This is a genomic window from Acinetobacter pittii, from assembly GCF_034064985.1.
GTDB classification, from domain to species: domain Bacteria; phylum Pseudomonadota; class Gammaproteobacteria; order Pseudomonadales; family Moraxellaceae; genus Acinetobacter; species Acinetobacter pittii_H.
The window spans coordinates 1,206,452-1,264,122 of the sequence record NZ_CP139249.1 but is presented as its reverse complement, the minus strand read 5'-3'; the positions used below and the strand labels follow the sequence as shown (position 1 = coordinate 1,264,122).

The 57,671-nt window shown below is 38.4% G+C and carries 57 protein-coding genes (2 of these 57 running past the window's edge); 24 read left to right on the top strand and 33 right to left on the bottom strand.

Annotated features, from left to right (window positions below; translation table 11 throughout):
* A protein-coding gene (locus tag SOI76_RS06085; protein ID WP_032053442.1) for a DUF3336 domain-containing protein crosses the window boundary here: on the bottom strand, positions 1-1,102 show its 5' portion. Its footprint begins 407 nt before the window's first position; 1,102 of the gene's 1,509 nt are visible here — the first part of the coding sequence; it begins with the start codon at positions 1,100-1,102; the stop codon falls past the left edge of the window.
* 178 nt (positions 1,103-1,280) lie between these two features.
* Here SOI76_RS06085 and SOI76_RS06080 point away from each other — a divergent pair, with 178 nt between their 5' ends.
* Both SOI76_RS06080 and SOI76_RS06075 read left to right on the top strand, forming a co-directional pair.
* Positions 1,281-2,162, top strand: a complete 882-nt coding sequence (locus SOI76_RS06080) for an ATP-binding protein (protein ID WP_104078997.1) — start codon at positions 1,281-1,283, stop codon at positions 2,160-2,162.
* 103 nt (positions 2,163-2,265) lie between these two features.
* A complete protein-coding gene (locus SOI76_RS06075) occupies positions 2,266-3,369 on the top strand; it encodes a DUF6670 family protein (RefSeq protein WP_104078998.1) in 1,104 nt (367 codons plus the stop codon).
* A gap of 2 nt (positions 3,370-3,371) precedes the next feature.
* On the opposite strand, the gene tsaD is transcribed toward SOI76_RS06075, so the two are convergent.
* Positions 3,372-4,382: a tRNA (adenosine(37)-N6)-threonylcarbamoyltransferase complex transferase subunit TsaD gene (gene tsaD, locus SOI76_RS06070; RefSeq protein WP_104078999.1), complete on the bottom strand. Its 1,011-nt coding sequence runs from the start codon at positions 4,380-4,382 to the stop codon at positions 3,372-3,374.
* Positions 4,383-4,527: 145 nt separating this feature from the next.
* Here tsaD and rpsU point away from each other — a divergent pair, with 145 nt between their 5' ends.
* On the top strand, positions 4,528-4,743 hold the full coding sequence (rpsU, locus tag SOI76_RS06065; protein ID WP_001136722.1) for a 30S ribosomal protein S21: 216 nt from the start codon (positions 4,528-4,530) through the stop codon (positions 4,741-4,743).
* A gap of 25 nt (positions 4,744-4,768) precedes the next feature.
* A complete protein-coding gene (locus SOI76_RS06060) occupies positions 4,769-5,215 on the top strand; it encodes a GatB/YqeY domain-containing protein (RefSeq protein WP_002115302.1) in 447 nt (148 codons plus the stop codon).
* 90 nt (positions 5,216-5,305) lie between these two features.
* Here the strand turns inward: SOI76_RS06060 and SOI76_RS06055 are convergent, their stop codons facing one another.
* The 12 genes from SOI76_RS06055 to SOI76_RS06000 form a co-directional block, all read right to left on the bottom strand.
* Positions 5,306-6,733, bottom strand: coding sequence for a M48 family metalloprotease (locus tag SOI76_RS06055; RefSeq protein WP_002115291.1), 1,428 nt, complete (start codon positions 6,731-6,733; stop codon positions 5,306-5,308).
* Positions 6,734-6,876: 143 nt separating this feature from the next.
* A complete protein-coding gene (tkrA, locus tag SOI76_RS06050; RefSeq protein ID WP_017398569.1) occupies positions 6,877-7,842 on the bottom strand; it encodes a 2-hydroxyacid dehydrogenase in 966 nt (321 codons plus the stop codon).
* An 11-nt stretch (positions 7,843-7,853) separates the two neighbouring features.
* On the bottom strand, positions 7,854-8,501 hold the full coding sequence (locus tag SOI76_RS06045; RefSeq protein ID WP_104079000.1) for a hypothetical protein: 648 nt from the start codon (positions 8,499-8,501) through the stop codon (positions 7,854-7,856).
* A 100-nt stretch (positions 8,502-8,601) separates the two neighbouring features.
* Positions 8,602-10,491, bottom strand: coding sequence for a M48 family metalloprotease (locus SOI76_RS06040; RefSeq protein WP_104079001.1), 1,890 nt, complete (start codon positions 10,489-10,491; stop codon positions 8,602-8,604).
* Positions 10,492-10,569: 78 nt separating this feature from the next.
* Positions 10,570-12,111, bottom strand: coding sequence for an amidophosphoribosyltransferase (gene purF / locus SOI76_RS06035; protein ID WP_016145875.1), 1,542 nt, complete (start codon positions 12,109-12,111; stop codon positions 10,570-10,572).
* 25 nt (positions 12,112-12,136) lie between these two features.
* Entirely contained in the window at positions 12,137-12,724 is a 588-nt protein-coding gene (locus SOI76_RS06030; RefSeq protein WP_104079002.1) for a CvpA family protein, read from the bottom strand.
* 6 nt (positions 12,725-12,730) lie between these two features.
* Positions 12,731-13,735 carry a quinone-dependent dihydroorotate dehydrogenase gene (pyrD, locus tag SOI76_RS06025; protein WP_104079003.1) on the bottom strand — a complete coding sequence of 335 codons (1,005 nt, stop codon included), beginning with the start codon at positions 13,733-13,735 and terminating at the stop codon, positions 12,731-12,733.
* An 89-nt stretch (positions 13,736-13,824) separates the two neighbouring features.
* Positions 13,825-14,304, bottom strand: coding sequence for a type II secretion system protein GspM (gspM, locus tag SOI76_RS06020; RefSeq protein WP_104079004.1), 480 nt, complete (start codon positions 14,302-14,304; stop codon positions 13,825-13,827).
* The gene (gspL, locus tag SOI76_RS06015) at positions 14,304-15,443 is read right to left on the bottom strand and encodes a type II secretion system protein GspL (RefSeq protein ID WP_104079005.1); all 1,140 of its coding nucleotides are present in this window, start codon (positions 15,441-15,443) and stop codon (positions 14,304-14,306) included. Before gspL ends, gspM begins: the two co-directional genes overlap by 1 nt.
* Positions 15,444-15,467: 24 nt before the next feature.
* Positions 15,468-15,923, bottom strand: coding sequence for a SixA phosphatase family protein (locus tag SOI76_RS06010; RefSeq protein ID WP_057074449.1), 456 nt, complete (start codon positions 15,921-15,923; stop codon positions 15,468-15,470).
* A gap of 56 nt (positions 15,924-15,979) precedes the next feature.
* On the bottom strand, positions 15,980-17,053 hold the full coding sequence (gene gpsA / locus SOI76_RS06005) for an NAD(P)H-dependent glycerol-3-phosphate dehydrogenase (RefSeq protein ID WP_002115297.1): 1,074 nt from the start codon (positions 17,051-17,053) through the stop codon (positions 15,980-15,982).
* Between the two features lie 34 nt (positions 17,054-17,087).
* On the bottom strand, positions 17,088-17,663 hold the full coding sequence (locus tag SOI76_RS06000) for a nitroreductase (RefSeq protein WP_104079006.1): 576 nt from the start codon (positions 17,661-17,663) through the stop codon (positions 17,088-17,090).
* A gap of 204 nt (positions 17,664-17,867) precedes the next feature.
* Here SOI76_RS06000 and SOI76_RS05995 point away from each other — a divergent pair, with 204 nt between their 5' ends.
* Positions 17,868-18,248, top strand: a complete 381-nt coding sequence (locus tag SOI76_RS05995; RefSeq protein ID WP_005073503.1) for a hypothetical protein — start codon at positions 17,868-17,870, stop codon at positions 18,246-18,248.
* Positions 18,249-18,285: 37 nt separating this feature from the next.
* On the opposite strand, the gene rhlB is transcribed toward SOI76_RS05995, so the two are convergent.
* Entirely contained in the window at positions 18,286-19,437 is a 1,152-nt protein-coding gene (gene rhlB / locus SOI76_RS05990) for an ATP-dependent RNA helicase RhlB (protein WP_032053420.1), read from the bottom strand.
* Between the two features lie 109 nt (positions 19,438-19,546).
* Positions 19,547-19,759 (bottom strand): cold-shock protein, encoded by a 213-nt coding sequence (cspG, locus tag SOI76_RS05985; protein ID WP_000126912.1) that lies wholly within the window; start codon positions 19,757-19,759, stop codon positions 19,547-19,549.
* A 373-nt stretch (positions 19,760-20,132) separates the two neighbouring features.
* Between cspG and SOI76_RS05975 the strand changes: the two genes are divergently transcribed.
* The 5 genes from SOI76_RS05975 (at position 20,133) to thiG (ending at position 22,863) form a co-directional block, all read left to right on the top strand.
* Positions 20,133-20,378 (top strand): sulfurtransferase TusA family protein, encoded by a 246-nt coding sequence (locus SOI76_RS05975; RefSeq protein WP_033847590.1) that lies wholly within the window; start codon positions 20,133-20,135, stop codon positions 20,376-20,378.
* A gap of 133 nt (positions 20,379-20,511) precedes the next feature.
* Entirely contained in the window at positions 20,512-21,378 is an 867-nt protein-coding gene (rpoH, locus tag SOI76_RS05970; protein ID WP_002115267.1) for an RNA polymerase sigma factor RpoH, read from the top strand.
* Between the two features lie 109 nt (positions 21,379-21,487).
* Positions 21,488-21,853, top strand: a complete 366-nt coding sequence (locus SOI76_RS05965; RefSeq protein WP_002115263.1) for a DUF423 domain-containing protein — start codon at positions 21,488-21,490, stop codon at positions 21,851-21,853.
* A 13-nt stretch (positions 21,854-21,866) separates the two neighbouring features.
* A complete protein-coding gene (gene thiS / locus SOI76_RS05960) occupies positions 21,867-22,064 on the top strand; it encodes a sulfur carrier protein ThiS (protein WP_004700562.1) in 198 nt (65 codons plus the stop codon).
* 13 nt (positions 22,065-22,077) lie between these two features.
* Complete coding sequence (gene thiG / locus SOI76_RS05955) at positions 22,078-22,863, top strand: thiazole synthase (RefSeq protein ID WP_104079007.1); 786 nt, start codon at positions 22,078-22,080, stop codon at positions 22,861-22,863.
* Between the two features lie 214 nt (positions 22,864-23,077).
* Here thiG and yaaA read toward each other — a convergent pair whose 3' ends face one another.
* On the bottom strand, positions 23,078-23,857 hold the full coding sequence (gene yaaA, locus SOI76_RS05950; protein ID WP_104079008.1) for a peroxide stress protein YaaA: 780 nt from the start codon (positions 23,855-23,857) through the stop codon (positions 23,078-23,080).
* Between the two features lie 125 nt (positions 23,858-23,982).
* Between yaaA and SOI76_RS05945 the strand changes: the two genes are divergently transcribed.
* Entirely contained in the window at positions 23,983-24,615 is a 633-nt protein-coding gene (locus SOI76_RS05945) for an alpha/beta hydrolase (protein ID WP_005068305.1), read from the top strand.
* 57 nt (positions 24,616-24,672) lie between these two features.
* Here the strand turns inward: SOI76_RS05945 and rtcR are convergent, their stop codons facing one another.
* Entirely contained in the window at positions 24,673-26,274 is a 1,602-nt protein-coding gene (rtcR, locus tag SOI76_RS05940) for an RNA repair transcriptional activator RtcR (protein ID WP_104079009.1), read from the bottom strand.
* A 67-nt stretch (positions 26,275-26,341) separates the two neighbouring features.
* On the opposite strand from rtcR, the gene rnz reads away from it, so the two are divergent.
* The 5 genes from rnz (at position 26,342) to rtcA (ending at position 31,055) form a co-directional block, all read left to right on the top strand.
* Positions 26,342-27,316 carry a ribonuclease Z gene (rnz, locus tag SOI76_RS05935; RefSeq protein ID WP_104079010.1) on the top strand — a complete coding sequence of 325 codons (975 nt, stop codon included), beginning with the start codon at positions 26,342-26,344 and terminating at the stop codon, positions 27,314-27,316.
* 255 nt (positions 27,317-27,571) lie between these two features.
* A complete protein-coding gene (locus tag SOI76_RS05930) occupies positions 27,572-28,840 on the top strand; it encodes an RtcB family protein (RefSeq protein ID WP_104079011.1) in 1,269 nt (422 codons plus the stop codon).
* Positions 28,841-28,844: 4 nt separating this feature from the next.
* Positions 28,845-29,288 carry a hypothetical protein gene (locus tag SOI76_RS05925; protein WP_032053409.1) on the top strand — a complete coding sequence of 148 codons (444 nt, stop codon included), beginning with the start codon at positions 28,845-28,847 and terminating at the stop codon, positions 29,286-29,288.
* A 2-nt stretch (positions 29,289-29,290) separates the two neighbouring features.
* Positions 29,291-29,749, top strand: coding sequence for a DIP1984 family protein (locus tag SOI76_RS05920; RefSeq protein WP_104079012.1), 459 nt, complete (start codon positions 29,291-29,293; stop codon positions 29,747-29,749).
* A gap of 259 nt (positions 29,750-30,008) precedes the next feature.
* Entirely contained in the window at positions 30,009-31,055 is a 1,047-nt protein-coding gene (gene rtcA, locus SOI76_RS05915; RefSeq protein WP_104079013.1) for an RNA 3'-terminal phosphate cyclase, read from the top strand.
* A 34-nt stretch (positions 31,056-31,089) separates the two neighbouring features.
* On the opposite strand, the gene pepD is transcribed toward rtcA, so the two are convergent.
* The 4 genes from pepD to pheA form a co-directional block, all read right to left on the bottom strand.
* Complete coding sequence (gene pepD, locus SOI76_RS05910) at positions 31,090-32,550, bottom strand: aminoacyl-histidine dipeptidase (RefSeq protein WP_104079014.1); 1,461 nt, start codon at positions 32,548-32,550, stop codon at positions 31,090-31,092.
* Between the two features lie 170 nt (positions 32,551-32,720).
* The gene (locus tag SOI76_RS05905; protein WP_104079015.1) at positions 32,721-33,104 is read right to left on the bottom strand and encodes a hypothetical protein; all 384 of its coding nucleotides are present in this window, start codon (positions 33,102-33,104) and stop codon (positions 32,721-32,723) included.
* Between the two features lie 127 nt (positions 33,105-33,231).
* Positions 33,232-35,478 carry a bifunctional prephenate dehydrogenase/3-phosphoshikimate 1-carboxyvinyltransferase gene (gene aroA / locus SOI76_RS05900; RefSeq protein ID WP_205668369.1) on the bottom strand — a complete coding sequence of 749 codons (2,247 nt, stop codon included), beginning with the start codon at positions 35,476-35,478 and terminating at the stop codon, positions 33,232-33,234.
* A 107-nt stretch (positions 35,479-35,585) separates the two neighbouring features.
* Entirely contained in the window at positions 35,586-36,695 is a 1,110-nt protein-coding gene (gene pheA, locus SOI76_RS05895; protein WP_002049199.1) for a prephenate dehydratase, read from the bottom strand.
* Between the two features lie 184 nt (positions 36,696-36,879).
* Between pheA and SOI76_RS05890 the strand changes: the two genes are divergently transcribed.
* The gene (locus tag SOI76_RS05890; RefSeq protein WP_104079017.1) at positions 36,880-37,824 is read left to right on the top strand and encodes an alpha/beta hydrolase; all 945 of its coding nucleotides are present in this window, start codon (positions 36,880-36,882) and stop codon (positions 37,822-37,824) included.
* Positions 37,825-37,865: 41 nt separating this feature from the next.
* Here SOI76_RS05890 and acadL read toward each other — a convergent pair whose 3' ends face one another.
* Together acadL and SOI76_RS05880 are read right to left on the bottom strand one after the other, a co-directional pair.
* Complete coding sequence (gene acadL / locus SOI76_RS05885) at positions 37,866-39,011, bottom strand: acyl-CoA dehydrogenase family protein (RefSeq protein ID WP_005073480.1); 1,146 nt, start codon at positions 39,009-39,011, stop codon at positions 37,866-37,868.
* A gap of 162 nt (positions 39,012-39,173) precedes the next feature.
* Positions 39,174-40,532, bottom strand: coding sequence for a dicarboxylate/amino acid:cation symporter (locus SOI76_RS05880; RefSeq protein WP_002118145.1), 1,359 nt, complete (start codon positions 40,530-40,532; stop codon positions 39,174-39,176).
* A gap of 503 nt (positions 40,533-41,035) precedes the next feature.
* Here SOI76_RS05880 and SOI76_RS05875 point away from each other — a divergent pair.
* Positions 41,036-42,049, top strand: a complete 1,014-nt coding sequence (locus SOI76_RS05875) for a glycosyl transferase family protein (protein ID WP_104079018.1) — start codon at positions 41,036-41,038, stop codon at positions 42,047-42,049.
* 202 nt (positions 42,050-42,251) lie between these two features.
* On the opposite strand, the gene SOI76_RS05870 is transcribed toward SOI76_RS05875, so the two are convergent.
* The gene (locus SOI76_RS05870; protein WP_104079019.1) at positions 42,252-42,524 is read right to left on the bottom strand and encodes a YeaC family protein; all 273 of its coding nucleotides are present in this window, start codon (positions 42,522-42,524) and stop codon (positions 42,252-42,254) included.
* Entirely contained in the window at positions 42,521-43,429 is a 909-nt protein-coding gene (locus SOI76_RS05865) for an NAD(+) kinase (RefSeq protein WP_016145893.1), read from the bottom strand. Before SOI76_RS05865 ends, SOI76_RS05870 begins: the two co-directional genes overlap by 4 nt.
* A gap of 185 nt (positions 43,430-43,614) precedes the next feature.
* Here SOI76_RS05865 and mrcB point away from each other — a divergent pair, with 185 nt between their 5' ends.
* A complete protein-coding gene (gene mrcB, locus SOI76_RS05860) occupies positions 43,615-46,011 on the top strand; it encodes a penicillin-binding protein 1B (protein ID WP_104079020.1) in 2,397 nt (798 codons plus the stop codon).
* 21 nt (positions 46,012-46,032) lie between these two features.
* Complete coding sequence (locus SOI76_RS05855) at positions 46,033-46,581, top strand: tetratricopeptide repeat protein (protein WP_002118198.1); 549 nt, start codon at positions 46,033-46,035, stop codon at positions 46,579-46,581.
* Positions 46,582-46,605: 24 nt separating this feature from the next.
* Here the strand turns inward: SOI76_RS05855 and SOI76_RS05850 are convergent, their stop codons facing one another.
* Positions 46,606-47,502 carry an NUDIX domain-containing protein gene (locus SOI76_RS05850; protein WP_104079021.1) on the bottom strand — a complete coding sequence of 299 codons (897 nt, stop codon included), beginning with the start codon at positions 47,500-47,502 and terminating at the stop codon, positions 46,606-46,608.
* Between the two features lie 136 nt (positions 47,503-47,638).
* On the opposite strand from SOI76_RS05850, the gene hemP reads away from it, so the two are divergent.
* Positions 47,639-47,809 (top strand): hemin uptake protein HemP, encoded by a 171-nt coding sequence (gene hemP / locus SOI76_RS05845; protein WP_002118129.1) that lies wholly within the window; start codon positions 47,639-47,641, stop codon positions 47,807-47,809.
* Positions 47,810-47,881: 72 nt separating this feature from the next.
* Here the strand turns inward: hemP and SOI76_RS05840 are convergent, their stop codons facing one another.
* From SOI76_RS05840 to SOI76_RS05825, 4 genes are all read right to left on the bottom strand, one after another.
* On the bottom strand, positions 47,882-49,222 hold the full coding sequence (locus tag SOI76_RS05840) for a sensor histidine kinase (protein ID WP_104079022.1): 1,341 nt from the start codon (positions 49,220-49,222) through the stop codon (positions 47,882-47,884).
* Positions 49,219-49,881 (bottom strand): response regulator transcription factor, encoded by a 663-nt coding sequence (qseB, locus tag SOI76_RS05835; RefSeq protein WP_002118246.1) that lies wholly within the window; start codon positions 49,879-49,881, stop codon positions 49,219-49,221. The genes SOI76_RS05840 and qseB overlap by 4 nt, the downstream gene beginning before the upstream one ends.
* Positions 49,882-49,987: 106 nt before the next feature.
* Positions 49,988-50,347, bottom strand: coding sequence for a NirD/YgiW/YdeI family stress tolerance protein (locus SOI76_RS05830; RefSeq protein WP_032005309.1), 360 nt, complete (start codon positions 50,345-50,347; stop codon positions 49,988-49,990).
* Positions 50,348-50,427: 80 nt separating this feature from the next.
* Positions 50,428-52,185: a GspE/PulE family protein gene (locus SOI76_RS05825; protein WP_104079023.1), complete on the bottom strand. Its 1,758-nt coding sequence runs from the start codon at positions 52,183-52,185 to the stop codon at positions 50,428-50,430.
* A gap of 255 nt (positions 52,186-52,440) precedes the next feature.
* Here SOI76_RS05825 and SOI76_RS05820 point away from each other — a divergent pair, with 255 nt between their 5' ends.
* Positions 52,441-53,712 carry an MgtC/SapB family protein gene (locus SOI76_RS05820; RefSeq protein ID WP_104079024.1) on the top strand — a complete coding sequence of 424 codons (1,272 nt, stop codon included), beginning with the start codon at positions 52,441-52,443 and terminating at the stop codon, positions 53,710-53,712.
* Positions 53,713-53,720: 8 nt separating this feature from the next.
* Here SOI76_RS05820 and tsaA read toward each other — a convergent pair whose 3' ends face one another.
* Positions 53,721-54,452 carry a tRNA (N6-threonylcarbamoyladenosine(37)-N6)-methyltransferase TrmO gene (tsaA, locus tag SOI76_RS05815; RefSeq protein WP_104079025.1) on the bottom strand — a complete coding sequence of 244 codons (732 nt, stop codon included), beginning with the start codon at positions 54,450-54,452 and terminating at the stop codon, positions 53,721-53,723.
* 101 nt (positions 54,453-54,553) lie between these two features.
* On the opposite strand from tsaA, the gene SOI76_RS05810 reads away from it, so the two are divergent.
* The gene (locus SOI76_RS05810) at positions 54,554-55,333 is read left to right on the top strand and encodes a ferredoxin--NADP reductase (RefSeq protein ID WP_002118187.1); all 780 of its coding nucleotides are present in this window, start codon (positions 54,554-54,556) and stop codon (positions 55,331-55,333) included.
* Positions 55,334-55,388: 55 nt separating this feature from the next.
* On the opposite strand, the gene SOI76_RS05805 is transcribed toward SOI76_RS05810, so the two are convergent.
* Positions 55,389-56,258 carry a PhzF family phenazine biosynthesis protein gene (locus tag SOI76_RS05805; protein ID WP_104079026.1) on the bottom strand — a complete coding sequence of 290 codons (870 nt, stop codon included), beginning with the start codon at positions 56,256-56,258 and terminating at the stop codon, positions 55,389-55,391.
* A 231-nt stretch (positions 56,259-56,489) separates the two neighbouring features.
* On the opposite strand from SOI76_RS05805, the gene yjiR reads away from it, so the two are divergent.
* Positions 56,490-57,671, top strand: partial view of a PLP-dependent aminotransferase family protein gene (yjiR, locus tag SOI76_RS05800; protein WP_104079027.1) — the 5' portion only. It continues 285 nt past the right edge of the window; the window shows 1,182 of its 1,467 coding nt (coding positions 1-1,182); it begins with the start codon at positions 56,490-56,492; its stop codon lies off the right edge, out of view.

The window sequence follows — 57,671 nt, the reverse complement described above, 5'->3', positions numbered from 1 at the left end:
CATTTTGCATAAATGGAACAATATGGGGGTTAACCTGACTCGCAATCGTGTAGTTTAAATTGTAAAGCCGTGCCATTCTTTCTTGAGGGAAATCACTTCTTACACTTCCATCCACCCACTTTGTATTTGCCATATAAGGTGTATGCTCACCATCATAACGTTTACTGGTTAAACGTACCGGTGGGAATAAAATTGGTACAGCACATGAAGCCAATACCGCACTCCATACCAAAACGTTCGGTGTCATAATGGCATTCATAATTCTTGGGTTTTCTGTTGCATCATACGGCGCTACAGCAACATTAATATTCAAACCTGATTTTTTAAAAGCCTCTTCAAACGTAAGATCGCCTAAATTTTCAATAAGGAATTTTTTCAAATAGTGAACATCGGCAATTCCACCATTGCCTTTAATGAGTTCACGGAATTTCCTGAAATGAAAAGCATCACTAAAGAATTGTTCACCATTTAATAGATTTTGAACATCTTCACTGGCAGAGGTTCCCAGCATACCTGTCATAATTGCTCCAGCACTTGAGCCAGAGAGCACTTTTGGCATTAAGTCTTGTTCAATTAAAGCCTTACACACACCTGTATGAAACAGACCTAAAGTCGCCCCACCCGAGAACATAAGTGCGGGCTGTCCGTATGCCTTTTCACAGTTTTCAAAAAACTCTATTTTTTCTTTTCTTTGAAAGGTGATGCATTCACTTGAAGCAATATAAGCCAAGCTTTGGCTTACCTCATCAATATAGTCTTCAATTAACTTTTTTGTTCCCACATGCGTTGCAGCAAAAAGCATGGGGTGACCAATATTTGCAATATCGTAAGTTAAACCTTCTTTGAGTAAATAGATGAGGTCTAGTGTTCGATGTTGCTGACGATATCTTTTGAGTAAGGTATACCGATAAGAAATGAGCTCAGCATCGAAGTAAGGTGAACTATTATCAAATTTCCACTCTTGTACCCCTGTTTCTTCATCTAATTTTAGAGCAAAAGACTTCCATTCTTCATAAGATTCCGCCATGTCTAATTGACGTTGTAATTTTTTGATACGGTAAGCCTGATGTGGATTCATATCACTTCGTAATTTTTCAAACATATTTCGTCCTCATCTTCTCAGATGATTTTACTGAATAGACATGACAACACTATGCTCGGTCTGAACATTTCAATCAATTGCAAAACCGATAAAGTGTATAGGCAATAAGTTTTTTGTCAGCCTGTTAATTTCGGTGTTAGTATCCTAGTAAATTACTGTTTAACATGATTGATAAACCATGGCTACCATTGATTTACCAGAGAATTTAGTTCAAACATTATCACTTGTATTAAATCAGCTACAGCAGGTCTTACCTGAGCCTAGACAAGAAACAGATTTTACTGCACCTGCTTTTAGATGGGAAAATCAGCAACTTAAAGCCATCTACAAACCGAAAAATATTTATCTTGATGACTTAAAAGGCATTGAGCGTCAGAAAGAAAAAATTATTCAAAATACTTTGCAATTTTTAAATGGCCTACCAGCAAATGATGTACTATTAACCGGCTCACGTGGTACAGGAAAATCATCTATTGTTCGTGCTTTATTAACTGAGTATGCCCCTCAAGGATTACGTTTAATTGAAATTGAACGTGATGATTTATCAGACTTACCCAAAATTCAAAAACTCATTCAAAATCGCCCTGAAAAATACATCGTCTATTGTGATGACTTGGCTTTTAACGCAGAAGATGAAAATTACCGTAGTCTAAAAAGTGTATTAGATGGTTCATTACAGTCAGGTTCAAGTAATTTTATTATTTATGCAACCAGTAACCGTCGCCACCTGTTACCAGAATTCATGCACGAAAATACACCTGTAACTAAGGTGGACGTTCCCCAATATACTGAACTACATCCACAAGAAGCGATTGAAGAAAAGATCTCTTTGTCAGATCGGTTTGGTCTATGGCTATCTTTTTATCCAATGGATCAAAACCTATATTTAGAAATCGTTGAGCATTATCTTGATAAAGCAAACATGCCTTTCAATGATGAAGTTCGTGCAGAAAGTCTACGTTGGTGTCAGATGCGGGGCCAGCGCTCTGGTCGAGCTGCTTATCAGTTTTCTAAGCATTGGATTGGTTTAAACGCCTTAAAAGATTTGTCTAACAATTAAATAAAATGTCCCGCAAAGCCTTAGCTTTGGCCTATAAACCGCTTAGCTTTGGCAGTTGTTTTTCATAACCTAAAACAAAGATAGCCCTTCTTTAGGTTTATATATGAAAAAGCAATTGCCAAAAATTTCTACAACAAGTAAAGCGCTTGGTAAAAGTTTATTACTTGCACAAGGCGTTTTAGATCAAGCAAAAAAATATTCAACTCTTCCTTTTACTCAAGCTCATATCATCCGTCCACGAGTTGACGAAAAATATTATAGCTGGACACATTACGGTATTTTTTTCCCGCTTTTACCAGAGCCGCATCGTTACTTAAATATTATGATTTTAATCGGTACACCAGGCGCACTTGCTTTTGACCATGATGACATCATTACTGGTAACCCGAGAAAAACAGCTACATTCTTTTCAAGCACAGCTGCTCTGGAAGAAGTTTTATTGAAGGCCTATGTCATTCCCGAAGATACAAAAATTAATAAAGATGAAACCTTAATAGAACTAGGTCAGGAAATTTCAATTCAAGGAAAATTTCCACACATCCATATTAATGGACATTATGATGGGTTTGATTTCGACTTTGATATCGATATCACTTCACATGTTTCATGGTTTATAAAAACACCAATCTATGATCATTTTAGTTTATTGACAAAGTTTAAAGGTTTTTTAAACTATCAAGCAAAACGCATTGAAACCCAAGGACTTTGTACTTACGAATATGCACGAGCAGTGGGTCCTCACTCCATTACAAATAAACTTATTCCTGATGCATATAAACTGCCACTTGATTTTTTTACTTATCAAATTATCAATTTAAACGAGGCCACTCAACTTCTTCTTACCAAAGCCGATATTGCAGGACAAACAGCTGCATACACCTTGCATATTAGACATCTGGACCAGCCAGCTGAAATTTACACAGATGTAAGCTTTGATATTATTTCGCATCAAGTTGATGACTTCGTTTCACCTACTGGGCAAAAAATGCGACTTCCAAAATATTTTTCTTGGATCGCTCGAAATGATGCAAAGCAAATTATCTTAAATATTCAGGCAGAAATTGACTGCCCATTCCGTTATGGTCATGGGCGAGGTTATGCGAGTAGCTATATATTTACAGGTCATTATTTTGGTAATGAAGTACAAGGCCGTGGTTATATCGAATACATTGATATTGAAAACCAACAGGCCTTTGACGATGAATAATTTTACTCAGGAATAGTAAGTTCAGTCATTGGCCATCTTGGTGTGGTCGTTACCGCTAAACCATCATGCTGACCTGCTTTTAAACGCTGATAACCAGCAAAAGCAATCATTGCCCCATTATCAGTACATAAAGCAGGCTCTGCATAATAAACCTGTGCTTTAATTTTCGCCAAAGAAGTTTCTAATTGCTCGCGTAGTCTTAAATTTGCGCTAACTCCACCTGCAATCACTAAACGTTTAAGTCCAGTTTGCTTTAAAGCTTTTACTGATTTTTTTACCAATGTATCTACAATTGCTTCTTGGAATGAAGCAGCAATGTCAGCGTCACGATTCTCACCATTCAATTTTTTCAATTGAACAGAAACAGCTGTTTTTAAACCACTAAAAGAAAAGTTCAAGCCTTGATGAAGCATAGGTCTTGGAAACTCAAAAGCTAATGGATCACCAGATAATGCAAGTTTTGCGATATTTGGCCCACCTGGATATGGCAAGCTCATCATTTTTGCAACTTTATCAAAGGCTTCCCCAGCTGCATCATCAATAGATTCACCCAAAAGTTCATATTGACCAATACCGTGAGCTGCCATTAATTGTGTATGCCCACCTGAAACCAATAAAGCAACAAATGGAAATTCAGGCGGTTGACTTGAGAGTAAAGGTGCCAACATATGCCCTTCCATATGGTGAACACCTATGGCAGGTTTATTTAAAGAAAAAGCTAAAGTTCTTCCAAATAAAGCCCCAGTCATTAAGGCTCCCATTAACCCAGGACCACGTGTATAAGCAACAGCATCAATCTCTTGTTTTGTTACATCACTTTGCTCAAGCAATTGATTCATTAAAGGAATTAATTTTCGAACATGGTCTCGAGAAGCAAGTTCAGGTACTACTCCACCATATTCGGCATGAAGTTTAATTTGGCTATAAAGAACCTGTCCCCGCAAGCCGAGTTCGCTATCATAAAGTGCCAACCCTGTTTCATCACAAGAAGTTTCCAAGCCTAAAACAATCATCAAAACTGCCTTTTATATGAGTCAAAATATTGCAATCGCTATTATAGACTTGTGATATGAGTTGTAAATGAGTAAAATACTGACCTTCACTTGTGATCCGGCACAATAGTGTGCTTGATCTTATCCATAATCTAGAGGATTTTACATGCCACAAGTTAAGTTGAAAGAAGGCGAACCAGTTGACGTAGCTATCCGTCGTTTCAAACGTTCATGCGAAAAAGCTGGTGTTTTAGCTGACGTTCGTAAACGCGAATTCTACGAGAAACCAACTCAAGAACGTAAGCGCAAAAAAGCTGCAGCAGTTAAACGCTACCAAAAGAAATTGGCTCGCGAATCTGTACGTACTACTCGCCTTTACTAATTAATTTGTGATTGACTGCTGAATTATGACTACTTTAAAAAACCAAATTACTGATGCATTAAAAACTTCTATGCGTGCCAAAGATATGGCAACAGTGACGGTTTTGCGTAGTCTACAAGCGGCAATTAAGCAAATCGAAGTCGATGAGCGCAAAGAGCTTGACGACGCTCAGGTTCTTGCGGTCATTGAAAAGCAAATTAAACAACGTAAAGAATCGATCAAAGCCTTTGAAGGTGCTGGTCGTAATGATTTAGCTAGTAAAGAACAAGCCGAAGCTGAGATTATCTCTCAGTTTCTACCAGAAGCTATGACTGAGGAAGAGCTTGATTCTATCATTGAGCAAACGATTGCTGCTCAAGAAGCAACTAGCATGAAAGATATGGGTAAGGTGATGAATTCTCTACGTCCGATCATAGCCGGGCGTGCCGATCCTGCTCAAGTTTCAGCAAAAATTAAAGCTAAGTTAGCTTAATTCCCCCTTTCTAAATTTTATATTTCTTCCAATCAAGCTTCTTTAGTTTGTATATATTTGCACATCTGCAAATTAAGTAAGATATAACTCTTAAATCTTCATTCTTCGCTCATCTTGCATTTGTTTCAAACGACTGTCTATTCTTGCCGACATTGCTTGATTGTCTTTTGCTAATCGCTGAGCATGCAACATTGATTTAATTGCATTTTCTTCACTACCTGACCAATATTCTGCTTCAGCCCGATAGCGTAGAACATTAACCGCTCTTAAAGGTCCATTCTTATCCAAATTCGCAGCTTGCTGTAAAAATTGCCAACCTTGTATATCTCTTGGATTCTTATTAATAAATCTTTGAACTAAGGTTTGAACTTGCGCAAACTTACCTTGGCGTAGCAGCACCTCAGCCAACTTATAACTAAAAGCTTTATTTTCAGGCATCGTCATCTGCATAGAAGCAATTGTTGTATAAGCTTGATCTAATTTGTTCTGCCCCAAATAAATATCTGTCTGCAATAATGCCACTAGAGGCTTTCCACTAGATTTCGCTTGATCTAAAGTAGACTGGGCTTGAGCATAATCACCTTGTCTTGTGTAAAATGCTGCTAAAGCAATCAGACCAGCAATATTCTTTTGAGAGGCCAAACTTTGTAGTTGGTTTTCAGTTGCCTGATTTGCAACCACCATGGTGTACCATTTTAGAATCTCAAAATCAGCATCATATATACGGTTTTTAACTCTCGGCATCTGGTTTGCACGCAGCCGCGCTTCGCTCATACGTTCAGTCGTCAATGGATGAGTCAACCAGAAATCTGGTAAAAAACTCACTCGACTTGTAGCCCTATGCATTGTTTCAAAGTAATCTGCCATACTTTGTGGATTATAACCCGCCGCATACATATATTGCATGCCGATACGGTCTGCTTCACGCTCTTGGTTTCGACTATATGTTAATTGCTTATCCATGAGTGCAGCTTGGGTCCCAAGCATCACTGCTGCACCCGCATCACCACCACCCTGCGCAGCTATAGCCACTCCCGCTAAAAGCCCGGCTAGACTTAGCAATGTTTGACCTTTAAAGGCTTCTTCAGAGCGGCTAAAATGTCTTTGCGATACATGCGCAATTTCGTGAGCCATAACCCCAGCAATTTCATCAATATTTCGTGCTGAGGCAATCAGCCCTGTATTGAGCGCAAATAAGCCACCCGGAACAGCAAAAGCATTAATTTGTGGGTCTTTAATCACGACTAGACCAATCGGCTGCCCAAGCTGGGTTTCACTTAAAATACTCGAAAATACCTGAAAAAATTGATCTTCTAGCCAGACATCTTGAATAACGGGCATTTGTTTGTGGACTTCACGAAAAACTTTTTCGCCAATAAATTTTTCTTTTTGTTGATCAAGCAAACCAATCCCACTTCCAATATTTGGAATTTCTACCTGATTTGCAGAAGGCTGAGGATCGAAAGGCTGTGCGTACGAAGCATTTGTTATAAAAGCCGTACTTAAAATAATTGGCAAAAATCTCAAAAGTTTTTCTCTAGTAAAATTAAACCATCAAAAAAAGTCTACCGATATAAAACATAAAAAATTATATTCAATCAATAGACTTTTAATATATCACTCGAGATCGCTTAATTTTGCAATGAAGTGTTATTAATCATTTATGCAAAGTTTGGGTTTACCAAATATCTAGGAGTTTTATCCTCTAAAGCTTCAACTAAATTTTTATAAGCAAGATTTGCCATTTTTTTACGGGTCTCGGCAGTAGCCGACCCTACATGAGGCAAAGTAACAACATTTGGCAGTTTAAAAAGCTCTGAATCTTGTAAAGGTTCTTTTTCGTATACATCCAAACCAGCCCCAAAGATTTCACCGCTTTGTAAGGCCTCAATCAAAGCTTGCTCATCAACCACTGAACCACGCGCAATATTAATAAAAATAGCGTGCTTTTGCATAAGCTCAAATTGAGCTTTCCCCATCAAGGCTTTCGATTCATTATTTAAGTCAACTGCGGTTACCACAAAATCAGACTGTTGCAATAACTCATCTAAACCAAGATATTGTGCTTTTAAAGGTTCTGCCAATTCAGGCTTTTCACGGCGATTATGGTAAACAATATTCATGTTAAATCCATAAAAACCACGGCGTGCAATTGCGGCACCAATATTACCAAGCCCAATAATTCCTAGTGTCTTTCCAAAAACATCTAAACCAAACTGCTGAGGCCCAACAGTTCTTTTCCATTCACCTTGTTTAGTCCAATGATCAAGAAAAGGAACTTTTCTAGCAGCGCTAAGTAATAATGTAAAAGCAAGATCAGCCGTTGTTTCAGTTAAAACATGAGGTGTATTTGATAACCAGATTTTTCTTTGGTTTAGATAAGCTACATCATAATTGTCATAGCCAACTGTTACAGATGAAATAATTTTGAGTTTTTGAGCAGGCGCAAGATTACTTTCATTAAGAAGTCGACCAGCACCAATCATCCCATCAGCATCTACAACTTGTTGGCGTATTTGCTCATTAATATCACCCAGTTTTGGATTAAGAACCACAACATGATAATCCTGTTGTAATCGAGACAAAATTTCTTCGTCAATTTGGCTAAAAACTACAACTTTTTTCATGTAAATCCCTACTATTCGTTGTTATCTTGCATCAATTGCCATAATCTTTTTTTAAGGAGAGGTTTCTCCAACATCTCTTTTAAACTTGCTAAGTGAATAATATTGGCATGTTGAATATAAGAACATTCACCCAAACACAAAATTTTCTTATCTGCTGCAACAGCGCCTAAAAATCCTTGAATATATGAACCTGCACCGCGTTGGTCTTGATAGCTAGCCAAAGGGAACGGCCATTTCAATTCAGCATATTGCCCTATTTTTGCTTTTTGAATGTTACTCCAAAGCTGCTTTTCTTCATCAGCTAAATTGGTAACATTTAAAAAAATGACACACTTTTCAAGCGCAAAAGCCTGCAACTCAAATGAAGCAAGCGTAACCACTGGAGCTTGTACTTCAGCACGAGGTGACACAACAGGCGGAACTTCTACTGGAAGTGGTACCGCAATTTCAGGTTCAATTTTTGGAACTTCATTGACTTGTGGTTTTGTCGGCTGCTCAAGAACTGGATTGTTCTTAGAAGGCAATATAATTGGCTCACCTTCTGGAGCAGCTTGATCTCGCCAGAGGCTTTGAGCATTATTTTTTTGGCACACCTGTGTCTTAGGAATCCATACATCAATTCCTAAAGTTGCCAATATATTTCTTTGCTGCCCAATCATCTGTAAATCGATACCTCTACTCTATCTACATTCTAACGGGCTTGAGTTTTTTTTTCAGTGTTTTATTTCATTCAGATGTTTTTATAATCGTATATGTCTTTTAAATAATCATCACACTATTTCTCTTTTGCATTTGATCGACAATTTCTTCTGTCTCAAAGCCAAAACGCCAATAAAGCAATTCAAGCACATCCAGTTCATCTTGCGTAATAATACGGTCGCTCCACAAGCACATTTCCGCAATAGCTAGAATACTTAGACGATCACGTAATAATAAACCAGCAATATCATTTAAAATTTCAGCCAGATCTAATGGCTCATCTGAAATTTCATCATAGATATACATTTCATCTGGGTTAAGTAGTGAACGCAAAATACGCTCACGTACTTCTAATTGATTTGGGCTATTAATTTGCTGAACATGAAGCAAAGCATCAATCAAACGAACAATTTGAGGTTTTACTTCTTCAAATGCAGTGGGCAAATGTAACGGCATCAAATTCAATTCATATTTAACCCGCTCTAGTAAAAGTGCATCTAATAGGCCAATTTCACCATCTTCTTGAATAATAAGTGCCAGTTTTGTCAAAAATTGACGCGCGATACTTGCAGGTATATGACCGATATTTTTACAAGCATCGTGAAATATCTGAATATGAATACGCCCATCTAGATTTAATAGCGCATCTATAATTGCATGACTTACAGGCGCGTCTTTTGGAATGAATTCTCGATATTGGCGAATCATCAAAATAGCGACCATCAGCTCACGTGAACCCGTAGCGGTTTGTAATGCTCTCTGAATTAATTCAGGACGCTTCTTATTTCGACGTACGTCGCTACTCAGAGGTTTAATAGCATCATTTAATGCAAAACTAATCGGTGACAGTCTCAACAAAGGTAGAGGCTGTGGAGATGACCACGGAATATAAATTTCTTTCTCAGATTCTTCCAAGAAATGAAATAAGCTAAACAACGGACGGTTGCGAAGTTTCTTTAAATTTTCTAATTGTAAATCTTGTAGCAAAGTAGGATTTAACTCATAAATACGTTCACGAATACTCGGGTGAATATTCATCCAGCTTTGTGGGCTAAGGGAGTTAGCAAAACACATATGTGCGATTGATTCGGAATAAGCACTATGAATTTGCGAACCAGAATGGTGAACATAAATACGCAACAAGGTTTGGGTATTTGCATTATTTTTTAATAGTCGTACTGTTTTTTGGTCATTACGAAAGGTACGCCCACTCAAAGTCAAATATTTGATAAAACGAGTAATCAGTACACCTAGGCTTCCAGCCAACCAAATGACTCCACCTACCGCAACAAAAACTGTTTCAAATTTATGTTTATAGCCAGGGCTATAGCGCTTAAAACCCTGCTTGGCTAACTTACTGCCCCACTGACTAAAAGTTGTTAAGCCGCTATATAAAATCTTTAATTTAGTATTCTCAACAGCCTCACCCGATAAAATCTGATTAAACTCATGGCCCAATAAACCATATAACTCAAGCTTATCCAGATTCTGTAAAGCACCCCATGTCAGAATAATTACGATATCTTTGGGATGAAAACCTGCCGTAAGTGCATTTACACCAACTTCATCAGGTAAAACATACACGGTTGGTACTTTTAGGGAAAAAGTTTGCGCCAAGTGTTCTGTAATTTTTAATGCCGCGAGTTCTTCGGGAGTACTCTCCTCTTTCACTAAACGACGTGCTTTAAGTTGTTTTGCTAAAGAGTGCCCACCTTTACGCAGAATATAGAGTTCGGTAACTACCGACCAAACCATAATAAAAAGTAATAGTGCAATGAAGTAAGGACTTAAGGTATGCCACCAAATGGGTTGGCTATAATCAAAAAAATGGACGAGTAAACCCAAAATTAAATTTAAAATAAAAATAGTAAGCAGCACAGCAACCAAACACATAGTGATGGACCATGCCATATTTTTATTTTCGATTAGATAGTGGCTTACTTCTTTCAATGTAAATATTCCCAATTACATTGTTAGGTTTCATCATAAAAGAAAAAAGCGGGAAATACCCGCTTTTTTCGGCTAATTCTATTCTTCTTTGATGCCTGTTAAATCTACAGAAGCAGCATCGACATTCACGTCAATATAACCATCTTTTTTCTTTTTCGCAGAGTCATTACGCTTCTGCTCCAAATTATTTAGATAGTTACCATCAATATCACCTGTTACGTAAATTCCATCAAATACTGAGCAATCAAACTCAGTTAAGTCAGGCACTTTGCTGGTACGTACAGCATTTTTCAAGTCTTCCAATTCTTGGAAAACTAAGCGATCAGCACCAATAATTTCTTGGATCTCTTCAACACTGCGTTCTGAAGCAATAAGCTCAGCTTTCGCAGGCATATCAATACCATAAACGTTTGGATACATCACTTTTGGTGCTGCTGAAGCAAAGTATACTTTTTTTGCACCAGAATCACGTGCCATTTGAATAATCTCATTACACGTTGTACCACGCACAATAGAGTCATCAACCAACAGAACGTTTTTCCCTTTAAACTCTAACTCAACAGGGTTTAATTTCTGACGTACAGATTTTTTGCGTTGCTGTTGACCCGGCATAATAAAGGTACGGCCGATATAACGGTTTTTCATAAAACCTTCACGGAACTTCACACCTAGAATATTTGCAAGTTCTAAAGCTGAAGTACGGCTCGTATCTGGAATTGGGATAACCACATCAATATCATGGTCCTCACCCCAATCACGTAAAATTTTATGAGCAAGCTTTTCACCCATTTTTAAACGTGCTTTATAAACCGAAATTCCGTCAATAATGGCATCAGGACGAGCAAAATAAACATATTCAAAAATACATGGGCGATATTTTGGATTAGCCGCACATTGTTTAGAGAATAATTGTCCATTTGCATCAATAAAAATTGCTTCACCCGGTTCAATATCACGCTCAATTTTAAAACCAAGAGCAGTAATAGCAACCGATTCAGAAGCAATGATGTACTCCATCTCACCTTGTTCAGTTACACGTGAACCATAAATAAGTGGACGAATACCGTTTGGATCACGGAAACCTACTAAACCATGACCCGTGATCATCGCCACGACACCATACGCGCCCTGACAACGCTCATGCACACGAGAAACCGTATGAAAAATATCGTCAGCTGTAGGATTTAAAGTACCTTTCTTTTGTAATTCATGTGCGAATACGTTTAAAAGAACTTCTGAGTCAGAATCAGTATTCATATGACGTAAATCTGTTTTAAACAGGTCATCATGAATTTCTTCTGCATTGGTCAAATTACCATTATGTGCAAGTGTAATACCGTAAGGTGAGTTCACATAAAATGGCTGTGCTTCAGCACTGCTCGCAGAACCAGCAGTTGGGTAACGTACATGGCCAATACCATAGTTACCAAGTAATGCTCTCATATGACGGGTATGAAAGACATCACGTACCATACCGTTATCCTTACGCAGGAAAAGACGACCTTCATGGCAGGTTACTATTCCAGCTGCATCTTGCCCACGATGTTGCAACATCGTTAAAGCATCAAACAACATTTGGTTCACTGGCGATTTACCGGCTATACCAACAACTCCACACATAGCAACCTCGCAGACAAGCTAGGAATTAATAAAAAGGATTCTTTGTCGAATGGTCAGATCGGCTTTCTAAATCTTCCGATTTGTCCATTGGTTTTGAAGAAGCGCCTGATGCGCTACCTCCAGATGTTATTTGATGAAATGCCTCACTTGCTGCATCTTTAGACAACTCTGTAGCTAAAGGGGCATATGGCAATAAATACTGTATAAGCTTGGATTGCTTCCAATGTGGTGAACTCTCAACCCAAGGCCCTATACCCTGCATTGTAATCAGCACAACCAACAAACCTTTTAAAGAACCAAAAGCGCCACCTGCTAAACGATTTAATGGCCCCAATTTCAGACTTTTCAAGAGGCCATTTAAAAATGCAGTAATGATCCAAGTTAAAACAATGATCAAAAGTGCTATAAATGCAAAAGCTGCAATTTTTTGAACCACTGGATCATGACTTAAACCTGACATGGACGGCGCAAGAAGGACAGCATATTTTGCACCCATAATTAATGCAATGATCCATCCTACCAAGTTCGCAAAGGCTTTGATAAATCCTTGTCGCAAACCGTTTAGCCCCCCAATGAGCAAAAGTATCAGAATAATGATATCAATTGTGTTCATATTCACTTATGACATAGATGCAACACATTGTTTCACTAAAATAGGACCGGTATAAATCAGCCCACTATAGATCTGTACTAATGTTGCTCCCGCTTGCTGTTTGACTGCTGCTTGTTCACCCGACAAAATTCCACCCACGCCAATTAACGGGATTTGTCCTTTTAATGTTTGGGCAAACAAACGTAAGCATTCTGTACTTTTTTCAAAAACAGGTGCGCCTGATAAACCACCCGACTCATTACCATTAGGAAGATTTTCTACGCCTTCTCTTGATAAAGTCGTATTGGTAACAATTAAACCATCAATTTTAAAATGCAATAATTGTGCTGCAATAAATGCAACATCTTCAGCTGTTAAATCAGGTGCAACTTTTAGAACCAAAGGAACATAGTGATTATTTTGTTCGGCTAGCTCAAGTTGTCTTTCTTTTAAGGTTTGCAATAATTCAGTTAATGCATCTCCACTTTGTAAACTTCTTAAGTTCTTAGTATTTGGAGATGAAATATTAACAGTAATATAAGAAGCGTAGTTATAAACTTTCTCAAGGCAAATTAGGTAATCATCGACAGCCTTTTCTACAGGCGTATCGGCATTCTTACCAATATTAATGCCTAAAATCCCTTTAAATTTTGAAGCTTTGACATTTTCAATCAGCTTATCAACGCCATCATTATTAAACCCCATACGGTTAATAATGGCTTTAGCTTCAGGAATACGGAATAAACGGGGCTGCGGATTACCCGACTGAGGACGCGGCGTAATGGTTCCAATTTCAATAAAACCAAATCCTAGACCTGCCAGTGCATCAATGTGTGCACCATTTTTATCAAGTCCAGCTGCTAAACCTACCGGATTTGGAAATTCAATTCCCATACAAGTCGTTGGTTTCGCTTCTACGCTCTGACGTAGCAGGCCGAACTTATGTGCTTTATCAAGCATAGATAATGTTAATTCATGGGCACGCTCTGGTGCTAAACTAAACAACATCGGGCGAGCAAGTGAATATAACATACCAATCACAATCTACTGATTTTAGGTAGGCATATTATAGGCACAGGGAGCACAAAACACCATGCTTAAGACCAGCATATTTTAATATGTTATTGAACCGTCGCTGTTAATTTAATCTGACCTTCACTTGAAACCATTTCCATTTTTTCAATACTTAAGCCCATTTGCGCCAGTTGGGTTAAAAAGTTCGCTAAAATTGCGTAATTCTGATGAGTAACAATAATTTGTAACTGCTCACCATTTTGTTGAGAAGTAACCGTTAACCCTTGTTGTTGAGCTACACGTTGTATTTTTTCTGCTTGACCCAACTCAAGCTCACTCGCAGGTTTCATCGTGACTGCATTACTTTGCATCCACACCATTAAATCTTTTAAATCATTTAGGCGCTGTTGCTGCTGTTCAGCTAAGGAATGCATTTTCCAAAGTGAAGCTCCAATAATAGCTACTACAACAAAAATTGTAGTAGAGACCACCATAATACGTTCACGGACAGTTAAACGATCTAAATATTGATTGATTTGTTCAATCCACTGATCAAACCGGTTTTGCAATTGAGCTAACATTTTCATTATTGTATTTTCACCACCCCAATTGCCCCACCACCATCGGCTTGAATATTACCTAACTCTGCCTTGAAGCCTTGCTGATTAAGCTGCTGTGTTAAAGCTTGCAAATCATCTCCCGATTTTGCTTTTAAGGCCATGGTTAGTGTAGAAGCATCATAATTTAACTGCTGAGCTAAAATTTGTCTTTGCATTAAAATAGGCCCAACACGGCTCAACAGAGAGAGTGCTTGTGTGTCACCCTGTTTACTCATTCTTAAATGACTTTCAAATTGGCTTTTTATATTTTGTTCATTTACACGACTAGAAGGACCAAACCAATATTTATATTGCTCAATCGTCTGCTCAGCTGTTTGATTGGCTACATTTCTTAATTTTACCCAACGCAACAAATCATAGCTAAACTGAACCACTATAATTGCTAACAGAATAACAGCACATGCTTTCCAGTAACCTGAAACAGTTTGCTCTTGCCCTTTGGCTTTCGGTAAAACATTAAAAGGATGCTGTTTAGGTTTATCTAAACCCTGAAACTGATAAAAAAATTCTGAACGTTGCTCAACACTAGAAGCTGCTTCTAAGCTTTCTAACTGTTCTACCGTTAACCCACTATATTGATAGTTTGTTTCAACTGGTTGGAACTCCAAAAACAATCCTAAATCATCTAGTGAATTACCTACCCACTTACTTTCGCGCGCCAGTAATTTTTGATCAATATTACACAGGATGACTTGTTGTTCTTGTGGTTCCGGCAAAATCAAAAAGTCTGGTAACAAAGCAACCAGCTTGATTGGCAACAAATTCATAGCATGTTGCCATGTTTCCACAGTTGTTTTTGCGACACCCAATATTGTTAATTGATCAGCATGAAAATGATGAACTACTTTCATATGATCAATCGGCAAAGTCACAAACTCTTCAAGCAAATATTTAACACCATCTGCCCCGAGTTGCTTGTAATGAGACTTTGCTATGTGTTGCTGGAATACCTGAGCATGACGACTAGGAAAAAAGACGACAGCCTCTTTTCCTTGATGCAATTGTAGGTCTTGTATTAATTGATCCAGACTTGCAGCCTGCAACCAGTTTTCTCCGTTAGACCAATGCCATATTCCATTGGTTTCAGGCATCCATAAATACAGCATAATGGGCTAAATAACCTTTTTTAATTATATTGTGGGTATAAAACTATTTTTTTGTGTTGATAAACCAGTTGCAATCACAGCCTGATCATAAATTCGAGCTTCAGCCAGTGCAAATGGATTAAAGTTTTCATGAGTCAGCAGTTCGGCAATATGTCCTACCACATTCATATGACACACCACTACAATTGACTCATAAGGAACCTGAGATAACCACTCAATTGCTTCTTTCGCATTATCATCTGGTTTAATTTTATCGCATAACAACACAGGCACATCTTTAAAGTACGCTTGAATATGTGCCAATGTCTCTTGAGCACGCAACAAAGGACTAACTACAAAAATATCAGGCTTAACAATATCTTTTAAAAATGTGGCTGTCTGTTCTGCTTGAGCATGTCCACGAGCAGTAAGAGGGCGTTTAGTGTCGTTACCATTTACAGGTGGAGCGGCTTCCCCATGGCGAACCAATGTCAGTTGCATAAATTTTCCTTGTTAATAATTCTTGCATTATAACCACAATTTATGACATTTCTTCTTCAGACTTCATGATGAGGTAAAACAAATTCTACGTCACTACGATGTCCGTTTTTCATAAGAGATAATGCAATATTTAAAGGAGGCGCCCCTTCAAAAATAACTTCATATAGAGCATTGGTAATAGGCATATAAACATCTAGTTCTTCTGCTTTACCACGCACCTGAACGATTGTATTGATACCTTCTGCTGTCTGACCCAACTCTTTACTGGCTTGATCAAGTGTTTTACCCGAACCTAAAGCATAGCCAATCTGATAATTACGGCTTAAAGGACTATTACAAGTCGCGAATAAATCCCCCACACCTGACAACCCCAAGAATGTAAGTGGATTTGCACCTTGTTTCACTGCAAAACGACTCATCTCGGCCAAAGCACGGGTTAAAATCATACTCTTGGTGTTTTCACCAATTTTGTAAGCTGCGCCAATTCCCATTGCAACCGCATAAATATTTTTAAGCGCACCACCTAATTCCACACCGTGCACATCATCACTACCAAAAACACGGAATAAAGCACTATGCAGAGCATGTTGCACAGCATAACGAACTAATTCCGAATCACTAGCAATAACGGTACCCGACGGCATGCCTGCCATAATTTCTTTTGCAAGGTTTGGACCTGATAGTACACCATAAGGTACTTCTGGTAATTCTTCACGAATAATATCGCTCATGAAGCTGAAAGTTTTAGCTTCAACACCTTTGGTCAAAGACACAACCGCCTGTGCAGTAATATAAGGAGCAATTTGTTTTAAGACATCACGGAATGAGTGACTTGGAATTGCAACTAAAATAATATCTCGGTCACATACAGCTTGCTCAAGATCAGACACAGCGCGTAATGATGACTCTAAAATAAAATCTGGCAAATAACGTTTATTAATGTGTGTTTTATTAATTTCCTCAGCTGTTTCGGCGTCACGAATCCAGATCATGGTATCGCAACCGTTACGTGCAGCTAAATTTGCCATAGCCGTTCCAAAGCTTCCTCCCCCTAGAACGGTAATACGTAAAGCAGTTTTTTTATCAACCGCAACAGGTTCCACCAAATCTGTAAACTTAAATTCAGCCATCTTTTATTATCCTATTTCTTACTTCTACAGACGTTTAAGCCTGCCAAACTTTTACGAACTCTTTACTTTCAATATCTGCACGCGGTGCAATTACTTTAGCTGCTGTGCCGATGTAAATAATACCTGAAATTAAATCACGAGGTTGCAGACCTAAATGCTGTTTTAACCAATTTGATTCGACAACTGCACCACTACGCCACATGGTCGAAAAACCTTGAGCTTGTAGAGATAATAAAAGATTTTGTACTGCGGCACCCGTACTTAAGATTTGTTCGAAATGCGGTACTTTCGGATGATCTTGTAGTTGTGTAAGCGCCAAAATGAGTAATGGTGCGCGAAAAGGATGTTGTTTAACACGTTCGAGTTGAGCGGGATCAGTTTCACCTAAATCTGCTAGAGCCTTTGCTAAAACTTCACCAAAAGCACCACGTTGTTCGCCTGAAACAACCACAAAACGCGTTGGCTTAAGTCTATGATGATCTGGAGCAGTCAAAGCTGCTTGGAAAGCTAACTCTAATTGCTCTGTACTTGGAGCTGGCTCAACTAATTGGCCAATAGACTGACGCTGATGAATATTTTGGTGAATTATTTGTATTGCTGATTCCGTCATTAATATTGATCTAACTCAAAAATTCAAAATAGATTAGCATAATCTACCGTTAATCCACCATTGAATCTAGCTTATAAAATTAGCGAACTCTCACTTTGACATTTTTTAATACAAAACATCAAAACTCATACAACGTCTTCAAAATCAAATAGAAAACTTATGTTCAAATAGCTATGTCTTTTAGCGATTAACTTTAGGTGCATTATGAAAAAAATAATTTTAGCGAGCGCAATGAGCGGTGTTGTTTTATTACTTGGTGCTTGCGCAACTACTCCTAAAAATACTTTAGCAGTTCAAAAAGAAAATAATCAGTTTGAAGTTACAGGTATTGGCAAAACCAACTTAATTGCGAAAAATAATGCAATTACTGCAGCTCAAAAAACTTGCTCAAAAAACACTACACCAGTCGTTGTAGATGAAAAAACAACATATAACGGTGTATTAAAAGATGTTGTAAGTGAAAAAACTGGTCAAATGGTTGAAGCAGCAGCAGGTGTTATTGGTACATTAACTGGTAAAAATGCATCTTTAGCAAAAGATGATGACTACCAAACAACGCTTACTTTCTATTGTAAAATTAATTAATCAAAAAAATCCCAATCAAATGATTGGGATTTTTTTATTAGCAGTAACCATCTAATCTGGTCAGTGGTAATTTTTTACCAATTGCTTTTTCAATTTCGGGTAAATAAAATGCATCATCTTCTGAAAGAAAACTAATACTTACACCTTGTGACCCAGCGCGACCTGTACGACCAATACGGTGTACATAATCATCAGATTGTTCAGGCAATGTAAAGTTGATGACATGCGACACGCCATCCACATGAATACCACGACCAGCAACATCCGTCGCGATCATAATATTATGTTTACCTTGCTTAAATTGCTCTAGCATTTTTAAACGTTTATCTTGAGCAATCTCACCTGAAAGCATACCGACTCTGTATCCATCTTTCTTTAAATGATCATAAAGACGGCGCACCTGATCACGTCGATTAGCAAAAATCATGACTTTATCGATCGGCTCTTCACGCAAGATATCTTGTAATAAACGATATTTATCTTGTTTAGCCACGACATACACACGTTGCTCTACATCGTTATTCGTTTTTTGCTCCGGCTCAATTTCAACAGTGATTGGTTCAAACAACCATTGTCTTGCCAAATTAAGAACATCATAACTAAACGTCGCAGAGAACATCAGTGTTTGACGTTGTTCCTTACGCGGAGAGTAACGGACAATACGTTTTACAGAAGGAATAAAACCCATGTCCAGTAAGCGGTCGGCTTCATCAATCACTAAAAATTCAATTTGATCGAGCCAAACTTCTTTTTGTTCTACAAAATCAATTAGACGCCCAGGTGTAGCGACCATGATATCAACAAAATTAGCATCTAGCTGTTTCTTTTGCTTATCAAAATCTACACCACCTAATAATGTTACAAGGTGCAAATCTGAGAATTTTGTAAGTAGCTTTGCATCACTTTCAATTTGCAATGCCAACTCACGAGTAGGTGCCAAGATTAAAGCACGAGGCTCGCCACGGAAGCGTTGCTCTTGAATCGGATTATTGAGTAAATCATTAATTACACTAATCAGAAAGGCAGCTGTCTTACCTGTTCCCGTTTGTGCTCGCCCAATTGCATCATGCCCGGCTAATGTATATTTTAAAACCTTTTGCTGAATTGGGGTCATTTGAGTAAACCCTAAAGCATCAATCGCCTTTTTAAGTTGCGGATGTAAATTCAAGGTTTCAAAACCAGATGTCATAAATACGCGCTCTAACAAACAATCTCTCGAATGAGAAGATCATTATAAACAAAAACGCCCCAATTCAAAAATTGGAGCGTCCATCATTCATCAAAAAGATGAATTAGTCTTAGTCTAAAGGCTGAACGTTTTCAGCTTGAAAACCTTTTTGACCTTGTACAACGCTAAACTCTACGCGTTGACCATCACGTAGAGAACGGTGACCGTCACCTACGATTGCACGGAAGTGAACGAATACATCGTCGCCGCCGTTACGTTGAATAAAACCAAAGCCTTTAGTGTCATTAAACCACTTTACTACGCCTTGTTCACGAGCTGTCATAAGTCAATCCTCAGATGTTGAAAAAAGGACCTTCCGGTGTTGCAAACAGCAGAGCAAACAAGGTTTTAAAATATTTATAATCTTAAAGCTTGTAATCATTCTGTAAAACTATCAACAATTTCCGGTTACATCCATTTGTTATAGGGTTATTAAATCAATTTGATTGTGTGGTAAATCCTAAAACGGTTCGAGCTTAACACGGGTTTATGACAATTAATAGAATTTTTTTCAAATATTTCCCCTATTTTTAGTTGTTTTTTTAAACAGCTTATTACAATATTTTTTATAGAAATTACCCATATCTTGTTCCATAAAATATGCTGTATTTACTAAAAATTTGTTAGAATAATTTTTTTAGTTGTTTTGATGATGAATGAGCAATACTTCTTCTAATACAGCACCCATTGAAATTAATGCCCTTGGGCAGCCCTGCCCAATGCCATTGTTAATGTTAAAGCGTGAACTTAAAAAAGCATCAGGCAAACAACAATTTTTATTAAAATCGTCAGATCCTCATAGTGAAATTGATGTAACTCGTTACTGTGGTTTACATCATTTTATGTGTCAAACTACACACATATCAGAGAGAGAATTTCACTATTTAATTGAAACTCAATAATTCTTTGCTAAACTAAAAGATTAGAAGTTGCATAAAATTTTACATTTCTCTACCCAATTTTCCTTAATTATGAAGCTGATTCAAATTAAGATGAATTTATTGGTTATCCCATTCGATCCTATAAGGAGAACTCATGAGTGACAGCAGCAATCAATTGATGCCCCTGTCATTGTCTGCGCCCGGTGTAAACCTTGGTGCATATATCAGTACTGTCAATCAGATTCCTATTTTAACGGCCGAGCAAGAAAAAGAACTTGCTGAGCGTTATTATTATGACCAAGATCTTGATGCCGCAAAAATGCTGGTAATGTCGCATTTACGTTTTGTCGTTCATATTGCGCGCAGCTATGCAGGTTATGGCCTACCACAAGGCGACCTTATTCAAGAAGGTAATCTAGGCTTAATGAAAGCCGTGAAACGTTTCGACCCAAATATGGGTGTACGTTTAGTATCTTTTGCCGTCCACTGGATTAAGGCAGAAATTCATGAATACGTTATTCGCAACTGGCGTATTGTCAAAATTGCAACGACAAAAGCTCAGCGTAAATTATTTTTCAATTTACGTAGTCTAAAAAAATCGAGTAAAAAGCTGACGCTCGAAGAAGCTCAATCGATTGCTAATGACTTAAATGTAACCCCAGAGCAAGTACTGGAAATGGAAGGTCGTTTAACTGCCTATGATGCTGCTTTTGAGGCACAAGGTGATGACGATGATGACACCCCTCATACTGCTCCTGCGTTGTATCTTGAAGATAACCGCTACGACCCTGCTCGTTTAGTCGAAAATGAAGACTGGGAAGAGCAAAGTACTTCAGCCTTGCATGATGCAATGGACCAGTTGGATGACCGTTCACGTAATATTTTACAACGCCGCTGGTTAGATGATGACAAATCTACTCTTCATGAGTTAGCGGCTGAATATAATGTTTCTGCAGAGCGTATCCGTCAGCTTGAAAAGAATGCGATGGAAAAGATTAAAACTGCCATGTCAGCAAGCTAAAAAAATGAAAAAATAAAAGGGCGATTCGCCCTTTTGTTTTATCTGGCTATGTTTAGCCAACCCAATCTATGTTAACGTTGCTTTTCATTATTCAGTTGCGTTTTTTGTTATGTGGATTGCCATTTCAGCCCTTAATCTTGCCTTTGCAGTCATGTTGGGTGCTTTTGGAGCACATGGTCTTAAAGCTCACGCGGGTCCTGAGCAACTTGCTTGGTGGCAGACTGCAACCGACTACTTTTTTTATCATGCGCTTGGCCTATTAGCCCTTGGTATTTTAAGTAAGGTTCTTCCTCATTTCCCAATCAAGTTATCTTTCTTGCTTATCCAAATTGGTATTCTATTCTTTTGTGGTTCGCTTTATATCATGGCGCTGGGTTTACCAAGAATATTAGGCGCAATTACTCCAATCGGTGGAGCTTTAATGATTGCGGGATGGCTAGTCTTGGCTTGGAATGCTTTCAAATACGCAAAATAATCGGAATGTGATCATGCAAATTTATTTAAATGGCGAATTAACGGACACGCCTAGCCAAAACCTGTTGCAACTCATTCAGGAGTTGGCACTTGAAGGAAAACGTTTTGCTGTCGAGCACAATCAGCAAATCGTTTCTAAAAGCAAATTAGAGCAAATTACGATTGCTCAACATGACCGTATCGAAATTATTCACGCTGTTGGCGGCGGCTAAGTCGGAGTTATCCATGCAAGACACCCCTCTCATTATTGGTTCACGTTCTTTTCAATCTCGTTTATTGGTCGGAACTGGCAAATATAAAGACTTAAATGAAACGAATTTAGCTATTCAAGCCAGTGGTGCAGAAATCGTAACTGTCGCAATCCGCCGTGTAAATATTGGACAAAATCCAGACCAACCGAATTTACTTTCAGTTATCCCACCAGAGAAATATACAATTTTGCCAAATACCGCAGGTTGTTTTGATGCTGATAGTGCAGTACGTACCTGCATGTTAGCGCGTGAGCTACTTGATGGTCACAATTTAGTAAAGCTTGAAGTTCTAGGTGATGAAAAAACCTTATATCCAAATGTAACCGAGACCTTAAAAGCGGCTCGTACTTTAATTGACGACGGTTTTGAGATTATGGTCTATACCTCTGATGATCCGATCATTGCGCAAGAACTTGAAAGTATGGGCTGTGTTGCGATTATGCCTTTAGGTAGCCTCATTGGTTCAGGTTTAGGTATTTTAAACCCACACACCATTTCAATTATTAAAGAAAATGCGAAAGTTCCAGTTTTAGTTGATGCAGGTGTTGGCACAGCAAGTGATGCTGCTATTGCAATGGAACTCGGTTGTGATGGTGTATTAATGAATACAGCAATTGCAGCTGCGCAAAACCCTATTGTGATGGCTTCTGCGATGAAAAAAGCTGTTGAAGCTGGGCGTGAAGCATTTTTAGCAGGTCGTATGCCACGTAAACGCATGGCAAATGCAAGCTCACCAGAAACTGGTTATTTCTTTAAGTAATCATTAATTTTGTCTAAATTTTAAAGCACGATAACAAAAGCTATCGTGACGAGTGGCATGGATGCCACTGTTGAACAGGGCCACATGGATGTGCCCTCTGTTCAACAAAGGTTTTTGTTACTTTTGACCTTTCAAAAGTAAGGCATAGCCAATAGAGTTTAATAAATTAAACATGAGACCAAAGGCCGCATGGCACATGAAATTATTAATTTAATTAAGCCACTTGCTCATCCCGCTTAAACACCAACTCTTTTGCTGATGAATTCTCAGCATCAAAGTAGTAACCCTCGGTATTAAACGCTTTGATGTCTTCAGCTTTATTTAATTGGTTTTCAATCATAAAACGAGCCATTAAACCGCGTGCTTTTTTCGCATAGAAACTTATGACTTTATATTTGCCATTTTTCTGGTCAAGAAAAACAGGCTTCACAATTTCAGCCTTAATTTTCTTTTCATTGACAGACTTGTAATATTCATCTGAAGCTAGATTTACCAGCAATTCAGATTTAATTGCTGCCAAGTCTTCATTAATTTGGTTAGTGATGATATCACCCCAGAATTCATACAAATTATGACCGCGAGTATTTTTTAATTTAGTACCCATCTCTAAACGATAAGGCATCATTAAATCCAAAGGACGCAATAAACCATATAGACCAGACAGCATACGTAAATGCTGCTGTGCAAAATCAATATCTTTATCTTTTAAATGATAAGCATCTAAACCGGTGTAAACATCCCCTTTAAATGCATAGATTGCTTGGCGAGCATTTGAGAAATTAAATTCGAGATTCCAATCTCTAAATCGATCTGCATTTAGTGTGGCAATTTTTTCACTGACACTCATTAAACTCGCAATTTCCGAAGCAGAAAGTTTGCGACAAACATCAATTAATTGTGCTGAGTTTTCTAACAAGCGAGGCTGAGTAAACTCATCTGTAGGTAACGCTGATTCATAATCTAAAGTTTTTGCAGGAGAAATTAAAGCAAGCATAGACAACCTGAAAAAATTATTCTTAATACCAACTATAACAGTAGATATTTTTTAATGCTAACTCGTGTTTTCAATGACGACTATCGGTAAAATAGCATCACGTATTGTTATTTAGCGGTTCTTATATGTCTGAGCAAACTTTCATCCAGGGTCCAGTAGGTAAAATTGAACTTTTCGTTGACCGCCCTGAAGGTGAAATCAAAGGCTTTGCGGTTGTTTGTCATCCGCACCCATTGCAAGGTGGAACCCCTCAACATAAAGTCCCTGCCCTTTTAACCCAAATCTTTAATGAATATGGTTGTATTGTTTACCGTCCTAGTTTCCGTGGTTTAGGCGGCAGTGAAGGCATTCATGATGAAGGCCATGGTGAAACTGAAGATATCTTAGCTGTAATTGAGCACGTTCGTAAGCTTCATGAAGGCCTACCATTTTATGCAGGCGGTTTTAGCTTTGGCTCACATGTTTTAGCAAAATGCTTTGCACAGCTTGCACCTGAATTACGACCTGTACAGTTAATTTTATGTGGTTTACCAACAGCTACTGTAGTAGGTTTACGTCACTATAAAACTCCTGAAATTCAAGGTGATATTCTACTCATTCATGGTGAGCAAGATGATATTACTTTACTTTCAGATGCAATTGAGTGGGCAAAACCACAGAAGCATCCAATTACGATTTTACCGGGTGCTAACCACTTCTTTACAGGCTATTTAAAGCAGCTTCGCCAAATCATTACACGTTTTATTATCATGAAATAAACGGTAACTTGATGGGCATAACTCGAGAGTATGCCCATCATTTTATAAGCCGTGTCATTATTGAAAATTATTCCAACTTAATCCAAAACGTGCCAAATATTTTTTCACTCGGTCACTATCGTTCGTTGTATTACGCTGTTGACGAGATACTGAAAAGAGTTGTCTTCCCGCCTCTGCCATGGATTTTGAATTTTCGCAGATTTTGAGCACACCTCGTAATTGAATCTGATCAAATTCATCTATTTGTTCTAGCTGCTCAGGACTTAAATAGTTCAACAAAATATCTGTATTTTTATCATTGTAAGATTCATCCTGAATAAGCCAAAGCTGCTTTAGACGTTGAATTTCTTTTTCTACAGCTTCACGGCGAATTAACTCACCTTGCGATAAAGTTGCCAAACGAGTTACGCTCGCTGCTAAATCCCTAAAATTTCCTTGCCATGATGCATCTGCCGATTTAGCAAACTTTAAATATGTTTCTAAAGCATCACGTTGAAAACGTAATTTTCTTTGATGAATTGCAGCAAAACGCTGTAGCTCAAAATCAATATTGGGTGCAATATCTTCTACACGGTCTTTTAAATTGGGTAAAAAGAATGTCCACGTATTCAAACGAGCCCATAGATCTTCACGGAATCGGCCAGCTTGAACTTCATTACGTAAATCGCGGTTAGTACCTGCGATTAGCTGAAAATCGGCCTGAATTTCCTTATCACTTCCAACGGGAAAAAAACTTTTGTCTTCTAGCGCTTTTAGCAGCATAGCTTGTTCATCAAGTCCTAATTCACCAATTTCATCTAAAAACAAAATGCCTTGGTCAGCACTTTTTAATAAACCAGCACGAGAGGCAGCTGCGCCTGTAAATGCACCTTTTATATGACCAAATAAGGTCGACATGGCACTATCACCACGTAAGGTTGCACAGTTAACATCAATAAAACGACCGCTTAATTGAAATTTATCTTTCTTTAACTGAAAAATTTGTTTTGCCAAATGAGACTTACCAACCCCTGTTGCCCCCATAATTAAAATAGGCGCACTAGAGCGAGTTGCAACTAATTCAACTTCCTCAATAAGCTGATTAAACGCTTTATTATGAGTAGAAATATTTGCTTTAAGTTGTTGCCAATTTTGTTTTTGTTCATCATCGAATCGCTGTTTTAAAACATCGTATCGAGACAAATCCAGATCAATAATTCTATATTCACCTTCTGGGGTCTTTGGTTGATTAGGTGAACTTTGAATGAGTTGAGCTGGCAAATAATGTGCATCTACCAATAAATACCAACAAATTTGAGCAACATGCGTTCCTGTCGTGATATGCAGTAAATAGTTATTTTTTTCGACATCAAACGGATAGGTTTTTACAAAGTCATAGAGTGCACCATAAACTTCAGCAAAATCCCAAGGATCTTTAATACTTACCTTATGTCCAGAAACCTCAGTTTGTGGAGAGATTTCTTGAGCATCTGCTGCTATAGATTTAACTAAACTATGATGTTGGCGATCATGTAACAATACCAATTCATCTACAAGCAAATCTTCATGCATTAACAGGCTAAGTGTAGGACGCCAACGCTGCCAGCGATCTGGCCTTCTCCCCTGATCAAGGGTAGAACCGACAAAGCCAATAACAACTGTTTTCTTTGTATCCGCCATAATTTCTATAAAATTTTATAAGTGTCTATAATATACAATACGGATTTGACCAAAAAATTCCAAGAATATGCTTCATTTTACTTTTTTAGGCACATCTTCAGGTGTACCGACCCTGACACGTAATGTTTCAGGATTAGCAGTTCGCAACAGCAAAAATAAGGACTGGATTTTAATTGATGCTGGCGAAGGGACACAGCACCGTATTCAACAAGCTAAACTTTCACTACAAAACCTAGTTGCCATTTGTATTACACATGTTCACGGCGACCATTGTTATGGTCTAGTTGGTTTATTAGCAAGTGCAGGCATGAATGCCCGTAGCAAACCCTTAATCGTGATTGCACCGAAAGAAATTCAGCAATGGTTTGAAATCACTGCCCAACTTACAGATTTACATTTACCCTATTCCCTTCAATTCATTGATGTAAATGAAGCAACGCAGCCACAACAAATCACTGACGAATTCATTGTTCAAGCACATCCACTAAGCCATCGTGTTCCAAGTTTTGCTTTTAGCATTTATATCAAATCGATTCAGAAGAAGTTAGATACCCAAGCTCTAACTCAGCTTGGCGTACCTCAAGGCGATATGTGGGGCCATTTGAAACGAGGCTACAATATTGAATTTGAAGGACAAACATTAAAAGCTCAAGACTTTATCAAAATTCAAAATCAACAAGTTCATGCAATTATAGGTGGTGATAATGACCAACCAGAACTATTAGCTGACGCTTGCAAAGATGCTCAACTCCTTATTCATGAGTCCACATACTTACAAACGGTTTTAGATAAAGTCGGCAAAGGTCCAATGCATAGCTCAGCAAAAATGGTGGCTGAATTTGCAGAAGAGCAATCTTTAAGCAATTTAATTCTAACGCATTTTAGCCCCCGACATCAGGATAAAGCTGGGCAACAAGCTATTACTGAAGAAGTTCGCCAGTTTTATGAAGGTCATTTTTATTTAGCCAATGATTTTGATGAATTTACTTTAAATGAAGTTGGACAGCTTTTAAAAGTCGATAAAAAAGGGAAGGCCCATTAAATACATATATCCAAAAAGATATTTAAATATATTTTTAGATATCTTTTAAATATTAAAATTTCCAACAGAAATTAGTTACGCAGAAATAATAATTATTTTTATATATTATTTTCAATAACTTATATTTTTAATTAAGTATATTTTTAAAAGTTGGCACACTCAGTGCAATAGTACAAAGCACACAACATCATTGGGATTTTGTGAATAACACCTGCCTGCAAACGCTTGGCAGGCAGGCTTTGAAAGGAAAAGAAAATGTCTGTCATTGAAGAAATTAACCAACAAGCTCAGTTTGAACAAAAGCAGCAACAACGTTCTTATGAAATTCTGCAAAATGAAAAAAGTATGCCAGTCAAAATGTGGACTAAAGGCGTGCTTGTTGATGACAACTCAAAACAACAATTATTGCAAACAGCTCAAATGCCTTTTATTTATAAATGGATGGCTGTTATGCCAGATGTACACTTCGGTTTAGGAGCAACTATTGGTAGCGTGATTCCAACTAAAGGGGCAATTATTCCTGCTGCTGTGGGTGTAGATATTGGTTGTGGAATGATGGCAACCCGTACAAGCTTAACTGCTTCAGATTTACCAGATAACTTACATGCTCTACGTACTGAACTTGAACGTTTAATCCCACACGGAATGACTAAACGCGGACGTGATCGTGGGTCATGGGAAACTCCACCAGAAATGGTAGATCAAGCTTGGACCGATCTGGTTGCAGATTTTGAATATATTTGCGCAAAACACCCACGTTTAAAAAACACCAACAACCGCAAACATTTGGGAACTTTAGGTACTGGAAACCACTTTGTCGAAATCTGTTTAGATGAGCATGATCATGTTTGGATTATGTTGCACTCAGGTTCTCGTGGTGTAGGAAATGCTATCGGTAATCATTTTATTGAACTTGCCCGTAAAGACATGCAGAAGCATTTTATTAATTTACCAAATAAAGATTTAGCATACTTAGTCGAGGGAACTGAACATTTTGATGATTACTGGTTTGCGGTAGGCTGGGCTCAACGCTTTGCGATGAAGAACCGAGAAATCATGATGCAATCTGCGATTAAAGCCTTGGCTACGATTGTACCAAAGCCTTTTCAGGCACGTTTGGAAGCGGTGAACTGTCACCATAACTATGTGGAAAAGGAAGAACACTACGGTGAAGAAGTAATGGTCACCCGTAAAGGTGCTGTCCGTGCGCGCTTAGGTGAATATGGAATTATTCCAGGCTCAATGGGTGCGAAGTCCTTTATTGTCCGTGGACTTGGAAATCAGGAATCTTTCTGTTCATGTTCGCATGGTGCAGGTCGTGTTATGAGCCGTACTGAAGCAAAACGACGCTTTACTGTTGAAGATCAAATCGCCCAAACTGAAGGTGTGGAATGCCGTAAAGATGCAGCAGTTATTGATGAAATTCCATCGGCATATAAACCGATTGAAGATGTAATGAAAGCCCAAAGCGATTTGGTTGAAGTGGTTTATACATTAAGACAAGTGGTGTGTGTAAAAGGGTGATCTAATGAACCAAATTGAAACTGGAGTTGTGCAATTTGAATGGGCAATAAAACTCTATTTATATGAAAATGCATTTGTACCAGCTATTACTTTAGCTGGTGCTGCGGAAGGTATTTTTGGTGAAATTAAAAGTGGTTATGTATTTCATCAAGTCAGTAAAAATATTGCTATTAAAAATAATCTACAAGTGAAACAGGTTTCTCAAGAAATTAATAAAGTCAGAAATTGGTTAAAGCATGGGAGTTGCCATCAATCATTTGCTGAGCTAAGTGAGCAAGAACTTAAAGAAGCTGCAATCAGCCGAATCATCATTGCTGCAACAGCTTTAATTCATTTGAAACCTGACTACATGAGTAATTTATTTATTAGTTTTATGCAACATATTCAAACTCATCATTCAGATTTTTTACCTGATGATAATTTTGACTGGAATGAAATAGAGATATAAACATGAAACTCGCAGAAGCACTTTTACTTCGAAGCGATCAACAAAAAAAGCTTGCTTCGTTAAAACAACGAATTAATGCCAATGTATTGGTACAAGAAGGTGATGAACCTAGTGAAGATCCAAATGAGCTCATCAAACAAGTATTCGCTTTAACTCAGGAAAGCAATCAATTGATTTGTCGTATTCACTTGACCAATGCACAAGCAAAACTGGAAGATGGCAAAATATTATTATCACTATTAAGCTTGCGTGATAGTTATGCTGAACAGCATAAGATTTTAATAGATGCGATTGCCAATACACATCGAGAACCTGATCGTTATAGCTCACGTGAAATTAAGTGGAAGAAAGTCATTCCGGTTTCTAGCTTACAAAAGCAGGCGGATGATATCAGTGCAAAACTCCGTGACTTAAACGTTAAAATTCAGGCTGCTAATTGGCAAATTGATCTAATCGATTAAACAATAGATTTTGTGAAATCATTTTCACAATCAAAGTTTGGACATACTGGGCGAGTACAAGATCCTGCGTTACTCCGATCTGAGGGATTGAAAATAATTCAGGCGGCTATGGCAGCATGTGAGTCGTGCATCGATATTCACTTATGAGACTCAGCACTATGCACCTAGTAAACCTTTGTCGAAAACAAAGTCAAACGTTACTTCGCATTACCATGTACTGACAGTATGTTCATTAAATTAGAAAATAAGGAAAACAGAAGTGAATAAAGCTTTGGCAAATATGCCGAAAACCATCCAAATTGATGGTTCACAAGGTGAAGGTGGTGGACAGATTTTAAGAACTGCTCTTGCCCTTTCAATGATTACAGGTCAGGCATTTGAATTAATTAATATACGTGCAGGACGTAAAAAACCAGGATTAATGCGTCAACATTTGGTTTGTGTACAAGCATCTCAACAAATTAGCCAAGCTTATGTAGAGGGTGCTGAATTACATAGCCAACGTTTATATTTCGCACCTCAGCATGTTCAAAGTGGTAAATATCAATTTCAAATCGGTTCAGCGGGTAGTACAACACTGGTTTTACAAACGCTTCTACCTGTTTTGTTATTACAAAATGAAGCTACCGAACTCACTATTTCAGGGGGTACACATAACCCACTTGCACCAACAGCAGATTTTATTGAACACTGCTTTTTACCTGCTCTAACAAAGATTGGAATTAACGTCGATTTTAAATTAAATAAAGCTGGCTTCTTTCCAATTGGTGCGGGTGAAATTCAAGTTACCATTCAGCCATGGCAAGATCGAAACAAGCTAAATTTATTAGATCGTGGTGATTTGCAAGGCAATGAAGCTTTTGCAGCTGTATTAAATCTTTCAGAAGAAGCACAGATAGCACAACGTGAATTAACCACATTAAGTAAAAAACTAAACTTAAGCTCTCAGCAGCAATTTCATTTAAATGGAATTAGCCAAGGCAATACAATGTATGTGAAAGTTACTCATCAATATCACTCTCAACTGTTTACAGCTTTAGGTGAGATGCGCAAAAGTGCAGAGCAAATAGCTGAACATTTAGCAAAAGATGTAAATCTATATTTATCTTCGCAGGCTGTTGTAGATGAGTATTTGGCAGATCAATTGCTTCTACCTTTAGCTTTAGGTCAAGGTGGTGAATTCACCACACAATGTATTAGTGAACACACTCTTACTCAAGCTGCCATGATTGAAAAATTTATTAATTGTGAAATCGAATTTGTCGAGTTAAATCCAAATCATTTTCATGTAAAAGTTAAAGTTTAAGAAGCTCATGACTGAGCTTCTTATTTATAAAGAACTACTCTACAGATGCCAAAGCGGTTACCAGTAGCTTCCAGCATTTCTCTACAGTATCAACTTTAACTCGTTCACCTGGTGCATGTGCACCTTGAATATCAGGCCCAAACGAAACCATCTGTAAATGTGGATAATGTTCAGCAATAATTCCACATTCTAAGCCTGCATGAATTACTTTTAAATTTGGCTCAATATTAAATGCATTTTGATAGGCCTGTTGTAAACACTTTAAAGCCGCCGAATCTGGATTTGGTGTCCAACCCGACACTAACGGCGTAAGTGTAGAGCCGATATTAAATTGGCTAAAATGATTCTGAATTTTTTCGGCAAAATCTTGAGCTTCTTGGTTCACCATTGAACGAACCATTAAGACAGCTTTTCCACCCTCTCGATTTAGTTTTACCACCCCAATATTATTTGAGGTTTCAACTACGTCTGGTAGAACCTGACTCATACTTGCAACGCCATAAGGACTTGTTGCCAAAGCTTGTAACCATTCGTTTTGCTGCTGTTGAACAATCACTTCGGTCACTTCAGCATTATTGGATTGAATACTTAATTGCAAGTTGTCATCAATACCCTGTAATTGGTCTTCCCATATCGTTTGATATTCAGCGAGTAATTTTTCTAATTCAGGCAATTGGTTAAGCGAAATTGCAATAGTCGCTACGGCTTCTCTCGGTAAAGCATTACGGGCCGTACCACCTGTAAACTCGACAAGGTGTCCACCAAGCTTTGTTAAATACTGATTTAAAAAGCGAGCTAAAATAACGTTGGCATTGCCACGTCCTAAATGAATATCTACACCAGAGTGACCACCTTTAAGGCCAGCAACCTGAATATTTACAACCGTTAAATTTTCAGGAATTGGTTTATAAGTAAGTGCTTGTTCGACTTCAACATCAATACTACCGGCACATCCGAGATATAATTCACCCCACTCTTCTGTATCAATATTAAATAGCCATTTTCCTTTTAGTACACCAGCCTGTAAAAGCCGTGCACCACTCATACCTGCCTCTTCATCAACGGTTAAAAGAACTTCAATTGGTCCATGAGCAATATCATTTGAATCTAAAACAGCTAAAGCCAAAGCCACCCCAATGCCATTATCAGCACCTAAAGTAGTGTCTTTGGCAATCAACCAGCCGTCTTCAAGAACTGGGCGGATCGGGTCTTTAAAGAAGTCGTGTACTGTGCCAGTATTGGCTTGAGTGACCATATCTAAATGGCCTTGCAGAATAACGCCAGACATATGTTCTTTACCCACTGTCGCATTCTTACGAATAATTAAATTACCGACTTCATCTACGTATGTTTCTAAATTTCGACTTTCGGCCCAGTTTTGTAAAAACTCACGAAGTTGCTGTTCATGCTTCGATGGGCGAGGAATAGTACAAAGTGTTTGAAAATGCTGCCAAACGACTTGAGGAGATAACGCTGCAATATCAACTTGTGTCATGAAAACTACACTCTAATTATGTAAATATCTTAATAATTTCAATATACACAATGCATTAAAGATAGGTAGGAATTTCGGGAAAGATTTTGTATTTTTATATTTAATTTAAAGAAATTGTACGACTTTTCTAAAAAGCCGTACTTCACAAATAAGTCTTAACAATAATATGTTTAGCTTTTCCACTCAAATGCTGAAAAGCTATGATCGGCTTTCAAGCTATTTTCAACAGCCTGTGCAAGCTGACGAATAATACTTTGTGTTTCGATTTTCTCAAACCAGTCTTGTTCTTCATCAGGATTGGCAGAGATTTCACACATTAAATGCCCATCTTGGTCGGTTTGCTGGCAAGTAATAGACAATGGTAAAAGGTGATTATCAATACTTACTTCCACCTTTTCATGTTCATGCACAATATGCTGTGCATCAAAACCATAATGCCCCAATTGTTTAAACAGTAAAGCCGCTACATATTCTTGAGTGATATGGCATTCATTTGGTGGATGATCAAGCACCCCATGTTGTGGGCAACTGGCAATAAATTGTAATTTTTTCATCCTTTGTCCTAACACTTTTATCATTATCTGCGCTTAGCATAAGCAATAAACAAACAGCAGCCAAGCCTTTAGCCTGCTGCTGCCGTTGCTATTGTGTTAGCAATTATAAAATGTGTTAGGTCAAAAGTTATTGGCTAACTTCGATTGTTAAGCCTGCACGATTCGCCAACTCAGTAAAAGTCGGGAAGCTTGTAGCAACCGTTTCAGTACCATGAATTGTAATCGGACCAGAATTACGCAGACCTGCCATACTAAAACTCATTGCAATACGGTGGTCATGATGTGATTCAATTTCACCACCAGCAAAGATTGGTGACCAATCACCTGACTTACCCTTGCCTTCGATAATGATGCCATCATCAGTTGGCGTACAATCAATACCCATGATTTTTAGGCCGTCAGCCATGACTTGAATGCGATCAGACTCTTTCACACGAAGTTCTGCCGCACCAGTTAATACTGTTTGGCCTTCGGCACAAGCTGCTGCGATAAATAAAGCTGGGAATTCATCAATTGCTAAAGGCACTTGGTCTTCTGGCATGTGAATGCCTTTAAGCGTACGTGAACCTTTAATATGAATATCAGCAATAGGCTCTCCACCGGCAATACGTTCATTTTCAACAGTCAGATCAGCACCCATCTGTTTTAAAATTTCAATTACGCCAGTACGTGTTGGATTAATACCTACAGCTTCCAGAACAACATCGGAACCTTCTGTAATTGCGGCACCCACCATAAAGAAAGCAGCAGATGAAATATCAGAGGGAACCTGAATATCAGTACCAACTAATTTTCCGCCACCAACGAGTGAGATTTTGTTACCTTCGGTTTTAACTTCATAGCCAAATGCACGAAGCATGCGCTCTGTGTGGTCACGAGTTGGTTCTGGCTCAGTGACTGAAGTTTCACCTTCAGCCCATAAACCAGCAAGTAAAATACCAGATTTCACTTGAGCAGATGCCATAGGTAAATCGTATTGAATGCCTTTTAATTGCTGGCTACCCGTAATACTTACAGGTGGTGTACCTTTCTCACCTGTCGTTTGGATTTGCGCACCCATTAAACGCAATGGCTTAGCAATACGCTCCATTGGACGTTTAGAAAGTGATGCATCACCTGTCATCACTGAATCAAATTTTTGTGCTGATAACATGCCTGAAAGCAAACGCATGCTCGTTCCAGAGTTACCCATATACAAGGCACTCGCTGGTGCTTTTAAACCATGCATGCCCACGCCATGAATGGTCACTTCACCATTCTTAGGACCTTCAATGCTTACACCCATATCACGGAAAGCTTGCAAAGTTGCCAAAGCATCTTCACCTTCAAGGAAGCCAGTGACATGAGTCGTGCCTTCGGCAATAGCACCGAACATAATGGAGCGATGTGACACAGATTTGTCACCCGGTACGGTAAATTTACCTTTAAATGCCTTATTTCCCGGTAAGATACTGAATTGCTGTGTCACCTTATTTTTCTCCATTAAAGGTTTTTTGGCTAACATATGATTGAAATGCTGACGTGCTGCCTGAGCATGGCCGAGTAAACCCATTAATGCATGAGAGTCTTCGTTTTCAATCAATTTTCTAAGTACGGTAAGTTGCTTCTCGAAGCCATCTACAGCATTTAATATAGCGGTTTTATTGGCAAAGAAAATGTCATGCCACATTTGAGGATCACTGGCAGCAATACGCGAAAAATCACGGAAACCACCGGCTGCATAGCGAAAAATATCAAGATTATCTTCTCGGTTTGCAAGTTGCTCAACCAAATTAAATGCCATCAAGTGCGGTAAATGACTTGTATGTGCTAAAACTTCATCATGCTTGGCAACATCCATACAAATAACTTCAGCTTTAGCAGCTGACCAAAGTTGAATCAGTTTATCAACAGCCCATTCTGCACTTGTTGGCAACGGCGTTAAAATGACTTTGTGATTTGCAAATAAATCAACTTTACCCGCATGAACGCCCGTATGCTCACTACCAGCAATAGGATGTCCTGGTACAAAACCTGCTGGTAAATCTTCACCAAATACAGCTTTTGCTGCATCGACGACATTACCTTTTGTACTTCCCACATCAGTTACAATCGTGGTTTCTGTCAAATAAGGTTTAATTAGCTCAAGCACTTTTTGTGTCGCACGTACTGGCAAGGCTAAAACAACTAAATCTGCCCCTTTCACAGCCTCTACAGGATCAGAAAATCCTTCTTGTATTAAGCCAAGTGATTTTGCATCTTCTAAAGTTTTTTGTGAGCGTGTAGATGCCACAATAGTTGTCGCCAACTTTTCGGCAACAATAACCCGTGCCAAACTCGACCCGATGAGTCCTAAACCAATAAATGCAACTTTTTTAAATAGGGGTTGTGACATAACTTCAACTTTGCTTTTGCTCAAAGTGATTTAAACCTTTGAGCAATTTGTTTTTAAGCATAATGACATGACCATCTTGATGCATGTCATTATTCCAACATGAGTAATTAGAGAACGGCAGCAGGATAAGAACCTAAAATACGAAGCTCTTTTACCATTGGGCGAATATCATTGATTGCCGCAGCAACATTCTCTTGATCGATATGACCTTCTAAATCGATAAAGAATACATAGGCCCATTTTTCAGGTAATGCTGGACGAGTCTCAATACTCGTTAAGCTAATATTATGTTTTGCAAACGGCGCTAAAATTTCTAATAAAGCACCAGCACGATCATGCGCTGAAATTAATAATGAAGTTTTGTCATTACCACTTTGTGGAATCTTTTCACGGCCAATGACTAAGAAACGAGTGGTATTTTCCGGATTATCTTCAATATTACTATGCAAGATTTCAAGGTTATACATGCCTGCTGCGATATCAGATGCGATCGCTGCTGAATGCCATTCGTTGCGAATACGACGTGCAGCTTCTGCATTTGAGTTTAAAGCAACACGTTCAACACCCGGATAATGCGCGTCTAACCACTGGCGGCATTGAGCCAAAGTTTGTTGGTGTGCATAAATCTGTTTAATACTGTCTTTACGTGTATTTTCAGAGACGAGGAATTGATGATGAATACGTAATTCAACTTCACCAATCACATTTAAATTCGATGTTTTAAAACAATCTAAAGTATGGTTCACAATACCTTCAGATGAGTTTTCAACTGGCACTACGCCGTAATGTGCACTACCTGCTTCTACTTCACGGAACACTTCATCAATTGTTGGTAATGGACGAACAACTGCATCTTTACCAAAGTGTTTAAGTACAGCAGATTGAGTAAAAGTCCCTTCTGGCCCTAGAAATGCAATGCTTTGCGGAGCCTCTAAAGCGAGACAAGCAGACATAATTTCACGGAACAAACGCGCCATGGTTACATCAGACAAAGGACCTTGATTGCGTTCCATAACTTTACGTAAGACTTGTGCTTCACGTTCAGGACGATAAAACAAAGGATTCTCTTCGGAAGCAAATTTAGCTTTTGCAACAGCTTCAGCAAGGCTTGCGCGGCGATTTAATAATTCTTGAATCTGTTGATCTACACTATCAATATCTTCGCGAATTTGTTCCAAACTAAGAGAAGTCGTTTTGTTTTGATCATCGTTGATCATTAGAATGCAGCCTCAGTAAAATCATCTTTTGAACGAGAGTATAACAATAGTCTGCTTTGATTTGTTAGGCAATATAGCTGTAAAAGCTTTTTTCATTAACCTTTTTGCGCACATTTCTTTGATCACTTTATTTGATAATGATTTTCATTTATCATTTGCATAATAAATTTTATTATTCCCCATTATGCATAAATCATTTTTCTTTTTATCTTCAAGTTTTTTATTAAGTACTTTAATAAGCTGTTCTGCCCTCGCCCAAACGCCTATACAAAATCAACCAAAAATCGTTTTTCAAAATAATCAGGCACAATTTCAAATTAAATCTAAACATACAGGCCATGATTATCTTATTCAAATTTATAAACCACCTGTCGCCCCGCCCCAACATGGCTATCCTGTACTTTATATATTAGACGGAAATGCTACGTTTCCGAGTGCTGTTAATATTGCTCAGTCGATTGGCGCTGGTTCTACCAAATTAGGACTAGACCCGCTCATGATTGTAGCGGTTGGTTACCCTCAGCAAAAAACCTTTGATGTACAAAAGCGTGCTTATGATTACACTCCAAAACCTTCTGCCCAATTTCAAGCACAAGGTAAATATAAATATGGGGGTGCTGATCAGTTTATTGCTTTTTTAAATAGCGAACTTAAGCCTACAATTGCAAAACAATTTCCGATTAATAGCCAACAGCAAAGTCTTTATGGACATTCTTTTGGAGGTTTGTTTGTGCTTTATCATTTTTTTCAAAAGCCAGATGCATTTCAGCGTTACTTTGCTGCAAGCCCTTCTCTCTGGTTTGACCAAGGCATATTATTTCAGAAGTTAAATCATTGGCAAAGTCAAAAACCAAATCATTCCCCTTTACTCATGACCACAGTCGGTACACATGAGCAAGGCGGCCCTCGCACTCAACTTAATCATAAATTTAATGAAACGAATTTCTTTAAAGCTTTAGAAAATAAACGATCAAACCAATTTAGTTATTGGCATTTTTATAACCCAGCTGAACAACACATTACAAATTTATATGCGAGTTTACCTAAAGCCCTTATGTTTGCTTCCTGTCAAAATTTAGAAAGCTGTAAATCTTTATTTGATGACCCTTCTCCAAAAATAGCTAAATAATAAAAAAGCCTACTCAAAGGTAGGCTTTTTTGAAGCTATTATTAAGCTTTGCCAATTAATCCACGTGCTACGATTTCTTTCATAATTTCATTTGTACCACCGTAAATACGTTGAATACGTGCATCTACAAAGAAACGTGAAATTGGATATTCAGTCATATAACCATAGCCACCAAAAAGTTGCAGCAAGTTGTCTGCGACTTTCATTTGCATGTCAGTGCTGAAACTTTTAAGCGCTGCTGCTGTTTCAACATCAAGTTTACCTTCTTGATATAGAGCAACGTTTCTCTCGTAAAAAGCAGCTGTAGCAAGCTCATCAATTTTTGCTTGTGCTAGAACAAAACGAGTATTTTGGAACTGTGAAATAGGCTGACCAAATGCATGACGTTCTTTTACATAAGCAGTTGCCAAATCAATTGCACCACGAATAGCGCCAATTGCGGTAGATGCAATAGCGGTACGTTCACGTGGTAACTCTTGCATTAAGTAAGCAAAACCCTGCCCAGCTTGACCGAGTAACTGGTTTTTAGGAACCTTAACATTGTCAAAAAATAGCTCAGATGTGTCTTGAGAATGCAGACCGATTTTGTCGAGGTTGGTACCTTTTTTAAAACCTTCTAGATGAGTATCTGCCAATAATAATGACACACCTTTTGCACGCGCTTGAGGATCAGTTTTTACTGCAAGCACCACAAGATCAGCATGTTGTCCATTTGAAATAAATGTTTTTGAACCATTTAGCAAATAATGGTCATCTTGCAAAATGGCACTGGTACGCATTGATTGTAAATCCGAACCCGCTCCAGGTTCAGTCATACCAATTGCACCAACCACTTCACCTGTTACCATTTTCGGCAACCAATATTGTTTTTGCTCTTCTGTCCCGATGTGCAAAATATACGGTGCAGCAATTTCAGAGTGGCAAGAAATCGCTGTTGATAATGCACAGAATCCAGCACGTGCCGATTCTTCAACCAACATTAATGAATAATAGGTTGGCACGCCATAACCACCGTATTCTTCTGGAACATCCACACATAAAAAGCCATTTTCGCCCAGTTGATTCCAGACAGCACGTGGCATGATTCCTTCGCGTTCCCATTGATCGTATTGCGGTGCAATATGCTCATTCATAAAACGTTTAAAATTATCACGGAATAATTCTAAATCTGCATCGTATGCCAACATAATATTTTCCTTCGGCTTTATTGTTTTATCGAATCTGATTGTTGTGCATGCTAATCATTTTTTAAGCTACTGTCATGACATAGCTGCTCATTAAAACTGTACTTTTCAGTCAGCCAATAAAAAAGGAAGCCAAAGCTTCCTTTTTATACAGGTTTATTTGAATTAATCTAAACCTTCAGCGACTTGAGGAGTTTTTTGCTCCATCATTTTTCTGTCGACTTCATCTGGATTATTTAAGGCATCATTTAGCTTATCTTTATCTAAAGCACCGACCCATTTTGCAACAACAATCGTTGCTAATGAGTTACCAACAAGGTTAGTTAATGCGCGGGCTTCTGACATGAAACGGTCAATACCTAAAATCAATGCCAGACCTGCCACTGGAATATGTCCTACAGCAGATAAAGTTGCAGCCATAACAATAAAGCCAGATCCTGTTACACCCGCAGCACCCTTAGATGAAATTAAGAGTACCAACAACAAAGTAATCTGATGTTGAATATCAAGCTGTGTATTTGTTGCCTGAGCAATAAAGATTGCGGCCATAGTCAAATAAATTGACGTACCATCAAGGTTAAATGAATAACCTGTTGGGATCACCAAACCAACTACAGACTTTTCACAACCTGCAATTTCAAGCTTACGCAACATGCGAGGCAAAACAGATTCAGAAGAAGATGTACCAAGTACAATTAATAACTCTTCACGAATCAAGCGAATCATCTTAAGGATACTGAATCCACTAATACGGCTGATTGTACCCAAGATTAAGAAGATAAAGAGTAGACACGTAATATAGAAGCAGATAATGAGCTGCCCTAACTGTACAAGTGAACCAACGCCATATTTACCGATAGTGAATGCCATTGCACCGAATGCACCAATCGGAGCCAATTTCATGACCATATTCACAATGTTAAAGAACACGTGTGCAACTTGATCAATAAATTTTAAAACTGGACGTCCTGCATCACCTAACTTATGTAAAGCAAAACCAAAGAGAATTGCAAAAAGAAGGACTTGTAAGATTTCACCATTTGCAAATGCACCAACCACCGTATCAGGGATGATGTGCATTAAGAAATCAATGGTAGATTGTGACTCACCAGAACTGACGTATTTTTGAATGCCCGAAGTATCGAGAGTGGTAGGGTCAACATTCATCCCTACACCCGGTTTAGCAATGTTAATTACAACAAGGCCAATTAGAAGCGCAATTGTTGAAACGATTTCAAAGTATAACAACGCAACGCCGCCAGTTTTTCCGACTGACTTCATGCTTTCCATGCCAGCAATACCGCTGACCACGGTACAGAAAATAACTGGAGCGATGATCATCTTGATCAAACGAATAAAGGCATCACCTAATGGCTTGAGTTTCTCACCTAAACCCGGGATATGTTGTTCAACACCATTGACAATTTGCGTTGAGCTTGGGGAAAAATGTCCTACCAAGATACCCGCAATAATCGCAATAATCACCTGAAAATAAAGTGATTTATAAATCGGTTTTTTAGCCATAACTTTACTTCAATCTATATTTCCAAGTCCGTTGGAAATACCAAAATGAAACGTCTATTCTTTACGAATACACAGCCCTAACCTTTCACATTAACACCGCAAAAGGGAAATGGTTTTTTGTGAACAAAAAACCTTCCTACTACCTCAATGAAAACAAAATCAATGTTTTCTAAAACAGGAGAATACCTGAAGTTTCTAACCACTTTGAGTAGCTAGAAATAACCTCTTACTTTTTCAATAAAAAGCTGAAGATATAGGAGAATCACATAAAATTATGATATGAGTGCTCAAAAAAGCACGGGAAAGTGTACTCGAATTAAATAACGATTCGGTTAAATTTTTAGCTGATACGCATAAAAAACACTCAGGCAGTCCTAAGACTTTAGTATAAGAAACACTTTTGATATTTTTTCAGCAGCTTTTTATGTCATATTGATTAAATACTTGTGGACATTTCATTTTGAGCTGCCTACATCCCATCATTTTTATTGTTTTGAACTACGATGAATACTAAACGTAATATCTATAAAGATGCTGAACATCCCTTTGCTCAATATGTCCGTATTTTAGGTAAGGGGAAAACCGGATCTCGCTCTTTAAGCTATGAAGAAGCTTATCAAGCATTTACCATGATTTTAAAAGGCGAAGTGTTAGATGTGCAGCTAGGTGCATTTTTAATGCTACTTCGGGTTAAAGAAGAATCGATTGAAGAACTCGCAGGTTTCGTTCAAGCAACCAAAGATCAGCTTCATTTTAAGCCTTTAGAAGTCGATTTAGATTGGTCATCTTATGCAGGTAAGCGAAAACACTATCCATGGTTTTTGTTAGCAGCTCTTACGCTTGCCCAGCATGGCCATAAAATTGTTATGCATGGGGCGTCAGGTCACACGCTTAACCGTGTTTATACAGAGCAAGTCTTAGAATATCTTGGTTATCAAATTTGCCATTCTGAACAAGAAGTTCGTACGCAATTAGCAGAGCAAAATTTTGCTTACTTACCATTAGACGTGATTTCACCAGTTTTAAGTGAATTGATATCTCTAAGAAATGTCATGGGATTGCGTTCACCTATTCATACTTTGGCCCGTTTAATTAATCCTTTTAACGCTAAGGCTACCTTACAAGCAATATTCCACCCTGCTTACAGAACTTCTCACCAACATAGCGCATTACGCTTAGGCTATCAAAATAGTGCCGTTATTAAAGGCGAAGGTGGTGAATTTGAACGAAACCCAGATGCTAAAACACTCATTTGCGGTATTAAAAATGGTGAGCTCTATGAACATGAGTTGCCAAAGCTCACACCTGAACGAAGCCCAATTGAAGAAGAATTAGATTTAGCAACGTTTAAAGCAGTATGGCTTGGTCAACAGCACCATGAATACGGAGAAATAGCAGTAACAGAAACCATCGGAATCGCGCTATATACGATGGGCGTTGTTGCTAATTTTGAAGAAGCGATGCAAAAAGCAAAAGTGTTATGGAATACACGAAATTTAAGCAATCTTAATTCGTAGTTAACTAATGCTATCGTGAAGGTCGACATGGATGTCGACCGTATCACTGCGATACAGGAAGTATCGTCAGTGATACAAAGGATTTTTTGGTTACTTTTGATCCTTCAAAAGTAATAAAAGCCTATATGCTATAACTTATGAAAAACATGCTATATAAGGCTCTATGGAATAACCAAAAATAATTTTTCTGTCTTATTAAGTTTTAAACAAACCGAATCGGTTTAAAATCTGGCTCATGCTTATGATGATCATCATCACACTCTTCGCCGTCTTCTTTTGTACCACGGTCAATATAACCACTACGCTGATCTTCTGGTAAGTTTTTTAACTCCCAAGCGATTACAGCTTGCATACAAGTTTCACGCTGCTCTTTAGTTAAAACAACGCCATTTGGCCATTTACCAATTTCTACTGCTGTTTTTAAGCGCTCTACAATTTCAGGGTTTAAAACAGATAGCATTTGTTCAATATTCATGATTCATCTCTTTGAAAAGATTCAAAATCTTGGTTCCAACCAAGTTTGGTACGGCAGGCCATATAGAAATCATAACCTGGTGGATGCAATAAACTTAGTTTAAATGGGTGCTTACGAATGTGTAAACTGTCTCCAACATTGAGCGAGACACTATGTTGTCCATCTGCACTCACCATTGGTAACACCCGATTTTCGCGAATAACGATTTTAATTTCGCTTTGACCACCCACTACGATGGGACGTGATGACAATGTATGGGGATGCATTGGAACTAATGCAATAGCATCCATACTTGGATGTAAAATTGGACCACCACCTGACAATGCATAAGCCGTTGATCCGGTTGGTGTCGAGACAATTAAACCATCACTATGTTGGCGATAAACATATTGACCATCAATATTAAGTTCAAAGTCAATCATATGTACCGATTTGCCCGAATGCAAAACCACATCGTTTAAGGCAATCGCGTCATAAATGACTTCACCATTTGTTCGTACTTCCATTTCAAGCAAGAAACGACGGTCAAGCTGGAAATGACCTTGAAGTACTTGGTCAAGTTTGAAAATGGCTTCTGAAGGTTTGATATCAGTTAAAAAACCTAACCGCCCGCGGTTGATACCAATAACAGGCGTATTGTAGCGAACTAAAGCTCTAGCAGCGTGGAGTAAAGAACCGTCACCTCCAACGACTATAACTAAATCAGCAACTTCACCCAATAAATGACGACTCACTACCTGTGCATGGTCATAAGGCACTAATTCAGCAGTTTCCTGATCAAAAATGGGGTTTAAGCCTAGATTCAACAAATGATCATGAATTAAACATAGTGTTTCTACAACTGATGATTTATCTGGTCGACCGATTAACCCGACGTTTCTGAAGGACTTATGTGAAATTTGCACGAATGAGTAAGCTCCGCTGCGATACTTGCCTATAATAACATTAACCTGATTAATTTAAAAAAACATAACAACAAGATGCTGTAAAATTCAATCTAAGTTTTCCAATTATTCACAGTTTTATCATTGCAAATTGATGACAAGCTATCGCATCATTACAGGCATTGTTAGGGTTTTATCTCATTTTTATGAAGTTTGAACGTGGTATCGGTTTCTTTGCACTAATCTTTTCCATTTTGGTCATTGGTGCTTTTATTGCTCTTAGTATCTATCTGATTCGTTTAGATAATATTATCCGTGAAAAATTTGAAGGACAACGGTGGGATATTCCTGCCAAAGTGTTCGCACGACCTTTGGAAATTTATAATAACGCACCTATTACCCAAGCAAATTTCACTCAAGAATTAAAACTCTTGGGTTACAAAACTTCAAGTAATTATGACAAGTCTGGAACCTATGTTGCTCAGGGTAGCAATATGTATATCCACACGCGTGGTTTTGATTACGGCGACAGTGTTGAACCCGAACAAGTCCTAGAGTTAAGTTTTGCAAATGACCAAGTTGCTGAAGTTAGAAGTACAAAACCTTCTTCAACGGGTGTTGCGCGACTAGAGCCACTTCTGATTGGAGGGATTTACCCTCAACATAATGAAGACCGTGTTCTCATTAAACTGAATAATGTCCCTAAACCTCTTATTGAAGCTTTAATTTCAACAGAAGACCGTAATTTCTATCATCATCACGGGGTTTCAATTCGTGGTACTGCTCGTGCATTGGTGAGTAATATTACAGGCGGAAAGCGTCAAGGTGGTTCAACCCTAACTCAACAATTAGTTAAAAACTTCTACCTTACACCTGAACGCACCTTAAAACGTAAAGTTAATGAAGCATTAATGGCTTTACTCATTGAGCTGCATTACAGCAAAGATGAAATTTTAGAAGCTTATTTAAATGAAGTGAATCTAGGCCAAAATGGTAGCTACTCAATTAATGGCTATGGTTTGGCTTCACAATTTTATTTTGGTTTACCGTTACGTGAGCTTAACGTTGCACAGCAAGCTTATTTAGTCGGTTTAGTGCAAGGCCCTTCTCTATATAATCCTTGGAAAAACCCTGAAGGTGCGAAAAAACGCCGCGATACCGTGTTAAATAATATGCGTGTAATGGGTTATTTAACTCAAGCAGAATATGAAGATGAAATTGCACGTCCTTTAAATGTGTTAAGTAAGCCAAGTTTGGGCCCTGCAAAATTCCCTGACTTTTTAGATATTGTGCGTCGTCAATTACGCACAGAATATCAAGAAAGTGACTTAACTAATCAGGGCTTACGTATTTTTACGACTTTAGACCCAATTACTCAAACTCAAGTTCAAAATGCATTTAAAGCTTCAGTAGACCGCTTAGCAAATATTAACCCAGCCCGTTTGAAAAACTTACAGGGTGCTGTACTGATTGCACATCCAGAAAACGGCGAGCTCGTTGCTGCTGTTGGTTCTACACAAGACTTTACTGGTTTTAACCGCGCTGTGGATGCAAAACGCCAAGTCGGTTCTTTATTAAAACCTGTGATTTATTTAAGCGCTATTGAATCAGGACGCTACAACTGGGCGACTCAAATTGAAGATGCGCCGATTAGTGTCCCTGTAGACGGCGGCAAAAGCTGGACACCTAAAAACTACAGTGGTGGTGGCCATGGCGTAGTCAGCTTGAGCGAAGCTTTAGCAAATTCATATAACCTATCTGCTGTTCGCTTGGGTCAAGAATTTGGTCTATCGACATTTACCAATAATCTAAGAAAGTTTGGTGTTGAATCAACCATTCCTGCTTACCCTTCTATTTTCCTTGGGGCAGTCAATATGTCACCAATGGAGGTTCTGGGGATTTATGAGAACTTTGCTACAGGTGGCTTTAAATATCCAACTCGTGCCATTCGATCTGTCGTAGATGCAAATGGTCGCCTGCTTGACCGTTATGGCCTGAATGTTCAACAAACCATTGATCCATCTGTTGGCTATATTATGAATTACGGTCTACAACAGGTTATGTCTTCGGGTACTGGTCGCGCAGCTTATAATAGCTTGTCTCCTGCTTTAAAATTGGCAGGTAAATCAGGTACGACTAACGATACACGTGACTCATGGTTTGCGGGCTACTCAGGCAACCACGTTGCTGTAGTTTGGTTAGGCTTAGATGACAACAAAGTGACTGGCTTAACGGGTTCATCTGGTGCATTGCCAGTATGGATTAATGTGATGAAACAATTACGTCAAACGCCTGTAAATCTACGTCAACCAGACACTGTACAGTGGCAGTGGATTGACCGTGCAACGGGTGATTTATCTGCTCAGGCATGTGATGGTGCTATGTATATTCCGATGCTAACGCATACGGTTCCGCACCGTGCTACGCCATGTGGAGCACCTTATTATCAAGTTGATCCAACATATACGCCACAAAGTGATAACACAATTCCTGACTCTCAGGATGATAATACCGACAGTTATATTCGTGAAAGTGAAAACCAGATGGAACAAGATCTATCGAACAACTCACGAGTAATTTCAAGTGGTAGTTATAACAACTAAGCGTTAACAGGAAATTAGGATATGTTGAAGAAAGGTGTTTTTTATATTGGTGCTGTTCTTATGGTCGGCTGTACAACTCTGCCCGATCATTCTGACTCCAAAGAGAAAACACCTACTCCTCCAGTCAAAAAGACGGAAACTCCATCAGGTGTAAAAATTACACCTTATGATCACCCAGAAATTCAACGTAAAAATTTACAGGTGATTGTTCCTCAACAGAAAAAACCACAACATTTTAGTGATGATGGTAGCCAGTTACCTGCATTTAAAGTTTTAATGCAAAAAACACAGCAGGCTTATAAAAATCAACAGTGGTCAGAGGCTGAGCGCTATGCGCTTCAAGCACAGCGTTTAGCGCCACAAGCGGCTGAGACTTATTTATTTCTTGCACTTACGGCAAATCATAAACAGCAATATTCTAACGCTGAGTCTTTAGCACGACGTGGTTTGAGTTTTGCCCAAAGTCAGCCAATGAAAAAGCAGCTGTGGTTGGTCATCTTAAAAGCTGGGCAACAACGCAACAATCAAAAAACTGTTCAAGAAGCACAGCAAGCATTAAAAGCCCTCTAGCTTTTAATGCTTTTTATTTTCTCATTAGAAATTACGAATACCTGCTAAGCCATATGCGCCATGCTGCTGCGCAGTGGCTAAATCATCAGGATGCACTCCTCCTAATGCAAAAACCGGAATCTGGCTATTTTGTGCGAGATCACTAAAACTTTCCCAACCTAATGCCATAGCTTCTGGATGAGTCGTTGTTGGTTTTACAGGACTAATAAAAACAGCATCGCAACCAACCTGCTGAGCTTGTTTTAAAGAAACAGCATCATGACAAGCAGCAATATAACGTACGCCCACTGTTAAATCGCCTTTATGCAAATTCATGAGTTGAGATTGTTTTAAATGAACGATCTTAATCTGTTTTTGTAATTCTGGGCTTAATTGCTGCCAAATATCGATATTAATAATTAAATTTGATCGTTGCCCTTCATCTAAAGCAGTTAATTGCTCTATATACTGCGGCTCAAATTCTTCGATACGCCAATACAATAAAGCATCATTACTTTCTACCGTTGAAAGCGTATTGCTAATTTTGATGAGATGAGGCCAATAGAGTCGTTTTATGATGTTTTTATTGGCTTTAGGGAAGTTTAAATGAAGTAGCTGATCACGTGTGTACCATGCCCATGGCTGGTGAATAAGATTTAATAACTCATCAGGCACATAACTATGAAATAAATGTAAATTGACAATAATGTCATCATATTCATGGTGAATATAATCAAACTGGTGCCAATCTTTTAAACCAATACCCACTTCTTCATAGATTTCACGGCGGCAGGCTTCTTCTGGTGTTTCACCCTGCTCAGCCTTTCCACCAGGGAACTCATGCTTTCCACCTTGATGTTGCTGTTCACCACGCCATCCCACTAATATTTTTCCACGATGGATCAAGATTGCTATAGCGACATCGACTATTGGTTTGGGCATCTTTTTACTCTCTAAAACTTTTCTCAAGTGTAAGCAAATTTTATCATTTTATAAAATCTTAAAAATCTCATTGACAGATCTATTCGATAATGATTATCATTTAAATCGTTCAAGAACATACCACGGAGCACAACAAATGAACGCACCTTTTAGCTTATTTACCCGTAACAATGACACAGCTCATGCCTTACCAATGTTACATTCTAATAACCTCTTTGCATTAGGCCGTGAAATTCGCATTATGCATGCTGGCGAGGAATATCGTTTACGCCTCACTCGCAACAATCGCCTAATTTTAACTAAATAAAAAACATACTCGCGTTTCAATAATATTCGTGGGAAAACAAAAAATGGATAGCATGGGTAACCATGCTATTTTTTATGAAGGAAGAATAATCTCTGCCCTCAGACCACCTTGTTCAGCATGCATAAAACGTAACTTGCCATTATGCAATTCAATAATTTTTCGAGTAATTGAAATTCCTAACCCAGAACCTTGCTGCTGAGTACCAAGCACCCGAAAAAAACGCTGCCCTAACCGTAATAGCACTTCATCATCTACACCATTTCCTGTGTCTTCAATAAACACCTTAATTTGCTGTTCATGCTGACTAATCTCAACATGAATAGAGCCTAAATTCGGGCTATAACGAATGGCATTATCAAATAAATTTCTAAAAGCAATAAACAGCAATTCTTCATTTGCATATGTTTTAGTTTCTGTCGATAAAGTATTTGTCTCTATCAACATCTGTTTAGCTTTCGCGTCTAAATCTACAGTTTCAATCACTCTAGCCAGTAAGTAATTTAAATCGATAACTGTCTTAGGAAGTTCGGGCTGCTCAGCTTCATTAGGTTCCAAACGAGCAAGCAGTAGTAAATTTTCGAGTATCTTTGTACTTCTAGAAACGTCTTCTTGTATGCGTTCAAAATCTTGATGAAGTTCTGGAAGATGTTGATATTTACGCTGCAAGACCTGAAGACGCATTTGTATGGCAGATAATGGAGAACGTAGCTCATGCGAGGCATCCGCGGTAAAACGCTGTTCAGCAACGAGAGCTCTTTGCAATCTTGCAAGCAATTGATTTAATGCATCTATAACAGGTTGAATTTCTGTAATGACATCTGGTTCTTGAATTGGCTCTAAATTTGATGCAGTTTTTTGAGCAATTCGTCTAGAAAGTAAATTGAGTGCAGCCAATTGATGCTCGGTACGCCAACTTACAATGACCCATTGCAGTAGCCAGAACAACACCATAAGGCCACTATATCCAGCAAGCGCTTTGAGTACTTCTTCAACACGTGTACTCATTGGTTGAAAAACTTCAACTTGTAGTTGAGAGTCTTCTTGTTGTGCAGCCAGACTACGCCATAATTGGCCATCAAACCAAAAATACGAAAAACCTTCTGATAAGTTACCTTGCTCAAAAAGTTCATGCTGATAGCTATGAGAATGGGTCAGTACTTGGCCTGTGTTTAATAGTTCATACTGAATATCAAATTCATCACTCAGTTCATCAAACTGTTTCATGGAGTGTCCAGAAAGATCAGAAACCAGCAAAGTATCTGAAATTTCATCCATGATCTCGTCTTGCACTGACATGTTGTGATAGATCGAAAATATGGTGAGTAAACTTAATGCCAATAACCCCACCACCACACTGCTCCACATCGTGGTTTTAACCAGTTGCGACTGCAAGGATGAGCGGTTCGATTTCATTTTAAATCTCCCATACGGTAGCCTAGCCCCCGTATGGTTTTAATACTGCTGCTTCCGATTTTTTTTCGAAGTTGATAAATAAATACTTCGATTGCGTTACTTTCAATTTCCTCGCCCCATGCATACAGTGCTTCTTCTAATTGATCACGGGTAATAATATGCTCGGGATGCACCATAAGCTTACGCAATATTTGGAATTCTTTTGCCGTTAAATCGATAGACTTGCCAGCGCTTAATACGACTTTCGCTTGTGTATCAAGTTGTAGGTCACCCCATGTTAAAACCGATTGCTGACTCAAAGTTTGTTTGCGTAATTGAGCGCGGATGCGAGCCGATAATTCTTCTAAACTAAAAGGCTTAACCAAATAATCATTTGCACCTAAATCTAGCCCCTCTACCCGATCATGAATGCTGTCACGTGCAGTAATAAAAATAACAGGAACATTTTTTTGTTTATGGCGGATCGTTGTTAAAACCTTTTCACCAGCCAGTTGAGGTAGTCCCCGATCAAGCAAAATACAGTCATAATCATGCTGTTCGATTGCCGTAAGTGCATAATCACCTCTTTCGACCCAATCTACCTGATAACCGTCTAACTCTAACCATGATTGAATGCTTTCAGCTTGAGAGCGATCATCTTCTGCAAGCAAAATTCTCATCTATTTTTCCTGTTATATCCTGATTTTATCTTGCCAAGCCTTTGTAAAAAAAGCAAAGCCGCATGATTTAAATGCGGCTAAAATAGTAGATCTAGAGATAAATGAATTAGAACTGAACTTGATCCACATCAATTTCTACTCGTTTTAAAGGTTTATAGTCAATGTCTACTTCACCAATTAAAGTCACATTTGTATTGGCTGAAATAGGGCGACCTTGCCAAAGTTCATCATCTACATCAATTGTAATGTTACCTGTCTTGTCACGGAATTGATATTTTTCATCACCTAAAGATTTTACAACCTGACCATGTAATTTGATCGGTGTATTATCTTTTGAGGTTAATGCCTGTTTTACTGTGGTGACAGTTGTCGGAGCAATTGCAGCTTGATTCACTGGTGTATTCGCCACAACTACGCCAGCAGCAGTCATACCAGCAGTCATCAACATTACTTTAAGCATATTCATATTATTACCCTCTGTTTATGGTTCCCTCTTGGGATAAAGCAATTAAATCAAGCATAAATGAGGTGAATCTTAAGAAAAACTTAATTTAATGGTACAACTCTCAAGACCTCTTCTAATGTCGTAAGTCCTTCAATCACTTTACGGGCTCCCGCAATTCTTAAAGGTTCTATACCTTCTTTTTTAGTTTGAGTTCTTAAATCATTTAATGTCACATGACTACTAATAAGGTGTTTAAGCTCAAGACTGACTGGCATAAACTCGTAAATACCAACTCGGCCTTTATAGCCTGTATGTCGACATTCTTCACAGCCTACTGCCTGATAAACCGTTTCAGGCATTTCCATAATGTAGTCAAAGGTTAGGTGTTCCCACTCATCCTCATTAATATGAGTTTTTTGCTTACAGTGTGGACAAAGTTGGCGGACTAAGCGCTGCGCGAGAACACCCAAAATTGTTGCAGCTGTCAGAAATGGTTGTACACCTAGATCATGCAAACGAGTCAAACTAGACGGTGCATCATTGGTATGTAAAGTTGATAAAACCAAATGACCTGTTAATGCTGCCTGAATGGCCATATTCGCTGTATCTTGATCACGAATTTCCCCAATCATAATAATGTCAGGGTCTTGTCGCATCAGTGCACGCACACCGTCTGCAAAGCCTAACTCAATTGCATTATTGACCTGCATTTGGTTAAAACTAGGCTCTAGCATTTCAATCGGATCTTCAATGGTACATACATTGACCTGCTCGGTTGCAAGCTGCTTTAAAGATGAATATAGCGTGGTCGTTTTACCGGAGCCTGTGGGACCTGTGACTAAAATAATACCGTGGCTATTTTTTGTTAATTGTTGCCACTGTTGTAATAACCGCTCTTCAAAACCCAGTTGCTGAAAAGAACGCACCAGCACATCAGGATCGAAAATACGCATAACCAGTTTTTCACCAAATGCGGTTGGTAAGGTTGATAAACGTAATTCGGTTTCTTGCCCTTTAGGTGTACGTGTTTTTAACCGGCCATCTTGTGGTTTACGTTTTTCCGCTACATTCAAACGTCCTAAAATTTTAATCCGAGAAATCACGGCGGTCAGTGTATTTGAAGGCATGTTATAAATGGTGTGCAAAACGCCATCAATCCTAAACCTGACTTTACCGTTATCTTTGCGCGGTTCCATGTGAATGTCACTGGCACTCTGCTCAAATGCAAACTGTAAAATCCAGTCGACCAATTTCACAATATGCTGATCATTAGCATCAGGGTTTTGACTATCGCCAAGCTGCAAAAGCGCTTCAACATTTTTATTGTCACGGTCATGAGCTGCATCTTTTTGAGCCGAGTTTACCGCTCGACTCACTTGATAATATTCTCGCAAATAGCGTTGTAACTGTTCGGGATTAAGCAGTACCCGTTCAATTTTTTTAGGCGCTAGACTACGTTCAAGGTTATTAAGCCAATCGGTTTGAAATGGTTGATCTGTTCCAATCACGATTCGGTCAGCATGAATTTCAACAGCTAAAATATGGTTGCGAATGGCAAACTCTTGTGACATGACCTGCGTTAAAGCGCTGACATCTGCCTTTAAAGGATCTATCACAAATAGAGGTAGCTGAACCCGATCTGCAAACCATAAACATAAGCGGTTTAAACTCAAATGCGCATGTGTGTGTTGCTGATCTTTTAAATTAAAATGTGCGATCCACTGTAATGGATGCCACTTTAACTGGTCTTTTTGGCGGTGACTTGTCTGTACCAGTAATTTATCTCGTTCTGCTATACGGCCTTCTTGTAATAGTTGTTCTAGACACCAATACGTATCTATTTCTACATGTGCATTCATGCGTTATCCCCAATATATTTTTATAATATAGCAGAGATGTTTTATATTTAAATATCCTTTAACATCAGTTAATTAAACCACTGCTCATCTTAATATTTTTTTGTGTCACAGGTCATATTTATAGAAATATTTTCTACATAGTTTTGTCTAAAAAAGACACTATGCTCACTATAATAAAAAGCATAAACTAAACGTGAATACATGATTTTTAAATGATTCAAATCTACATATAACAATAAGCAAAGAGGAAGTAACATGGAACTTCCAATGACAATGTCATTACAAACAGCATCATTTGAAGAATTCATTACAGTCATTGCTGCAGCGCTTGGCTGCGGCTTATTAATTGGCTTAGAACGAGAACGAAGTAAGCTTAAACATGAATATAAAACGTTTGCAGGATTTCGATCTTTTGCCATTAGTGGATTATTAGGAGCGATCTGTTTTTTGTTTGGCACTGAAATTGGAATTGTAGGCGCCCTTCTCATTGGGACTATTAGTATTGTTTCCCTCAAAAACCAACCAAATGACCCGGGCGTAACCACCGAACTCGCCTTTATTATGACTTACTTCATTGGGGCACTTTGTATTTGGAATATTTCGCTCGCTGCTGGCCTAGCAGTGATCATAACTATTATTTTATTTGCAAAACAGTCTATGCATGGTATTGCCAGTCAGTGGATTACCGAATCGGAATTGCGTGACGGGATTTTTTTACTTGCTCTACTTTTAATTGCCTTACCCTTAGTCCCCAATAAACCTTTTTGGGGACCAGTTTTAAATCCACATGTGATTTTTAAATTACTGACTTTAATCTTATTTGTACAAGCCCTTGCCCATATAGCAAAGCGACTTTTGTCATCTAAAAATGCTTTATTACTTTCTTCTTTAGCTTCTGGATTTGTTTCTAGTACAGCAACTATTGCCAGTTTAGGTTTAGAAGTACGCTCTGGCAAAGCCAACGCAACAACAAATGCAGGTGCTGCATTGATGTCTTGCGTTTCAACACTGATTCAAACCTTAATTATTGTGATCGGCATTAGCTTTGCTTGGTTTAAGCTGATTATATTTCCTACACTTATTGCCTTAGTAGTTTTAGCAGTATGGGCCTTTATTTTATTACGTAAAGCCGAGCCTAGTACGGCTTCACCTGAGCTTGACTCAAGAATGTTCAGCTTAAAAGAAGCCATTATTATTGCGGGTACACTTACCCTTATTCAGGCAGGTGTTTATGGGTTAAGTCTATCTTTAGGCGATGCGGGATTAATCGCGGGGACCTTACTTGCTTCTTTATTTGAAATACATGCAGCTATAGCGGCTGTCATTGTGCAAGGCGAACCTGATAGCGCACATATGACACCTTTATTAATTGCCTTTTTAGGAGGTTTTGCAGTTCACGCTCTTGCTAAAAGTGTGAACTCTGCAATTTCGGGCGGACTACGCTATGCCCTTGCTTTCGTTCCCGCCCAACTCATTCATATGGCTATTTTTATTACTTTACTTTGGCTCAACATCCACTGGTTTTAAAATATCTATTATGTAAGCGAAGAAGTCTTCACCACATCAATAACGGTAACTACAAATTGATCGACCCTAAAATGAATATCAAAGTCTGAAAATTTCATTTTATAGATTCGTTCAGCATCTTCTTGATAGGCAGGCCGAGGATCTAAAGCTAACACTTGCTCAAGCTCATCAATGTACTGCGAATCTATTTCTTTATTTTGAAGAAAATATTTTTGCGCTGTTAACGCACTTTCATTCCAAATAACTGCCTTTCGTTCTGGTTCTGCATGTGCATAACCACTTTGAGCCTCCGCAATTGCATCAGAATATTGAATATAAGGTTTGATATCTAAAATTGGGGTGCCATTTAATAAATCACTTCCAGTGACATAGACACGCACAGACTTGCCCACCTTTTCCACTTTATTAAGTTTTACGACTGAAAGCCCGATTGGAGAGGGTCGATACATACTTCGTGTAGCAAATACTCCAATTTTTTCATTACCACCTAAACGTGGCGGACGAACCTGTGGACGGAACTTATCTGCACTGCCTTGATTTTTATTGTCATGAAACTGCCAAACTAACCAGAGATGACTAAATTGCTCAATTCCCTCAAATGCTAACAAGTCATTATAAGGTTCTACCATATCAATATAAGACTCAATATTGACCAAATTGGGCTGGCGTGGAATACCAAATTTTTCACGATAGGGAGAACACATATGGCCAATGATGGGGAAGGTGACAGAATTGATCATCACTTTTTCTTATAAACACAATTAAATATATTCAGTTTATCGGGAATGAAATTAGATTAGAATAGCAATCTGTTTTCTTTTAATCGTGATCGAGACCTTTAATGGCTGCTTTTAACGTTGAACGCATTACTCATGTTCACCACTGGAATGACACTCTTTTCAGTTTTAAAACTACACGCGATACCAGCTTACGTTTTAAAAATGGTCAGTTCGTAATGATCGGACTTGAAGTGAATGGCAAACCGTTAATGCGTGCGTATTCGATTGCAAGTGCAAACTACGAAGAAGAGTTAGAATTCTTCTCAATTAAAGTACAAGACGGTCCTTTAACTTCGATTTTGCAAAAAGTACAAGTTGGTGATGAAATCTTAGTTTCTAAAAAACCAACAGGTACTTTGGTTCATGATGACCTTTTACCAGGTAAAAACTTATACCTTTTATCTTCTGGTACTGGTCTTGCTCCATTCTTATCAATTATTCGTGATCCAGAAACTTACGAACGCTTTGAAAAAGTCATCGTTGTTCACGGTACACGCTATATTTCTGAATTAGCTTATCAAGACCTTATCTTGAACGAATTACCAAACCACGAATTCTTTGAAGAGTTAGGTATTAAAGACAAGCTTGTTTACTACCCTACTGTTACTCGTGAACCGTTCCACACTCAAGGCCGTGTAACAACTGCAATTGAAACTGGCGCTTTATTCGAAAAAATCGGTTTACCACGCTTCAACCGTGAAACTGACCGTGCAATGCTTTGCGGTAGCCCTGCATTCTTAAAAGACGTTGCTGCATTACTTGACCAACACGGTTTAGTTGAATCACCTCGTATGGGTGAAATGGGCGACTACGTCATTGAACGTGCGTTTGTAGAAAAATAATTTTTCTAGATATAAAAAAACCGAGGCAAAGTCCTCGGTTTTTTTATATCTGTTTTCACAACTTAATTGTGCCATCGATACAGGTGACAGCGGTTCCACCCACTAAAATTTTATCCTGATACAATTCAAGTTGAAGCTGTCCGTCTCGACCTACCGCCCCACCTTGTGAAGAGAGTACGACATCATTTTGTGCAGGAAGGATCCCATAGTAACGAATAAATGAAGCTACGCTACCATTACCACTACCACAAACAGGATCTTCATTTATTCCACATGAAGGGACAAATGAACGAACTTCTATGTGTTTTTGTTCATCATTATTTTCATGAAAACCAAAAACTGTCGCACCCGTAACTTTCATTTCTAAGTCATGTTCTTTTAAAGCGGCAAAGTCTGGTTGGCTATCTAAAACAGCATCAGCATTAACAGCTTGTAATACAATCCAGCGCGCCCCTACATCCACCAATGCAGCATTCCACTGAGTATTAATTTCACATTTTAAAATTTCTGCTAATTTCTCAGTATGCATAGCATCTAGTGGAGTAATTTTAGGCTTAGGTAATTCAAATGAAATATGACTTGATTCACTCACGGTCAGAGTCACCAAACCAGCACCGCACTGCTGTACCAGCTTACCTTCTTTCGCTTTAATTAAACCAGCCTCAAGCAAAGCATAGGCAGTACCAATTGTAGGATGGCCTGCAAATGGCAATTCATTTTGCGGAGTAAAGATTCGAACCTGATAGTCAGCTTGTGAATCGGTAGCAGGAAGTACAAATGTGGTTTCAGAAAGATTGGTCCAGTTCGCAATGGCTTGCATCTGCTCAGACGTTAAAGTACTGGCATCCATAATGACCGCAACAGGATTTCCTTTAAATGCTTGTGAAGTAAAAACATCAACTTGTTTAAATGCAACAACAGACATAGACCACTCCTACTGATTTTATAATTAAAAAAATATGGCTTTAAATCCTCACCATTTTTTGATCTTACTGTTTTATTTTTAATGGTCACAGTATCAGTTAATATGAAAAATAATAGACACAGTTCTTAAAGCTAAATCCTCCATTAAAAGTATTAAACTAAATTAATCACAATATTTGAGATAAATATGAGATCACGATAAAGTGTATCCATTGCTTTTGCTTTTTAATAAATTGATATGTACAAATATAAAAAAGTGAGTGATGAACTTACTCTTCAAATTCAGAATGGCAGGCAGCCTATTGGTTCTCGGCTACCATCAATTCGAGATTGTGCCCAACATTATCAGGTCAGTATTAACACCGTAAAAGAAGCTTATCGTCAGCTTGAGGATCAAGGTTTAATTTCAGTTCGTCCACAGTCTGGTTACTATGTTTGTCATGCACCTTCAAATTTACTAGAACTCGAAGAGCGTTATGTCAGTGAAGAAAAAGTATCTCTTTCAGGAATTAGCTGTTTTCTCGCACAAATTGTTAAAAAGCAGATGGACCCCGACTATATCAATTTAGCTCTGGCTTGCCCTACAGGTGAAAACTTCTATCCAATTGAACGCTTAAAACGCTTAACTGCTCAAGTTTTACGGACGCAGCCAGACATTTTTAAAAACTATACTTTACCGCCCGGCTCTATACGTTTACGTACACAAATTGCGAGGCGAAGTTTACAGCTTGGTATGTTTCTTTCAGCAGATGATATTGTGCTGACTCACGGCACGATGGAGGCTTTAAGTCTTGCGATTATGGCAACAACTCAAGCGGGTGACAGTATTGCTCTTGAGATCCCTACTTTTCATAACTTGTACCCACTCCTTCATAATTTAGGCCGAAAAATTGTAGAAGTGCCGACTTCGCCACATACTGGTATGTGCTTAGATGCTCTTGAAGAACTCTTAAAATCTAAAAGTGTACAAGCCATATTAACCATTCCAACTGGACATAACCCTCTTGGTTTTAGCATGCCTGAAAACAACCGACGTCGTTTAGCAGAGCTCGCTAATCAATTCCAAATTCCTGTTATTGAAGATGCGATGTATGCCGAATTACAACTCACCGAACCTCTACTACCCAACATTAAGGCATTTGACCAAAATGGATGGGTTTTGGTCTGTGGCAGCTACACAAAAACTGTGGCACCCGACTATCGAATTGGTTGGCTAGAAGCTGGGCGCTTTCGTAATATTGTGCAGCAGCTTAAATTTACAACCACTGTTGCAGAGCCAGCTTTACTCACAGAAACTTTAGGACTTTTCTTAGAGAATGGTGGTTATGACCTGCATTTACGTCAGCTCAAAAAACGCTATCAACAACAAATTGACACCATCAAATCTTATATTTGTCGTTATTTTCCAATCGGT

Bases quoted from the DNA above. Each gene is read 5' to 3' on its own strand.
- SOI76_RS06080 (WP_104078997.1), top strand. From the start codon at position 1,281: ATGGCTACCATTGATTTACCAGAGAATTTAGTTCAAACATTATCACTT.
- SOI76_RS06075 (WP_104078998.1), top strand. From the start codon at position 2,266: ATGAAAAAGCAATTGCCAAAAATTTCTACAACAAGTAAAGCGCTTGGT.
- tsaD (WP_104078999.1), bottom strand. From the start codon at position 4,382: ATGATTGTTTTAGGCTTGGAAACTTCTTGTGATGAAACAGGGTTGGCA.
- rpsU (WP_001136722.1), top strand. From the start codon at position 4,528: ATGCCACAAGTTAAGTTGAAAGAAGGCGAACCAGTTGACGTAGCTATC.
- SOI76_RS06060 (WP_002115302.1), top strand. From the start codon at position 4,769: ATGACTACTTTAAAAAACCAAATTACTGATGCATTAAAAACTTCTATG.
- tkrA (WP_017398569.1), bottom strand. From the start codon at position 7,842: ATGAAAAAAGTTGTAGTTTTTAGCCAAATTGACGAAGAAATTTTGTCT.
- SOI76_RS06045 (WP_104079000.1), bottom strand. From the start codon at position 8,501: ATGATTGGGCAGCAAAGAAATATATTGGCAACTTTAGGAATTGATGTA.
- purF (WP_016145875.1), bottom strand. From the start codon at position 12,111: ATGTGTGGAGTTGTTGGTATAGCCGGTAAATCGCCAGTGAACCAAATG.
- SOI76_RS06030 (WP_104079002.1), bottom strand. From the start codon at position 12,724: ATGAACACAATTGATATCATTATTCTGATACTTTTGCTCATTGGGGGG.
- pyrD (WP_104079003.1), bottom strand. From the start codon at position 13,735: ATGTTATATTCACTTGCTCGCCCGATGTTGTTTAGTTTAGCACCAGAG.
- gspM (WP_104079004.1), bottom strand. From the start codon at position 14,304: ATGAAAATGTTAGCTCAATTGCAAAACCGGTTTGATCAGTGGATTGAA.
- gspL (WP_104079005.1), bottom strand. From the start codon at position 15,443: ATGCTGTATTTATGGATGCCTGAAACCAATGGAATATGGCATTGGTCT.
- SOI76_RS06010 (WP_057074449.1), bottom strand. From the start codon at position 15,923: ATGCAACTGACATTGGTTCGCCATGGGGAAGCCGCTCCACCTGTAAAT.
- gpsA (WP_002115297.1), bottom strand. From the start codon at position 17,053: ATGGCTGAATTTAAGTTTACAGATTTGGTGGAACCTGTTGCGGTTGAT.
- SOI76_RS06000 (WP_104079006.1), bottom strand. From the start codon at position 17,663: ATGACGGAATCAGCAATACAAATAATTCACCAAAATATTCATCAGCGT.
- SOI76_RS05995 (WP_005073503.1), top strand. From the start codon at position 17,868: ATGAAAAAAATAATTTTAGCGAGCGCAATGAGCGGTGTTGTTTTATTA.
- rhlB (WP_032053420.1), bottom strand. From the start codon at position 19,437: ATGACATCTGGTTTTGAAACCTTGAATTTACATCCGCAACTTAAAAAG.
- cspG (WP_000126912.1), bottom strand. From the start codon at position 19,759: ATGACAGCTCGTGAACAAGGCGTAGTAAAGTGGTTTAATGACACTAAA.
- SOI76_RS05975 (WP_033847590.1), top strand. From the start codon at position 20,133: ATGAGCAATACTTCTTCTAATACAGCACCCATTGAAATTAATGCCCTT.
- rpoH (WP_002115267.1), top strand. From the start codon at position 20,512: ATGAGTGACAGCAGCAATCAATTGATGCCCCTGTCATTGTCTGCGCCC.
- SOI76_RS05965 (WP_002115263.1), top strand. From the start codon at position 21,488: ATGTGGATTGCCATTTCAGCCCTTAATCTTGCCTTTGCAGTCATGTTG.
- thiS (WP_004700562.1), top strand. From the start codon at position 21,867: ATGCAAATTTATTTAAATGGCGAATTAACGGACACGCCTAGCCAAAAC.
- thiG (WP_104079007.1), top strand. From the start codon at position 22,078: ATGCAAGACACCCCTCTCATTATTGGTTCACGTTCTTTTCAATCTCGT.
- yaaA (WP_104079008.1), bottom strand. From the start codon at position 23,857: ATGCTTGCTTTAATTTCTCCTGCAAAAACTTTAGATTATGAATCAGCG.
- SOI76_RS05945 (WP_005068305.1), top strand. From the start codon at position 23,983: ATGTCTGAGCAAACTTTCATCCAGGGTCCAGTAGGTAAAATTGAACTT.
- rtcR (WP_104079009.1), bottom strand. From the start codon at position 26,274: ATGGCGGATACAAAGAAAACAGTTGTTATTGGCTTTGTCGGTTCTACC.
- rnz (WP_104079010.1), top strand. From the start codon at position 26,342: ATGCTTCATTTTACTTTTTTAGGCACATCTTCAGGTGTACCGACCCTG.
- SOI76_RS05930 (WP_104079011.1), top strand. From the start codon at position 27,572: ATGTCTGTCATTGAAGAAATTAACCAACAAGCTCAGTTTGAACAAAAG.
- SOI76_RS05925 (WP_032053409.1), top strand. From the start codon at position 28,845: ATGAACCAAATTGAAACTGGAGTTGTGCAATTTGAATGGGCAATAAAA.
- SOI76_RS05920 (WP_104079012.1), top strand. From the start codon at position 29,291: ATGAAACTCGCAGAAGCACTTTTACTTCGAAGCGATCAACAAAAAAAG.
- pepD (WP_104079014.1), bottom strand. From the start codon at position 32,550: ATGACACAAGTTGATATTGCAGCGTTATCTCCTCAAGTCGTTTGGCAG.
- SOI76_RS05905 (WP_104079015.1), bottom strand. From the start codon at position 33,104: ATGAAAAAATTACAATTTATTGCCAGTTGCCCACAACATGGGGTGCTT.
- aroA (WP_205668369.1), bottom strand. From the start codon at position 35,478: ATGTCACAACCCCTATTTAAAAAAGTTGCATTTATTGGTTTAGGACTC.
- pheA (WP_002049199.1), bottom strand. From the start codon at position 36,695: ATGATCAACGATGATCAAAACAAAACGACTTCTCTTAGTTTGGAACAA.
- SOI76_RS05890 (WP_104079017.1), top strand. From the start codon at position 36,880: ATGCATAAATCATTTTTCTTTTTATCTTCAAGTTTTTTATTAAGTACT.
- acadL (WP_005073480.1), bottom strand. From the start codon at position 39,011: ATGTTGGCATACGATGCAGATTTAGAATTATTCCGTGATAATTTTAAA.
- SOI76_RS05880 (WP_002118145.1), bottom strand. From the start codon at position 40,532: ATGGCTAAAAAACCGATTTATAAATCACTTTATTTTCAGGTGATTATT.
- SOI76_RS05875 (WP_104079018.1), top strand. From the start codon at position 41,036: ATGAATACTAAACGTAATATCTATAAAGATGCTGAACATCCCTTTGCT.
- SOI76_RS05870 (WP_104079019.1), bottom strand. From the start codon at position 42,524: ATGAATATTGAACAAATGCTATCTGTTTTAAACCCTGAAATTGTAGAG.
- mrcB (WP_104079020.1), top strand. From the start codon at position 43,615: ATGAAGTTTGAACGTGGTATCGGTTTCTTTGCACTAATCTTTTCCATT.
- SOI76_RS05855 (WP_002118198.1), top strand. From the start codon at position 46,033: ATGTTGAAGAAAGGTGTTTTTTATATTGGTGCTGTTCTTATGGTCGGC.
- SOI76_RS05850 (WP_104079021.1), bottom strand. From the start codon at position 47,502: ATGCCCAAACCAATAGTCGATGTCGCTATAGCAATCTTGATCCATCGT.
- hemP (WP_002118129.1), top strand. From the start codon at position 47,639: ATGAACGCACCTTTTAGCTTATTTACCCGTAACAATGACACAGCTCAT.
- SOI76_RS05840 (WP_104079022.1), bottom strand. From the start codon at position 49,222: ATGAAATCGAACCGCTCATCCTTGCAGTCGCAACTGGTTAAAACCACG.
- qseB (WP_002118246.1), bottom strand. From the start codon at position 49,881: ATGAGAATTTTGCTTGCAGAAGATGATCGCTCTCAAGCTGAAAGCATT.
- SOI76_RS05830 (WP_032005309.1), bottom strand. From the start codon at position 50,347: ATGAATATGCTTAAAGTAATGTTGATGACTGCTGGTATGACTGCTGCT.
- SOI76_RS05825 (WP_104079023.1), bottom strand. From the start codon at position 52,185: ATGAATGCACATGTAGAAATAGATACGTATTGGTGTCTAGAACAACTA.
- SOI76_RS05820 (WP_104079024.1), top strand. From the start codon at position 52,441: ATGGAACTTCCAATGACAATGTCATTACAAACAGCATCATTTGAAGAA.
- tsaA (WP_104079025.1), bottom strand. From the start codon at position 54,452: ATGATCAATTCTGTCACCTTCCCCATCATTGGCCATATGTGTTCTCCC.
- SOI76_RS05810 (WP_002118187.1), top strand. From the start codon at position 54,554: ATGGCTGCTTTTAACGTTGAACGCATTACTCATGTTCACCACTGGAAT.
- SOI76_RS05805 (WP_104079026.1), bottom strand. From the start codon at position 56,258: ATGTCTGTTGTTGCATTTAAACAAGTTGATGTTTTTACTTCACAAGCA.